Origin of the sequence: Desulforhabdus sp. TSK (genome assembly GCF_022836495.1) — a bacterium.
Classification (GTDB): Bacteria; Desulfobacterota; Syntrophobacteria; order Syntrophobacterales; family Syntrophobacteraceae; genus Desulforhabdus.
Genome location: NZ_BQXM01000008.1, coordinates 1 through 57,671, shown reverse-complemented (window position 1 = coordinate 57,671; position 57,671 = coordinate 1). Strand labels below are relative to the sequence as shown.

Genomic DNA, 57,671 nt, shown 5'->3' with positions numbered 1-57,671 from the left:
TCCGCCGGTGCTCAGGTCCATGACGGCATCGGCCCCCGCCTGTCGGGCAAGGGCAAGCTTGCGCGCCTCCATCCGAATGTCGTCTCGATCGCTGGAAGTGCCGATGAGGGTGTTCACTTTGATGCGCAGCCCCTGCCCGATGCCGCAGCATTGAAATGGTTTTCTCCGGATATTCCTGGGAATGACGATGTTCCCTGCAGACACTCCAGACTGAATCAAATCGACGTCCACGTTTTCCTGCCGAGCCACACTTTCCATTTCCGGAGTGATGCGGCCTGCGCGGGCCGCCGACACCTGAGTCATGGGTTCGTCCTTTCTTGCATCGAGAATGAGGTGTTAGCTGTAAGGTCTTAGCTGTAAACTGTTAGGCATTAGCTGTCAGGCGTTAGGGAGATGTTTCCAGTCAGCAAGATCCCTCCGAAGTTCCCAAATATTGGGACACGACTTTCATCGCACAATATTTTCCGCACATGGCGCATCCGGAAGAAGATTCCCCGCTCCGCTCCCTTCTGAGCTTCCCGGCGCGCTCGGGATCCATCGCCAGGGCGAGCTGCGCATCCCAGTCCAGCTCCTTTCGCGCCCGGGAAAGCCGCAGATCCCAATCGGCAGCGCCGGGAAGCCCCCGGGCCAGGTCCGCCGCATGAGCGCCGATGCGTGCGGCGATGACCCCTTCCCGTACCTGTGCGGCGTCCGGAAGGCCCATGTGCTCGGCGGCAGTGACGGTGCAGATGAGCTCGGCTCCCGCCCAGGCCGCCATTGCCCCCCCGATGGCGGCGCTGATGTGATCATAGCCCGCGGCAATGTCCGTCACGACGGGACCAAAGACAAAGTAGGGGGCTCCCCTGCAGAGGCTCTTCTGGAGCGTGACCGTTGCTTCGATATGGTTCAGGGGAACATGCCCCGGCCCTTTCACCATGATCTGAACCCCGGCCTCCCGTGCCCGCCGCACCAGTTCCCCGAGGATCACCAGTTCGTGGACCTGGGCGCCGTCGAGGGAATCGGCCACACATCCCGGCCGCATGCCGTCGGCGAGACTGACCGTGACATCATATTTGCGGGCAATTTCCAGTACACGGTCATAGTGCTGGTAAAGGGGATTTTCCCGCTGGTTATAGAGCATCCAGCCGATGAGGTGAGAACCGCCGTAGCTCACCAGGGGATCGATGCGGCCCTCGCTCTTTGCCCGCTGCACGATATCCATGGTCGTGCCGCAGTGCATCGCCAGAAAATCCACTCCATCGGCGGCCTGGCGCTCGATGACCTCGAAGAGGTCGTCCACCGTCATCTGCACGGGAGACGCATATTTTTCCGCTGCTTCCGCGATGGCTTGATAGAGGGGAAGGGTCCCCACGGGTGTAGGGGTAACGGACAGGGTCCGGCGGCGCATGGCGTCAATGTCTCCACTGACGCTCAGGTCCATGACGGCATCGGCTCCCGCGGCAACCGCGGCCCGAATTTTTTCGACCTCGACATGGATACCGGCTTCCGCGCCGTAGAGCCCCACGCTCGCACTCACCTTGGTCCGCAGGCCTCTCCCCATCCCGGCAGGAATCCCGCCCCTGCGCCGATGGTTGCAGGGTATGACAATGGTTCCCTCGGCAACCCCCTGCCTCACCTGTTCGGGCGTGACGCCCTCCCTTTCCGCTACCTGTTCCATTTCCGGCGTGATTTTTCCCTCAAGCGCTTGAGTCAACTGGGTCATGAAATTCCTTTCTCCGCCCTGATGGTTCCTGGCAAAACCAGTCCGTACATCTGCACCGTGTCTCTTTGGGATAAAAAAAAAGTCCATGCCGAAATCGGCATGGACTTTTCCATCATCCATGAACACTTCACAACAACCTCAAGGGTTGTGCTCATACATTTCCAGGCAGGTCTCCTGGCTCCCGGCTTGGATCGTCCGAACCTCCCTTCCCGCCTGCCTTGCCACGAGGGGACGACGGACGGTGGATACGAGGTGGACTACCGGTTACAGTGGCGGGACCGCCCGGGATTCTCACCCGGTTCCCTATTCTCCCTTACGGGCACCTTGGAAATGTTCTATTCCATAGTTCGCGGATCTTTTTATTCACACGGCCGAGGTTTGTCAAAGGAATTTTTGAGGACCTGCAGGCATGGAAACCCGGCCGCATGTACCCTCCAGAGGGCCTCGAAATGGAGCGCTGTCATTTCCACCGAAGGAGGAAATCTGGAGATCCGATCGCAACATTATGAAATTGTCCCAAAAAGTCATGATATTCTACAAAATGAAGCCTTTGCATCCCCGTGCTTCGGGATTATTCTGGATCAGTACTCAATAAGGAACGAGCGCCGTGACGACAGCGCCGGAGGGACGTCGCACCGGAACAAGGGGAAATGCATTTCATGTCTGATCCGCACCAGCAGCACCTCTATCACTATGCCGTCGACGCGCACGGAGAGTGGAGCTGTGAGGGGAACCCGGTCACGGACCCCGAGCTCTTTCGCTTCCTGAGCCGATGCCTCGACGAGAAAAACGGCCGTTATTTCATCCGGTGTGAAGGAGAAGTGCATCCCGTCCAGGTAGAGGATGCGCCGTTGTGGGTGCATTGCGTGCATGTGGAAGCGGACTCGAATGGTGAGCTGTACCGTGTGGAAATCGAGCTTGCAGACGGGCGGAGGGAGCCGCTGAAGGCCGAGACACTGACGGTCGCCCAGGGGGAAGCGCTCTACTGCCGCGCCACACATCGCGGACTGAAGGCCCGGTTCGGGAAGCTGGCTTATTATGAGCTCACCCGATACCTCCAGATGGACCCGGATGAAGAAACCTTCTATTTTCTCATCGCCGGCTGCCGCTTCGATATACGGGAGGATACACCCAGTGGGGCAGCCGCTTGAGACCCCGGCGAGGTCTGCCTCCGGCAGGCCGTCCCCTCCAGGAGACACATTTCAGGACAGCGTCTCAGTTTTCCTCCGACAGAGCATGATTTTCCTCAAAGTGTGTCAGCAGATCCACGAAAAGTTGGACCCCCACATCGAGAACATCCTCGTCAAAGCTGAAATAGGGTGAATGGAGTCCATGGGTGAATCCTTCCTTCGGGTCGTGGCAGCCCAGACGGATGAGAGTGCCCGGTATTTTTTGGAGGAAATAGGCGAAATCCTCGGCGCCCATGCTGGGAGGCTCCAGGCGCACACCATCTTCCCCCAGGAGCCTCCGTGTCCGCCCCAGAACATATTCCAGAATTTTTGAATCGTTGACTACCGGGGGGTAGCCGGGGTCGATTTTCAGTTCCGCCGTAACCCCGTGAGCGATCTCCGCTCCCTTCAGTACATCCTCCAGGCGCTGCAGCACCAGGGCGCGGGTGTCGCTATTGAGGGTCCTCAGGGTACCCTCCAGGCAGGCTTCATGAGGAATGATGTTGTGGGCTGTGCCGCCGTGAAAACATCCGATGGTCACCACAGCACTTTCAATGGGGGAAACGCTGCGGCTGATGATGGTCTGCAGCTGCGTCACCAGGAATGCTCCCGCCACGATGGGATCGATACAGAGGTCGGGATGCGCTCCGTGCCCCCCCGTTCCCGTCAGTCGAATGGAGAGGGTATCACAGGCGGCGTTGCTGACGCCGGGCGTCATCCCGACCTGTCCCACGGGCAGCTCGGGATGCAGGTGCCCGGCGAAGATGGCCTGGATGGGCTCGGCTGCCCGCTCCAGGATCCCTTCCTGCAGCATGGCCAGCGCCCCGCCCCCTCCCTCCTCGGCCGGTTGGAAGAAAAACAGGATCTTCCCACGCCCCGTATGCCTCCATTCCAGGTCCAGAAGTCGGCGGATGGTTCCGAGAGCGATCGTCATGTGAGCGTCATGTCCGCAGGCATGCATGGCACCCGGGTGTACCGATGCAAAAGGAAGCCCCGTGCATTCCGTCAGGGGAAGCGCGTCCATGTCTGCACGCAGGGCCAGGGTGGGACCGGGGCGGCCGCTTTCGAGCCAGGCCACGACCCCTGTTCCACCCACTCCCTCCTGGAAGGGGACTCCCAACCGTTGCAGCACCTCCGCGATGCGTGATGCCGTTTTCTCTTCCTTGTAGCCCAGCTCGGGATACTGATGGAAAGCGCGCCTCAGTTCCACAAGCCAGTCATGAATGGGCAGACGATATTTCTCGGGCATGGAACCCCTTTCCAAAACAGAGGAGCCCATCTTCCAGGGTGGGAAAACGGGCTCCTCTCCAACCTATGCTCATCCTGCCTGCATCAGGACGGGAAGGGAGGTATCGAAATATCCGTCGACCTGGCGACGGACCGTTTCCTCTCTTCCCCTCTTCCTTCTTGAGACTTACATGGGAATGTTCCCATGCTTCTTGGGCGGCAGGGACACGCGCTTGGTGGACAGCATTTCGAAGGCCTGGATCAGGCGGGGACGGGTTTCAGAAGGCATGATGACCGCATCGATGTAACCACGCGACGCCGCGATGTAAGGATTGCAGAGGGCATTCTTGTAATCCTCGATGATCTCCTGGCGCTTGGCTTCAGGATTTTCCGCTTCAGAAATTTCTTTGCGGAAAATGACATTGGCGGCGCCTTCCGCCCCCATCACCGCGATTTCAGCCGTTGGCCAGGCAAGGGTGATATCCCCGCCGAGATCCTTGGAGCACATGGCCAGGTAAGAACCACCGTAGTCTTTGCGAAGGACGAGGGTGATCTTGGGCACGGTCGCTTCGGAGTAGCACCACAGCAGCTTGGCTCCGTGGCGGATGATGCCGCCCCATTCCTGGTTCTTGCCGGGCAGGTAACCGGGAACATCGGCAATGGTCAGCATGGGGATATTGAAGGCGTCGCAGAAGCGGATGAAACGGGTGGCCTTATCGGAGGAATCCACATCCAGACAGCCGGCGAGCACCTTGGGCTGGTTGGCGATGATCCCGATGCTCTTGTTGTTCATGCGGGCAAAACCCACGACCATGTTCTGGGCGTAATGCTCGTGAACTTCCATGAAATCCCCGCTGTCCACGATGGCTCGAATGACATGCTTGACATCATAGCTGCCCATGGGATTGTCGGGGATAATGGTGTCCAGTTCGGGGCAGGTGCGGGTGGGGCTGTCGCCCATCTGGACTACGGGAGGATCTTCCATGTTGTTGTCGGGGAAAAAACTCAGGAGGCGCTTGATCTGGTCGATGTTGTCGGCGTCATTTTCACAGGCAAAGTGAGCCACCCCGCTCTTGGAGTTGTGGGACATGGCTCCCCCAAGCTCTTCCTGGGTGATGACTTCGCCCAGCACCGCACGAATGACGTCCGGACCCGTGATGAACATCAAACCGGTCTTTTTCGTCATGAAGATAAAATCCGTCATGGCTGGAGAATAGACCGCTCCCCCCGCGCAGGGGCCCATGATGGAGGAAACTTGAGGAATAACGCCGGACGAGATGGCATTGCGATAAAAGATGCTTCCGTAGCCCGCAAGAGCGTCCACACCTTCCTGAATGCGGGCTCCACCTGAATCATTGAAGCCAACGAAGGGTTTACCGGTCTTGAGGGCAAGATCCATGATTTTGCAGATTTTTTTGGCGTGCATTTCGCCGAGGGTCCCGGCCCGCGCAGTAAAATCCTGGGCAAAGGCGAACACCTGACGACCGTTGACGAAGCCGTAGCCCGTGATGACGCCATCGGCGGGAATGTCGACCTTGTCGATTCCGAACAGTATGCCTCGATGCTTCATGAACATATCGAGCTCAACGAAAGTGCCGGGATCGAAGAAGTAATCCAAGCGCTCACGGGCTGTCATCTTGCCCTGTTCGTGCACTTTGGCCACGGCCTTTTCGCCGCCCATCTGCTTGACTTTTGCTTCACGTTCACGCAGTTCAATCAGTTTATCAGCAACCCTACCCATATGCGCTTCTCCTCCGTCTCGACATTGAAAGGCTACCGGCTGGAGCCCACTTTACCAAAGTGGCGCCATTCTAATGGTTTAACAAGTGTTGTCAAGCACTTTCCCCTCCTTTGACTGCGTGTCGCACATTATCCCCCACCCCACCGTAGGGAACGTGTCGAAGCTCCATCCCCCGATCCTTTGCCGCCTGCCACAGCAATCGACTTTCCTGCTTCTTTTCCGGGTCATCCCTCAGAACGAAATGGACAACCTCCGGATATTTTGCCGCGAAGTCCAGGCGGGGCGGTCCGTCACACACCAGGATTTGGAAGCCTTGAACGACAATTTCACCGACCGTGATGACCACGGGCTCCATGATATCAACCGAGCCCTTTGAAGTGAGCACCCGGTGCGGGATGAAGCTCTCCTGCGCAAAGGTCCACAGCATCTGGTCCAGATGCTGGGCCGCCAGCGTGGAATCCACCAGGACCTGAACCTTCCTGCCCGCCTCGTGAAAGCGATCCACCCAGCGGCAGAGGAGGAAACGCTGTTTTTCCGAGGGAGTTTCCACAAAATAGATGAGTGTCGAAGCCATTGTTTCGCACCGATCAGAATGTCAGCTCGCCAGCTCTGCCCCCAACATCAATCATTGGTGACAGACCTTGTACACCGCTTCGCTGCTGTTGGGCCCAAAATACTGGTCCATCTCCTCGAAAAAGGATCGGGTGGGATTCACCTGCAGCTTCGAATTGAGGGCGATCACCGCCTCTCCGTGCCGCTCCACCAGCAAATGCAGGAACGTCTTGCACTCCCCGGGGTGGCTCATGAGCAGATGGCGCAGCCGGCTGAGTCCATCCCGATCGATATGGTCGGCTCGCAGGTGAATGCGCACGGAATCCACGGTCTGCACCTGCGCCTCATCCAGGGTGAGAATGCTGTTGGCGATGATTTTTGTCCCTTTTTCATCATGCTGGATTTTACCGATCACCACAAGAGGCTCGTCCCCCTGCAGCAGGTCTCTCGCTTGAGAAAAGGCTTCGGAAAAGGCGACGACCTCGACAATCCCTTCCTTGTCCTCCAGGGCGAGAAAGGCCATGCGGTCTCCCTTCTTGGTGGTGAGCTCCTTGATCACGCTCAGCATGCCGCACAGGACAGCTTCGGTCCCCTCCAGCTTTTCTCTCACCCTCTGGGTGTCGGCAGAGCACAGGGAAGCCAGCCGCTCGGCATAGAAGTCCAGGGGATGTCCCGAAATATAGAAGCCGAGGGCTTCCTTTTCGAACTGCAGGGTGATGCGGCTGTCCCAGGCCGGCACATCCGGGAGCGCCTGCGGCGGGGTCTTTTGCCTGGAGCGCAGGAGGTCAAACATGTTCATCTGTCCCGACTGGCGATCCCGCTGCATGATCTGGGCCTTCTCCAGGGCCGCATCCAGGGCGGCCATGACTCCCGCCCTGTTGGCGTGGAGAGAATCGAAAGCCCCGCACTTGATCAATTGCTCCAGGACGCGGCGATTGACCCTGGTGGTTTCCACACGCTGGCAGAAATCGAACAGGGATGAAAAATCTCCCTGTTCCCGCCGTGAATCCAGGATAACCTCAATGGCCGTTTCCCCCACATTCTTGACAGCGCCCAAACCGAATCGGATTTTCCCGTCCACCACCGTGAAGTCCTTGCTGCTGGCATTGACGTCGGGGGGCAGGATTTCGATCTTCTTCTCATTGCATTCGTTGATGAGCTTCACCACCTGGTCGGTACTGCTGAGGAAGCTGTTGAGAAGGGCCGCCATGAATTCGGTGGGATAGTGCGCCTTCAGGTAGGCGGTCTGGTAAGCGATGAGGGCATAAGCGGCGCTGTGCGACTTGTTGAAGCCGTACCCGGCGAATTTTTCCATAAGATCGAAAATATGGTTGGCCTTGGCCAGGTCGAACCGGTTCTCCTTCGCCCCGGTGATGAACCGATCCCGCTGGGCCGCCATGACTTCCGGGATCTTCTTTCCCATGGCCCGGCGCAGGATATCGGCCTCACCCAGGGAGTAGTTGGCCAGGACGCTGGCGATCTTCATGACCTGCTCCTGGTAGAGGATGACACCGTAGGTCGGCTCCAGGATGGGTCGAAGCTCCTCCAGGTCGTACACGACTTCGATCTGGCCATGCTTCCCCTGGATGTAATTTTCCACCATGCCGCTTTCCAGGGGACCGGGACGGTAGAGAGCCACCAGGGCCACGATGTCGGCGAAGTTTTCCGGGCGCAGGCGCAGCAGGATATCGCGCATCCCCGAGCTTTCCAGCTGGAACACCCCCGTCGTATCGGCCCGGCTCAGCAGCTCGTAAGTGGCCGGGTCATCCAGGGGAAGCTCTTCAATGTTGAGGTCCACCTGGTGATTTTCGCGGACAAGCTGCACGGCATTATTGATAACGGTCAGGTTCCTCAGGCCCAGAAAGTCGAACTTGATGAGGCCGGCCTTTTCCACGTACTTCATGGAATATTGCGTGACGACTTCATCGTCCTGCCCCTTGTAGAGGGGCATGTATTCCACGATGGGCTTATCGGCCATCACCACCCCCGCTGCATGCGTGGAGGCATGGCGGGTGAGTCCTTCGAGAGCGAAAGCGATTTCGAAAAGCTCCCGCAGCTGGGGGTCCTCGCGCTGGAGCTCTCCCAGGCGTGGCTCCAGTTGAAACGCCTTCTGGAGCGTCATCCCCGGGGAGGACGGTATCAGCTTGGCGATACGGTCCACTTCGTTGTAGGGCATGGCCAGAGCGCGCCCCACATCGCGGATGACGGCCCGGGCCTGCATGGTCCCGAAGGTGGCGATCTGGGCCACCCGGTCCTTGCCGTATTTCTCCGCCACGTACTTGAAGACTTCCTCACGACCGTAAATGCAAAAGTCTACGTCGATATCGGGCATGCTGATGCGCTCGAGATTGAGAAAGCGCTCGAAGATGAGACCATGCTCGATGGGATCCAGGTCCGTGATGCTCATGACATAAGCTACCAGGCTTCCGGCGGCGGACCCCCGGCCCGGCCCCACGGGAATGCCCCGGTTTTTGGCATAGTTGATGAAATCGGCCACGATGAGAAAATAGGCAGGGAAGCCCATCTGGCGAATGACATCCAGCTCGTAGCGCAACCGCTCCTGGTATTCCTTCTCCTCCTCGGCGCCAAAGTCGGGACGCTTCTTGCGAATCAGCCGGAGTCGTTTTTCAAATCCTTCCCAGACGGTCTTTTCAAAACGGTCTTCGATGCTCTCCCCTTCGTCCAGAGGGAAGACGGGGAAATGGTAGCTCCCCAGATCGATTTCAAGGTTGCAGCGCTCGGCGATGGCAACGGTATTTTCGATGGCGTCGGGCACATGAGCGAATTCCTGGACCATTTCCTCCGGCGACTTGAAATAGAGCTGGTCCGTGTGGAACTTCATGCGCTTCTCGTCCAGGATGGTCTTTCCCGTCTGAATGCCGAGAAGGATTTCATGGGCGCGGGCATCGCTGCGGCGCAGGTAGTGGCAGTCGTTGGTGGCCACGAGGGGCAGCCCCAATTCACGCCCCAGGCGAATGAGACCCTCGTTGACGATGGCCTGTTCCGGAATGCCGTTGGCCTGGAGCTCCAGGTAGAAATTGTCGGGGCCGAAGATTTCCGCATACTCCAGGGCCGCTTTGCGTGCGGCCTCCTCCTGGCGGCGGAGGATGTGCGTGGCGACCTCCCCCTTCAGGCAGGCCGAGAGGGCGATGAGGCCCTCGCTCCACTTTCTGAGGATCTCCTTGTCGATGCGGGGCTTGTAGTAGAATCCCTCCAGGTAGGCCGAGGAAACCAGCTTCATGAGGTTCTGGTACCCGGTGACATCCCTGGCAAGGAGCAGCAGATGATAGTTGCGGTCTTCGTCCACGGCCCCGCCGTTTTCATTCCGGCTCTGGCGGTCGAGACGGCTCCTGGGAGCGAGATAGACTTCGCACCCGATGATGGGCTTCATTCCCGCCTTTTTGGCTTTCTCATAGAACTCAAGGGCCCCGAACATATTCCCGTGGTCCGTTACCGTCACGGCGGGCATGCTGAAGCTGCGCGCCGTATCCAGGAGATCCTGCAGGCGGATCGCTCCATCCAGAAGGCTGTACTGAGAATGAACATGCAGGTGGACAAAAGAAGACATGCGCTAAACTCCCACAGATAAAAATCGTTTCCAACAGCCGCCAGGGACTCTGACCGAGCATCCTCTCCACTACTCATAGCGCCTGCCAATGGAAAGAACAAGGAATGAATCCGCTCCGCCGGTGTGCTGGTTTCTAAAGCTCGACTGAAACTCAAAAAATTCATTCTGTCCTCGAGAATCCCGCCATCTCTTTAATGGAGAGATCAGATGGCAGCAATTAACGCTTGACTTACTCCTACGACATCGTTTAAGTTTCCCTCTGTCTCAAGGATCGTGCGGGTGTAGCTCAGTTGGTAGAGCACAAGCTTCCCAAGCTTGGGGTCGCGGGTTCGAATCCCGTCGCCCGCTCCAGTGAGACGGTTACTCCTTCTCACAAAGAAGGCTTCCCTTTTCGAGGTGGCGGCGATCTTCCTTTTTTTGGGAGAAAGCGCAGCTTCCTTCGAGTAGTGGATGACAAGACTTCTGGATTCTCTGAAAAGAGAAGCCTAAATTTTGGCTATATTTAGATAATTGTCGGGTCTATCGAGGGAAGTGGGTGATTTTCTACCCACTTTTTTTATTTTTGGGCGATGAGCTGACGCCACGGGGAAAGACGGGAACCATGTCCGAAACGGGAGACAAGACCCAGGAAACCATTGCCCGCATATGGGAGCTGGTGGAACCGGTGATCGAAGCGGAGGGAATGGAACTGGTCGAGGTGGAATATCGCAGGGAGCCTCACGGGTGGGTCCTGCGCCTTTATATCGATCAGGAGGACGGGATCACCGTGGATGATTGCGCCAATATCAGCCGGATTGTCAGCGATTTACTGGACGTGGCGGACCCCATCCCCATCGCCTATCATCTCGAAGTTTCGTCGCCCGGCATGAATCGCCCTTTGCGAAAGTTGAAGCATTTCCAGGAGCACGTGGGAAAGATCATCGAAGTACGAACGCTCACTCCACTGACACCCCTTTTGAACCGGCGCAACTTTAAGGGCATCCTGGCGGAAGCCGGGTCGGAGGGCTTCCGTATGGACTGTGACGGTCAGCTTTTTGATATTCCGCTGGTTCTCGTGGAGCGTGCCCGTTTTTGCTACTTCGAAACTATGAAGACATAGTACCACGTGTTAAAATAATTATAAAAATTGCCATTGTGTCCATTCGAAGACGTTGTGAGGAGATGAAAAACCATGGCCAGTGAACTCAAAATGTTGATCGATCAGGTCAGTCGGGAAAAGGGGATTGACCGCCAGACATTGATCAGCACACTGGAAGAAGCCATCAAGTCGGCTATTAAGAAAAAATACGGCAACCGGTTCGATCTGGACGTGACTTTCAACGAAGAGTTTGGAGAAATCGAGGCCTTTCAGTTCAAAGAAGTCGTGGAACATGTGACGGATCACGAGAAGGAAGTTTCCCTGGAAGAGGCGCGGGCGCTGGACGCCGAAGCGGAGCTGGGAGACGAGCTGGGCATTCGCATGAGTACGGACGCTCTGGGACGGATTGCCGCCCAGTCGGCCAAGCAGGTCATCATCCAAAAGATGAAGGATGCCGAGCGGGAGGTGGTCTACGACGAATACAAGGGGCGCAAAGGCGAAATCATCAACGGGATCGTGCAGCGCATCGACAAGAACGGCATCACTGTCAACATCGGGCAGGCGGAAGCGATACTCCCCTCCAAGGAACAGATCCCGAGGGAGGTTTTTCGGCAGGGCGACCGCATTCGCGCCTATGTCCTGGATGTCAAGAAGATCAGCAAGGGGCCGCAAATTGTACTGAGCCGCACGCACCCGCATTTCCTCATCCAGCTTTTCCACTCCGAGGTCCCCGAAATTGCGGAAGGAATCGTAAGCATCATCGCCGCCAACCGGGAACCGGGCTCGCGCGCCAAGATCGCCGTCGTTTCCAAGAGCCCCGACGTGGATCCCGTGGGTGCCTGCGTGGGGATGAAAGGCTCCAGGGTGCAGAATGTGGTCCAGGAACTGCGTGGCGAGAAAATCGATATCGTGCCGTGGAACATGGACCCCGCCAAATTCGTGGTCAATGCCCTCGCCCCCGCCATCATCTCCAAGGTCATCATCGACCAGAACAACCGGAGCATGGAGGTCATCGTCCCCGACGACCAGCTTTCCCTGGCCATCGGAAAACGGGGACAGAACGTACGCCTGGCCTCCAAGCTCACCAACTGGCGCATCGATGTGAACAGCGAAAGCCGCTATGGACGGAAGAAGCAGGCAGGATACCAGGCGCTCCTGCAGCTGCCCCATTTGACCAATGAAATGGCCGATCGCCTCTACGAAGCAGGCATCACCTCGCTGGAAGATCTTGCGGAGGCCAGCGCCACGGAATTGATGGACCTGACGCGCCAGTCGAAAGCTGTCGTCGAAGAAATGAAGATTCAGGTACAGGAGCTGCTATCGGTGAAAACCGACGCGGCGGCGGAGCCCATGGACGAAGCCGGCCCGGTGGAGCCCCAGGAACAGGACATCCTCGAAGCGGGAGAGCCTTCCGCCGAGTCTGCCACCGAGCGAGTCTCAGGAGAATGAGCGGGTTGGGCAAGGATCGTACGCCCATCAGGACCTGCGTGGTCTGCGGGCAGAAAAAAACCAAATCGACTCTTTTGCGCATGGCCCTCGACTGCCGGGAAAAGGGTCGCATCGTGCTGGATCTCCAACAGGTCCGTGAAGGGCGCGGTGCTTATGTTTGCCCGGGATGCCTGCCCCGACTGCGCTTCACCAGGCGCGTCCAAAAGGCCTTCCGAAACAGGGCAAACGGGTTGGCCGACGAGATTTTCATGAGCGAACAGCTGATCACCAAAAGGTGAATGATCACGATGCTAAAAAGAGGACCATGGAACTTTGCAGGAGATGCAGCCGTTTACAGAGCATTGTGAAGGCCCCCTGATGATACATGATAGAGAGCATGAACGCTCTCCAGATGATCTTCTTCTGTTTCGATTGAAACGACACTTTTGAGGTTCGTAAGTTCACCGGGACGATGGGAGCTAAGGGGTGAAAGATTAAGATACATGATAGCAACAAGCCTAAGTTAGATAAGGGGGAAGTCTTCATGGCGCGAATGAGGGTGCATGAACTTGCGAAAGAGCTCAATATGAATAACAAGGATCTGATTGATCGGATTTTCAAGTTAGGGATTCAGGTCAAGAACCATATGAGTACGTTGACTGAATCCACAGTGGAAAAAATCCGACAGCAGTTTGCGGAAGACAAAACCGAAACGGTGGAAGAAAAGCGCATCGGAAGGGCTATCATCCGACGTCGCAAGAAAACCGCCGAAGAAGAGGCTCCTCCCGTGGAAGCTCAGGCAGAACCCGCGGAAGTCCAGATGCCGTCCCCGGTGGAAGAACCCCCTTCTCCCACGCAGGTACCCCTGGAAACCGTTCCGAAAGCCGCGGCCGAAGTTCCTGTCGAACCCGCACAGCCTGCACCCTCGGAAGCGAGTGCCCTGTTGCCCCCTGCTGAACCCCCAGCCGTCATGGAACCCCCCACCCAGGAAGCTCCAGAGGTCAGTCCCGCGCCTTCGGCTCCCCCTGCCGAGGCCGCTGCCGCTCCCGAGGTTTCCTCTGCCGCCCCCTCAGAGGAAGAAATGGCTCCGCAGGCCGAAGAAAAACCGATCCTTGCCGAGGCCGAAGAAGCGCAGGCTTCCCCCAGGGAGGCGGAAGCCATTTCAGAGCCTGCCCCGACGGAAGTGGCGGGAAAAGAAATGGTAGAAGAAATGCCGGTAGAGGCAGCTGCGAAATCCGCTCTTCCCGTCGAAGCCGTTGAACCCCTTGAAGCCGGGGAAGAGCAGGCCGCCGAGGCTGCGGGCGCTGAAGCTGAGGCTTCCGAGGACGAGGAAGCCGGGGCCAAGAAGTCCAAGAAAAGACGCCGCAAGAAGGCACGCAAGGATGAGCCCGCACGCATCATCAAGCTGCCGGAGGTCATCATTCCCGCCGAGCCCGAAGAGGAGCCGGAGCTGCCTCCCATTGCGCCGCGCCTCCAGGTGAAGGCTGCGGTGGTGGAAGAGGTGGAAGCCAAGGAAGGGCCGCGCAAGAAGAAAGCCAAGGGCACTGAAGAACCGGTGCCGCCGAAAGAGGTTGTCGATCGCAAGCGCAAGGGACCGCAGCGCAAGGAAGTTTTCGTGCGTGAGGACCTCTACTCCAAGAAAGAGCTGGCAGCCCAGGCAGATCGCGGGCGCGGAGGCAAAGGGCGGGAAAGATATGTTCCCGAAGAGCCCCCCGCTGAACCTGCGGTGGCCAAGGTCGGCAAGAAGAAAATCAAGATCGATGAGGCGATCACCGTAGCGAACCTGTCCAAGCAAATGGGCCAGAAAGCCGGTGAAGTCATCAAGAAGCTGCTCATGCTCGGCCTTCCCGCCAGCATCAACCAGGCCCTGGATTTCGATACAGCGGCGGTGGTTGCCAGTGAATTCGATTTTGAAGTGGAAAAAGTCGGCTTTGAAGAGGAAGAAGTGCTGCAGACCCAGGAAGATCGCCAGGAAGACCTCGTCCCGAGGCCGCCCGTCATCACGGTCATGGGGCACGTGGATCACGGGAAAACGTCCCTCCTCGACGCCATTCGGCACACCAATGTCATCAGCGGCGAGGCGGGCGGCATCACCCAGCATATCGGGGCCTACGACGTTCAGCTGGAAAACGGCCATGTCGTGTTTCTGGATACGCCGGGCCACGAAGCCTTTACCTCCATGCGCGCCCGCGGCGCCAAGGTGACGGACATCGTCATCCTGCTCGTAGCCGCCGACGACGGCGTCATGCAGCAGACGGTGGAGGCCATCAACCACGCCAAGGCGGCTGAAGTCCCCATCATCGTGGCCATCAACAAGATCGACAAGCCCAATGCCAATATCGAACGGACCAGGCGCCAGCTCGCTGATCACGGCCTCATTCCCGGCGAATGGGGCGGCGACACCACCATGGTGGAAATTTCGGCCAAGAAGAAGATCGGCATTGAAGAGTTGCTGGAGATGGTGCTGCTCCAGGCGGAGCTCCTGGAACTGAAAGCCAACCGCAACAAGCCTGCGCGAGGGCGTGTCATCGAATCCAAGCTCGACAAGGGACGCGGTCCGGTGGCCACCATCCTCATCCAGGAAGGTACGTTGAAGGCCGGCGACATCTATGTCTGCGGTGTGAATTCCGGGCGCGTTCGCAACATGTTCAACGACCGCGGCAAGCGCCTGGAAGAGGCCGGCCCCTCCACCCCGGTGGAGGTCCTCGGGTTCTCGGGGGTCCCCAACGCGGGCGACCAGTTCATTGTCCTGACGGATGAGAAGCAGGCGAAGCTCGTGGCCGAGCATCGCTCCGTCAAGCTCCGGGAGAAGGAGCTCACCAGGACTTCCAAGGTAACCCTGGAAAGCCTCTTCGATCAGATCCGCGACGGAGAGATCAAAGAGCTCAACGTGATCCTCAAAACCGATGTACACGGTTCACAGGAAGCCATCGCCGACTCCCTGTCGAAGCTTTCCACCCCGGAAGTGAAGGTCAACCTCATTCACAATGCCACGGGCGCCATCACGGAAACGGACATCATGCTGGCGGCTGCGTCCAACGCCATCGTCATCGGCTTCAATGTGCGCGGCGATGCCAAGACCATGGAGCTGGCGGAGCAGGAAAACGTCGACGTACGCTACTACGACATCATTTACCAGCTCCTGAGCGACATCCGGGATGCCATGGTGGGTATGCTCGAGCCCGTGTACCAGGAACAGGTCATGGGACGCGCTGAAGTGCGCCAGACGTTCCAGGTTCCCAAGATCGGCATGATCGCCGGTTCTTACGTCCTGGACGGCAAGGTGGAGCGTGGCGCCAAGGTGAGAGTCCTGCGAGACCAGGTGGTGGTCTACGACGGTAAAGTCGGCTCCCTGAGACGGTTCAAGGAGGACGCCAAAGAGGTCAAGGCCGGTTTCGAGTGCGGCATCGGCATAGACAATTTCAACGACATCAAAGTGAACGATATCCTGGAGGTCTACGAACTGAAGGAGGTCAAACCGACTCTGGAGGGTGAAGGGGATAAGAAGGCCTGAGGGTCATGACAGTAGGAATCGTACGGGTTGTGTTCAGGCTCCACGGGAATCAGTCCCTCAAAGAGAAGCGGCGAGTGGTGAAAAGCATCATTGACAAGAGCCGTCATCGCTTCAACGTTTCCGTGGCCGAAGTCGGGGACCAGGACGTCCATCAACGCGCCGTCATCGGGGTAGCCGTCATCGGGAGTGACGGAAGGGTCTTGAATTCTCTTCTGGACCGCATCGTGGCTTTCATGGAATCCCTCGGCCTTGCGGAACTGGTGGAGCACGACATGGAACTGATTGCTCTGGGGGACTGACCGCGATCAACCGGCATTTGCGTCGTTCCCGGGTCTCGAGGTCAGAACGCAAGGCAATGCTTCCCGGGGACAAGGATTACAGGCATGGAATACAAACGGTCCGACCGAGTGGCCGACCTCATCCAGAAAGAAATTGCAGACCTGGTGCTCCGGCGGGTGAAAGATCCCCGCGTCGCCGCCGTGACCATCACCGGCGTGGAAGTGAGCCCCGATCTCAAACACGCCCGCATTTTCTACTGCATCATGGGTACTCCCACGGATGCAGAGAAACAGTCCGTGGCCGACGGACTCACCAAGGCCAAAGGCTTCATGCGCATGGAACTGGGAAAACGCCTGTACATGCGCTCTGTGCCTGAGCTTGCTTTTCACTACGATGCATCCTTCGACTATGGGGAAAAAATCGAGCGCATTTTGAGAAAGCTGCACGAGAATGACCACACCGAATAACGAAGCGCTCGCCAGGGTTGCAGAGGCGATCCGGCAGAGGCACCGCTTCTTCGTCACCACACATGTCAAACCGGATGGAGATGCCGCAGGCTCTCTCCTGGGCCTTACATTCATGCTCCGCCGCCTGGGAAAAACGGTTGCACCCCACACACAGGACCCCATCCCTTCCAGCTACGATTTCCTGGCCGGGTCGAACGCCGTCAGCCAGGAACTTCCCCAGCCGGACCATTTCGATGCCGCCATTCTCGTGGACTGTGGAGAGCTCGACCGCGTCGGGGCCTCTTTCACCCCGGTGATGGGAAACTTTCCGTTCCTCATCAACATTGACCACCACTACGGCAACGCTCCCTTCGGGGATGTGTCGTGGGTGAACCCCACAGCCAGCAGTACGTGTGAAATGCTCTACGAGCTGTGCGCCGCGCTTCCCGTGAAACTGGACGCCGAAATCGCGACGCACCTCTATACGGGCCTCGTCACGGACACGGGATCCTTTCGCTTCGGCAACACCAATCAGAAGGTCCTGGAAATTGCGGCAGATCTTGTGGCTGCAGGGGCTCAGCCGGCCTACATCGCTCAGCAGATCTACGACTCCGCACCCCCCCAGCGCCTCCAGTTGCTGGCCCGGGCTTTGGCCACGATAGCCTTTTACGACAACGCACGTTTGGCCACGGGGGAGATCACCATGCAGATGTTCGAGGCAACGGGAACCACTCCCACCGACGGCGACGGGTTCATCAATCATCTCCGTTCGGTGAAATCCGTCGAGATGGCCATGCTGTTTCGAGAAGATCCCGATGGGCTGATCCATGTCAGCATGCGATCCAAGGGCAAAGTGGACGTCGCCACCTTCGCCCAGAATTTCGGGGGGGGAGGACACAGGCAGGCGGCGGCCTTTCGCGCGGCAGGGCCTATGGATGCCGTGCGCACCCGCTTCACGGAAGAAGCACTCCGCTATGTGCAGCGTGCCCCAGGGCAGCAGCCTGCGTGACGGAAGAACCGTGGGGAAGTTTCCTTTGAATGAGGATTTCCGCTGTTTCGCTTCAGGGCGAATGGATCGTATGATAGAGAGTAAGGCACAGCCTGCAAAACATTCTCCGCGCGGGATCGAGATGGAATCTCCCCCCGCCCCGTCCCACGTTCCGGACGGCATCCTGATCCTTGACAAGCCCGAGGGCATCACTTCTTTCGGGCTGGTGGCCAGGGTCAAGAAACTGCTCGGCATCAGGAAGGTCGGGCATTGCGGCACTCTCGACCCCTTTGCCACGGGGGTCATGATCCTCTGCCTCAATGGAGCGACGCGCATCGTGGACCAGCTCCTGGTGCAGGACAAGCTCTACCGCTTCACCCTCCGCCTGGGGTTGGAAACGGACACGTTGGACAAAATGGGTGAAGTGGTGCGATCGTACGACGGTCCGGCATTGTCGAAAGCTCAATTCTCCGGGGCGCTGAAGGGATTTCGCGGTTCCTACCTGCAGCAGGTTCCCCGCTATGCCGCCGTCAAAATTGAGGGAAAGCGCCTGTATGCTTTGACCCGCAAAGGCATTGACGTCGAGCCTCCCTCCCGGGAGGTTCAGATCCATCACCTGGAGCTCCTGGACTACCAGTGGCCCTTCGCCACCCTGGAAGCACATTGCTCCAAGGGAACGTACATTCGCCAGTTGGCCGCGGATATCGGCAGCCGCCTTCAGTGCGGCGCGCACGTGAGTTCCTTGAGGCGTTTGAAAAGTGGAAAATTTGGAATAGAATTTGCTACCACTTTGGACAATTTGTGCGATACTTCTTTGGACAATCTCTGGACGGAAAAGCTCATCTCCATGGACGAGGCACTGCCTCACCTGAGAGGCATGGTGTTGACACGCCACAAGTGGGTAAAACAGGTTCGGAACGGGACGCTGGATCCCGATTGGGAGAGGGAGTATCGTCAGAATTTCATGGATACGGGCGCACCGGTAAAGCTGCTGACGCCTGAGAGGGATTTGGTGGCGCTGTGGTGGCCTCATGCCGACGGCCGGCAGCAGCGTCGATTGCGAGTGATTGGAGGGAGCCGCTGAGCGTTTCAGCGGACATTGAACACAAATGATCCACGGACCGTGGTTTCACCAGGGCGGGACCATTGGAACCGGGATCATCCACATCATGTTCACGAAAGTGAAACGAAGGAGGATTAGCCGTGGTAATGACCCCTGAGAAGAAGCAGGAAATCATCGAAACATTCAAAATGCACCCGTCAGATACGGGATCACCGGAAGTGCAGATCGCGCTGCTCAGCGAAAGAATCAATTATCTGACGGAGCACTTCAAGGTCCATCAAAAAGACCATCACTCACGACGCGGACTCCTGAAGCTCGTAGGACAGCGCAGACAGCTTCTCAACTATTTGAAGAAGAAAAATATCGACCGCTACAACACCGTCATCGAGCGGTTGGGCTTGCGGCGTTAGATTTTTCTCTTTCCGTCTCCTGGCCGGACGTCCTCAGGAGACGGAAGTTCTACATACGATAAGGAAATAATTTATGAAACAATCCGTACAAGTCGAGGTCGGCGGACGAATGCTGACTTTCGAATCCGGTCATGTGGCCCAGCAGGCCAGTGGCTCCGTCATGATGCGATATGGAGACACGGTGGTGCTCGTGGCAGCGACCAAAGAAGATCGAGTGAGAGAGGGCATCGACTTCCTCCCCCTCATGGTCGATTATCAAGAAATGAGCTATGCGGCGGGACGCATCCCCGGAAGCTTTTTCCGCCGTGAGATCGGGCGTCCCAGTGAAAAGGAAACCTTGACTTCCCGCCTCATCGACCGCCCCATTCGGCCCCTTTTTCCCAAGCGCTACACCTACGAGACCCAGGTCGTTGCAACGGTCCTCTCCGTGGATATGGAGAATGAGCCGGACGTGGTCGCCCTCACGGGCGCATCGGCAGCGCTGCACATTTCGCCCGTTCCCTTCCAGGGGCCGGTGGCTGCGGTACGCATGGGCCGAGTGGATGGCGAATTCATCGTCAACCCCACCGCCGAGCAGATGGAGAAGAGTGTTTTAAACATTGTCGTGGCTGCCAGTCATGACGCCGTCGTTATGGTGGAGGGCGGAGCCGATTTCGTCTCTGAAGAGATCCTCGTGGAAGCCATCGATCTCGCCCACCTCGCCATCCGCCCCATTCTCGACGCCCAGGAGCAACTGCGTCAAATGATCGGCAAGGCCAAGGAAGCTCCTCCCGAAGTCGTCAAGGATGAGGCGCTTATCGGTGCCGTGGAGCAGGCGGCCGCGCAGGAAATGCGTGACGTCATGACCACCCCCGACAAACTGGTCCGCAGATCCAGGAAGAAGGATTTGAAAACGCGGGTCAAAGCGCAGATGGAGGAAAATTTTCCAGACCGCCAGAAGGAGGTCGAAGAGGCCCTTGAAGACCTGGAAAAGAAGCTTGTCCGCCGTATGATGGTGGAGGAGGGACGCAGGATCGACGACCGCAGGTTCGATGAAATCCGGCCCATTTCCGTTGAAATAGGAATTCTCCCACGAACTCATGGATCCGCCATTTTCAACCGTGGTGAGACACAGGCCATGGCCATTGTCACACTCGGGTCGTCATCCGATGAGCAGCGCATCGATTCACTGGGGGGAGAGACCTTCAAGTCTTTCATGCTCCATTACAATTTTCCGCCCTTTTCCGTGGGAGAGGTCAAGCCCCTCCGCGGCCCGGGACGGAGGGAAATTGGACACGGCGCTCTTGCAGAGCGAGCGGTGAAGGCCGTCCTCCCGGCCAACGGGGAATTTCCTTACACCATCCGCATCGTCTCGGAAGTCCTCTCCTCCAACGGGTCCAGTTCCATGGCGACGGTGTGCGGTGCCTGCCTCGCCCTCATGGATGCCGGTGTGCCCCTGACGGATTCCGTCGCGGGTATCGCCATGGGCCTCATCAAGGAAGGGGACAATGTCGTCGTCCTCTCGGACATCCTGGGCGATGAAGATCACCTGGGGGACATGGACTTCAAGGTGACGGGAAATGAGCGCGGCATCACCGCCATCCAGATGGATTGCAAGATTGCCGGAATCGACCGGGCCATCATGCAGCGCGCCTTGGAACAGGCGCGCGACGGCCGCGTTTTCATCGTGGGCAAGATGCGGGAAGCTCTGGCCATACCCAGAGAGGAGCTCTCCCCTTACGCTCCGCGTGTCGTCACCATCAACATCAATCCCGAAAAGATCCGCGATGTCATCGGACCGGGCGGCAAGGTCATTCGCGCCATCGTGGCGGAAACAGGAGCCAAAATCGACATCGACGATTCAGGCCGCGTGGTCGTCATGAGCCCCGACGCCGCAGCATGCACCAAGGCCATCGACAAGATCAAGAGCCTGACCCAGGAACCTGAAGTCGGGCAGCTCTATATGGCAAAGATCGTGCGCATCACGGATTTTGGTGCGTTTGCGGAAATTCTGCCGGGCATCGACGGACTGATACACATCTCCCAACTGGATCACACGCGGGTGCGCAAGGTCACCGACGTGGTGCAGGAAGGGGAGGAAGTGCTCGTGAAGGTCATCGAAATCGACAAGGACGGGCGCATCCGGCTCAGCCGCAAGGCTGCCCTGGAAAAGCCTACGGCCGAATAGCAGGAGCTGACCCCTCACTTCACCCCGGATCCCTTTGAAAAGGGGATGGAAGTGAGGGGCTCTTTCGACAAGGCACCCAGTGAGAAAGGGAAAGATTGTACCAGAAGACTGTTCTGCGCAATGGGATTCGTGTGGTGACTGAAAAAATACCCTACGTCTATTCCGTATCCACAGGCATCTGGGTGGGAGTAGGGTCTCGTGACGAACAGGAAGGCGAACGCGGTATCACACACTTCATCGAGCACATGCTCTTCAAGGGAACCCGGCGCCGGAGCGCCCTTGACATCGCCAAGGAGCTGGATGCCGTCGGGGGCTTCGCCAACGCTTTCACCTCCAAAGAGCACGTCTGTTTCCATGCCAAAGTCTTAGACCGCCACATGCCCCTGGTAGTGGATGTCCTGACGGATATTTTCCTCAATTCCGTCTTCGCCCCTCAAGACATCGAGCGCGAGCAGCAGGTTGTCCTCCAGGAAATTCGCATGATCGAAGACACACCGGACGAATTCGTGCACGTCCTGTTCCAGGAGCTGTTCTGGAAGCAGAATCCCCTGGGGCTGCCCATATACGGCACCGCCGAAGCCGTGGCCGGGACTGATCGTGAAAGCATCCTCCGGTATCTCTCCCAAACCTTTCATCCCGAAGAGATCGTCGTGGCTGCCGCCGGCAATCTGGAGCACGATCATTTCGTCGATCTCGTCGCCCCGTCCCTGGAAAAACTCGACCACAGCGTACACCGCCCTCCCCGGGAAAAGCCCGTCAATCATCCCGGCATCCACGTGATGGAGAAGGACCTGGAGCAGGTCCACCTGGTGTTGGGCCTCCAGGGTGTTTCCCAGTCCGAGGACAATCGATTTCCCTGCCACCTCCTGAACGTGATCCTGGGCAACAGCATGAGCAGCCGTCTTTTTCAGGAAATTCGCGAGAAAAGAGGCTTGGCCTACTCCGTGTACTCCTTTCTCAACAGCCACGCCGACACCGGAATGCTGGGCGTTTACGCCGGCATCACCCCTGAGAATATCGAGGAGTCCCTCCAGGTCATCCGGCAGCAGCTCGACCTGCTGGCCGCTGAGCCCATCTCGGAAGCCGAGCTCAGCGCCGCCAAGGAATACCTTCGCGGGAGCATGTACCTCAACGCAGAAAGCACGGATTCCCGCATGAACCGCCTGGCCAAGAACGAATTCCTGTTTGGGCGCTTCATCCCCTTCGAAGACGTGGAGGAGAAGATCCTGGCCGTCGATGCAAAATCGGTACAGAGCTGGTTTCAGTCGGTTTACGATCCACGGGATGCAGGTCTCTTCCTATTTGGCCCCACCGGCCACACCAGGGAATCCGTGGAAAAAATCTTCCTGGCGCAGGGATGATCCCCGCATGTCTCTATTTTTCCAGGTACTCGCCAGCGGATCCAAGGGAAATGCCATCCTGGTCTGCAGCTCCAGGACGCAGGTGCTGTTCGATGCGGGCTTGAGCGGGAGAGAACTGAGTCGGCGCCTGGAAAAAACTCCCTTGAACGGTCACAGACTCGATGGTCTGGTCCTGAGCCACGAGCACCAGGATCACACGCGCGGCGCCGGCGTCATCAGCCGCCGCTTCGATCTCCCCGTCTACCTCACGCGGGGCACCCTGGAAAACCTGGCTCCTCCCGTCGGGCAGCTGGCCCACGCTCACATTTTTCAAACGGGGGCTTCCTTCCTCATCGGGGATTTGGCCATCCATCCCTTCGCCGTCTCTCACGACGCCTGTGAACCTTCCGGCTTCGTCATCCAGCAGGGCAACATGCGCATGGCCATCTGCACAGACCTGGGAGTGGCCACTCAGCTCGTCAAGACACGACTCCAGGGCTGTCGGGCTCTCGTCCTGGAATCCAACCACGACGTGGGCCGCCTCATGGAGGGTCCCTACCCCTGGCACTTGAAGCAGCGCATCCGCAGCCGCCACGGCCATCTTTCCAATGACGACACCATCGCTCTGCTTCGGGAGCTGCACCATGAAGGCCTCCGGTCCATCCTCCTCGCCCACTTGAGCGAAGTCAACAACCATCCCGAGCTGGTCCGAAAAAGCGTTCAAGAATTGCAGCACTGCGAGGAATGGGCGGACGTGCGCTTTGAAATCGGGAGGCAGGACGCCGTCTCCCCCGGAATTGAGGTAGACTGATTTCCCCTAATTACCCCTGAAGCCACCTCAAAGACGTTGAAGCCCAAGGCCCCGAAAATGCGAACGCTGACTTACACTGAACCTTCTCATCTTTCCTGAGTTTTTGTCAGCATAAGTCAGCGTTTTTCAGCCTCTCGATGTCTTCACAGCCAGATCAAATCAGGCGCCGGCACTCTTGGGCGCGAGCTTTTTCTTTTTGAACTCCTCGAAAATAATGAGAAGAGGGCTGGCCACATAAACGGTGGAGTATGTCCCGGCAACAAGACCCACCAGCAGAGCGAAGGAAAAGTCGTGAATGACGGTTCCTCCCAGAAAAAAGAGGCATGCTGTCACCACAAACACCGTTCCCGACGTCAGAATGGTTCGGCTCAGAGTCTGGTTGACACTGGTATTGATCACTTCCTTGAGATCCACTTTCCGACTTTTCTTGAGATTCTCCCGGATGCGGTCATAAATGACGATGGTGTCGTTGAGGGAAAAGCCCACGAGGGTCAGGACGGCAGCCAGCACTTCCAGGGAGAATTCCTTGTTGGTGATGGCGAAGGCGCCCACCGTGATGAGGACGTCGTGTACGAGGGAGAGTACCGCGCCTATGGCATAGGGGAGGTTGAGAAACCAGCAGAGAACGAGCGTTACCAGGAGGGCTCCCACAATGAGATAGAGCGCCGGCATACCCAGGGCTTCCAGGAGATACACCCCGATCACCAGGACCGCCACCATGACGCCGCTGCTCCCCCACTTGAATTCAAATCTCCCTGAAATATAGATGGAAATGAGGAGGAGTGAATAGTAAATGGCAAAAAGCGCTTTCTGCCGCAAATCATGCCCGACCTTCGGACCCACCATTTCCACGCGCCGCACGACCACCTGACCTTCACCGAAGCTTTTTTCCAGGGATTCCTGCACGACCTGGGAAAGGCTCTGGACCTCCGAGGTCATGGCCTCCGTGCGCAGCAGGTATTCATTTTCTCTTTCAGCTCCGATCTGCTGCACGGTGCTTTGAGCAATGATGCCTTTCAGCGCCTCACGGATCTGGTCGGGAGTCGTCGGATTTTTGAACTGAACCTGAATCAGTGTTCCGCCGGCAAAATCGACGCCGAGGTTGAGGCCTCCACGCCAAAGGAGTGCACCCAATCCCAACAGAATAAAGATCCAGGACAGCACAAAGGCCTTATAACGAAATCCTACAAAATTGATGTTGAGGTCCTGTCTGATCAATTCCATGCCTTATACTCCTTGGTCCCGGGAGGCTAAATGCTCAGGGTGCGCATGCGCCGTTCAGTCAAGAAATAGTCGAAAATAACGCGCGTCACGATGATGGCTGTATAGAGGTTTGCCACAAGGCCGATGGTGAGAGTCACCGCAAACCCGCGAATCGGCCCGGTTCCAAACTGAAAGAGCACCAGAGCCGCAATGAGGGTCGTGACGTTGGAGTCGATGATGGTCACAGTCGCCCGATCGTATCCCGCATCCAGAGCAGCTCGGGGCGTTTTGCCCAGCTTCAGCTCTTCCCGAATGCGCTCATAAATGAGCACGTTGGCATCCACAGCCATACCGATGGTAAGCGCGATACCCGCGATACCCGGCAGAGTCAGGGTCGCACCAAAGGCGGCCAGTCCGGAAAAGATCAAAAGAATGTTCATCAGAAGGGCCACATCGGCTACGACACCGGAGAGCTTGTAGTACACGACCATGAAAACAATGATGGCAAGTCCGCCCACGAAGCACGCAAGCAGACCTTTTTGAATGGAGTCCTGCCCCAAAGACGGACCCACAGTCCGCTGTTCCAATACCTTGACCGGGGCAGGCAGAGCTCCGGCCCGCAGTACGATGGCCAGATCCCGAGCCTGCTCCATGGTGAAAGAGCCTGTGATGCTGGCCCGCCCGCCACTGATCTTATCCTGAATGACGGGTGCGGAGGAAACGACACCGTCCAGCACGATGGCCAGCTGCTTCTTCACATTGGCTTCGGTGATGCGCTCAAAGATGCGCCCCCCCTGCTGGTCGAATTCCAGCGCAACATAGGGGGTATTGTACTGATGGTCGATCTGAACCTGGGCGTTCGTGATGTATTCGCCCGTCATGAGGGTCCGGTCCTTGAGAGCGATCTGGGTGGTAGTCGTCTGCCCCGTCGTCCGGTCTTCGTGCTTCATGGGATAGATTTTGACACCTGCGGGGACTTTGCCGTCCTTGATGTCTTGAGGCGTAACACCCTCGGCAACCAGCTTGAATTCCAGGAGGGCCGTTTTGCCGATGAGAGCGACGGCGCGCTGAGCATCTTTCACACCCGGAAGCTGGATCTGAATCCGATCTTCTCCCTCGGCTCGAATATCGGGCTCGGTCACGCCAAACTGATCGATGCGGTTCCGGATGGTTTCCAGTCCCTGAGCGACAGCCAGCTTCTTGATGTGGTCCACTTCCGCCGCCTTCATGCCCAACAGCACCTTCATCCCTTCAGGACCGGTCTCCCCGCTTCTCCACTCCAGGGAGGGGAAGCTCTTGTCCAGGAGGTCCTTCAATTGGGTCTGCTGCTCCGCTCCAGGCAACTGGACCTCGATGGTGTGACCTTTACCCCTCGCAATCTGCGTGAATGGAATACGACTATCACGAAGATTTTCCTTGAGATCCTCCGTGAGGCGTTCCAGGGTGTTCTCCACAGCTTTTTCCGATTCCACTTCCAGAACCAGATGCATCCCGCCCTGGAGGTCCAGACCGAGATGGATTGTGTCCTTGGGAAGTATCTTGGTCCACCAGGAAGGCAAACCCGAGCTCAGGGTGGGCACAAGATAGATGATTCCCACCACCAGGATTGCGACCACCAGCAATGCACGCCATTGAAGACTTTTCAAATCGACTCCCTCCAAAAGCTCTTAGAGCCCCCCCCCCACATTTCCGCACTCTTGAACCCGAGGCAAACGTCCCTTCATTTCAAAACAGCTTATGTTCGTTCGATGGATGAAGGCGCAGGTGTTCTCACGGATGTTCTCAGGAAGGCTCTCTTGTGAGTCCTACTCGACGGAGAGGGAGCAGTGCCGGCCTTGCGGGCGGCAGCCCCCGTACCCTTGAATATGCTGTTCGAGCGAGGAACCGGGTTTACTCGACGGGCTCACCCTTGCCGAGTACCGAGGCAATATACCCTCGCTGGACCTTGACGCGCACCTTGTCAGCAATCTCGACAGTCACGACCGTGTCGGTCAGGCCGGTGACCTTTCCCTGCAATCCCCCTTGAGTGAGCACCAGATCGCCTTTTTGCAGAGAGGAAAGCATGGTACGATGTTCCTTTTGCTTCTTTTGCTGAGGCCGAATGAGCAGAAAATAAAAGATGACGACCATGATGAGCAGCGGCGCGAAAGCAGCAATACCGCCCCCAGCCCCCCCACTTGCTCCACCCTGTCCCATCGTCCCCATAGCGTGTGCAACACTCACCCAATCCATGCATTCCTCCATCAGAAATGTTCGACAAAATGAAACAATGAAAACGTAATTTCCAACACCAGAGGCATCGCCCCGAAAGGGGATCGTCTCAACCAGAGCAGTTTCCCCTTTTATTCGAACAAAAACTCATATAAACGACATTCCCAAAGGTTTGTCAACGATCTAAAATAATCTAAAGGTGATTCACCCTCGAGTTCTCTACCGGTTGGGCGTGAGCCCATCGTACGGAAAGGAAGAGCTTTGGACCTCGATTTCCTTGTCTATTTGGCCCGTAAAGCAGGGGAGGTGATCCTCCAAGTCTACAGGACGGAATTCGACGTCCACACGAAAGAGGACCATTCACCCCTGACACTCGCCGACACCCGATCCCATGAAGTCATCCTGTCGGGGCTGCAATCCCACTACCCGGATATTCCCATCCTTTCCGAAGAGGGCCGGGAGATCCCCTACGAGGTAAGGAAGCAATGGCCGCGATTCTGGTGCGTGGATCCTCTGGACGGGACAAAAGAATTTGTGAAGCGCGGGGGCGAGTTCACCGTCAATATTGCCCTGGTGGAAGGAACCGTTCCTGTTGTGGGAGTCATTTACGTACCACTGACGGATGTGGTCTACCTTGCCGACGTTCGAACCGGCTGCTGGGAATTGCTGCGAGACGGAGTGAGGAGACTGCTGCATTTCCAGCGCCCTCCCGCCGGAGCCCCTGTGCGCGTTCTCCTGAGCCGCAGCCACCCTTCGCCGCATCTGGATAAAGTTTTGGAAGCCCTGCATGCCGTCGAGCCCATCAAGCGGGGAAGTGCTCTCAAGTTCTGCGCCCTGGCTGCGGGGGAAGCCGATTTCTATCCCCGCACCGGTCCGACTTCTGAATGGGATACGGCGGCGGGACAGGCCATCGTCACGGCTGCCGGCGGCGTCATGGTGGATTTCCAGGGAAAGCTGTTCCAGTACAACAAACCGTCCCTCATCAATGGCCCGTTCCTAGCCGCCTGCAGCATGGAATGGCTCCAGGAGAGTGGGATTCTTGAGAAAACCGCCTCCATGGCATTTCAGCCAAGAGACAACAAACCGGCATCCATAACTTGAGGTAGGGTGCATTTTATGCACCCTGCGTACGGAAGAAATGCTTGTGTCAACGAGGGTGCGTAAAACGCACCCTACGCAAGAACCCTCTTCGCCGCAGTGTCCCAAGCCTGCTCACCCGAACCGCTGTCATGCTGCCGCACATCGGGCAACGCCCGTGAGACCGTCAAGGCATGCACGGACGCCGCACCGCTCTCTTTGAGAACCTTCGCACATTCACTGAGGGTCGTGCCGGTGGTGAACACATCGTCCACAAGGAGAATTTTCCGGCCTTCCAGTTCATGCGGCCGGGACACCCCGAATGCCCCCCGGACGTTCTGCAGCCTCTGAGTGCGGTGGAGACGGGTCTGGGGCTGGGTCCTGTGTTTTCGAAGGAGAAGGTCATACTGCACGGGAAGTTCCAAGCGGCGAGCCAGGGCCTTCGCCAGAAGCCCGGCCTGATTGAACCCCCTCTCGCGAAGGCGGTGGACATGAAGAGGAACGGGCAGCACCAGATCGATCCGGGAAAGGCATTCCTGCTCCAGCGCCTGAAGGAGGAGCACCACGAGGGGCGGAACCCAGTGCAGCTGAGCGCCGAACTTCAGCTGGTGAATGCGGCGTCGAACGACACCGGCATGCTGGACCGCCGACCGCGCCGTATCGAATGAAAAAGCATCCAGGAGGCATTCCCCGCACAGGTGGTCGGGCGACGAAGGGCTTTTGAGAAATGGGCGCCCGCACTGAGGGCAGAGGGGGGAGCGTATCCATGACAGAGCGTCGCGGCAGTCTTCGCACCAAAACCCTTCATGGTGCGGCAGCCATTTCTCTCCACACCCCGCGCACATCCTCGGCAGACACAGGTCCAGTAAAGCGTTTCCCAGGCCCCTGAGCGGCTCTCCAAAAATTGTCCTTTCCAGTCGCCGGGGAGAAGTCTCAGGGACCGAAGCAGCGTCGTTGGGAAGATCTCTCCGTCCGCTCCGCTTCATCCGAAATGAGGCAACGCCATTTTTCAGACGGCCCGTGAGCCTTCGGGCCCATCCTCCCCTGACAGCGCGTTTTTCGTGCGGATGGCCGGTTCCCATGGCTTCTTTCTTCCCTTCAGACCTCCGTAACTATCTGGAAATTCATACACTCGTCATTCCGGCGGTCTTTAAGCCGGAGTCCACCCCGGCAAAAAACCCTGATTCCGGCTTAAAGACTGCCGGAATGACGCAACCAGGAGCACGCTCAGAGTGATTGACTCATTTTTCAGACAGCTTTTCAGGTAAGACACCCTTACAGGTACTGCCTGTCCCGTCGTCATTCCCACAGTCGGTCAAGATACGGAGAAACGAAACATTTCACCCCTCCTGTTCTCATCCTCCCATGCGGTCGATGATGGCCCGGCCGAATTCCGAGCACCGGACTTCCCTGGCCCCTTCCATCTGGCGGGCCAGGTCGTAGGTCACCACACCGGACTGGATGGTGGCTGCCAGGGCCTGTTCCATGAGCCGCGCCGCTTCTCCCCATCCGAGGTATTCCAGCATCATGGCACCCGAGAGGATCAGGGAGCCGGGATTGATTTTGTCCAGCCCCGCGTACTTGGGGGCTGTCCCGTGGGTCGCTTCAAACATCGCGCACTGGTCGCCGATATTGGCGCCGGGGGCCATCCCCAGGCCGCCCACCTGGGCGGCCAGGGCGTCCGAGAGATAATCCCCGTTGAGGTTGGGCGTCGCCAGGACCTGGTATTCAGAAGGGCGCAGAAGGGCCTGCTGAAACATGGAGTCGGCAATACGGTCCTTGATCACCACACGCCCTTCGGGGGCTTTCCCCTGGTACTTTTCCGCCACTTCGGCTTCCGTCACGGTCTCGGCGGCAAACTCGGATGCAGCCAGCTCATACCCCCACTTCCTGAAGGCCCCCTCGGTATACTTCATGATGTTTCCCTTGTGCACGAGGGTCACGGAGGCCAATTTCCGGTCGAGGGCATAGCGAATGGCGCGCCGCACCAGGCGCTGCGTGCCCGCACGGCTCATGGGCTTGATCCCGATCCCGGGCTCGTCGGGAAGCTTCACACCGAATTCTTTTTCGAGGAATCCCTTGAGGCGGAGGGCTTCGGGTGATCCCGCAGACCACTCGATCCCCGCATAGACGTCTTCCGTGTTTTCCCGGAAAACAACCATATTGACCCGCTCGGGATTTTTCATGGGCGAGGGGACTCCCGGAAAATAGCGGACGGGGCGCACGCAGGCGTAGAGATCCAGAACCTGCCGCAGCGTCACGTTGAGGCTCCTCAGTCCCTCTCCCACCGGTGTCGTGAGAGGCCCTTTGATGGCCACGACACATTGGCGAATGTCTTCCAGGGTCTTTTCCGGAAGCCACTCTCCCGTCTCTTTCAGAGCCTTTTCGCCGGCCATGAGCTCGAACCAGTGAATCTTCCTGGCCCCGCCGTATGCCCTGGCGACGGCGGCATCCATGACGGCGCTGGACGCGGCCCATATGTCAGGTCCCACCCCATCCCCTTCGATGTATCCGACGTTGGGGTCGGAAGGTACCCGCAGAGTCAAATCCTTTTCCAACGTAATCCACGTCCCCGTCACTTCCTGTTTCACCATGCTGCTGCATCCTTTCTATGATTCAAAAGCCAGGAGGCACCATTCCCCAGCGGTCCGGGTCTCGACACATCTCAACCCCAGGCTTTCGTAGGCCGTTCGCACCTCTTCCTGCTGATCCAGTAAAATGCCGCTCAATCCCAGCCGGCCCGAAGGCGCCAGCCGACGCACCATGTCGGGAGCCATGTTCACGAGGGGAATGGACTGAATGTTGGCAATCATGACTGCATAGCGGTCGGAGATTTCCCCGACAGTGGCCTCGCGCAGCTCGACCCTGGACGAAAGGCGGTTCAATTCCAGATTCTCCAGTGCGACCTCGATGGCTTCGGGGTCATTGTCGATTCCCAAGATGGGTTGAAAGCCCAGAAGCGCCGCCGCCATGCAGAGAATCCCCGATCCCGTTCCCACGTCCAGGAGCGACGCCTGGCCCTGCAGACGGCCACTCGCCTGCAGCGCTCCGAAGCAGTCCTCCAGCCACTCCAGGCAGAGGCGCGTCGTCTCGTGATGGCCCGTCCCGAAAGCGCGGCCCGGGTCCATGGAAATCACCCGATCGTCGGGTCCGGCGTTGCACTCCTCCCAGGAAGGGCAAACGAGAAAATGCCTTCCCACTCGCAGGGGCTTGAAATGGTCCTTCCAACGGTCCGCCCAGTCGTCATCGAGGAGGAGAGACGTTCGGCAGACCGGGTCGGAGTCCAGGGAATGGGATGCTTTGATATACTGAAAAATCCTCTGGAGCTCCTTTTCATGCGCGTCAGAGAGAGCGCTCCCTTCCAGGTAAAAGCGAATCCCTCTGTCGATAAATTCCACACTCACGCCGAAGGCTTCGGCCACTTCCGCGGCCAGGTCGTCCTGAACGTTCGCGTCACATTCTATTTCGGTGCAAACCCACTGTTTGTTCATCGTCATCCTTGGGAAAAAAAGTGCCGAGGCGGTAGAATGTTCTGGCAAACCAACCACGAAGAGCACGAAGGACACAAAGAAAGGATGGCACGAAAAAGTCCATACGAATGATCCAATGTTTCGTTTTGTAGGAGCGGCATCCTGCCGCGACTCGCTCACCATCGCGGCAGGATGCCGCTCCTACAACGTCTTCGTGCCCTCAGGCGTTCAACCGCCGAACGGCTGCCCTTCCAGCCATTGTTTCATGCGATGAAACGCCTCTTCGATTTCCGCCTCGGTGCCGCCGAAAGAAATGCGCAGGTGATGCTCCCCCGTGGGGCCGAAGGCCGCTCCCGGAATGGTGATCACGCGGGCTTCATGGAGCAGGCGCAGGGCGTACGTCATGGAATCCACACCGGGCGCCTTGGTGCCCATCATGAGGTAGTACGCCCCCTGCGGCCTCACGTAGTCGAAAAATTCCGACAAATCATCGAGACGGTCACAGGCCAAATCCCGACGGCTCTGCAGCACGGTCCGGATTTGCGCCACGCAGTCCTGAGGACCCTCGAGGGCTGCCAGCGCCGCATATTGCGAAAGGGCCGGCGCGCAGATGGCCACGGCGTCATGGATCTTCATGATCTGATCCAGCAATCCCTCCGAGCAGTAGACATACCCCACGCGCCAGCCGGTCATAGCATATTTCTTGGAAAAGCTGAACGTGGCAATGATCCGGTCGCGCAGTTCAGGAAGGGATGCCAGGCTGAAATGTGACTGGCCGTCGTAAACCAGAAAATCATAGGTCTCGTCGGAAATGACGAAGAAATCGTGCTCCACCGCCAGTTGAGCGATCTGCCGCAGATCTTCTCGGGCGAAATTGGCCCCCGTGGGATTGTGGGGGTTGCAGAGCACGATGGCTTTCGTCCTGGGAGTGACGGCCCGGCGGATGCCCTCCACATCCAGCCCCCAATCGGCCGTGTGCAGCGGGACGAATACGGGCACCCCCTCCGCCAGGAGAACCTGCTCGATGTGAGAGGCATAATTGGGCGACGGGAGGATCACCTCGTCTCCCCGCTCCACAACGGTCAGCATGGCCGCCGAAAGCGCCTCCATGGCCCCCACGGTGATGCAGATCTCCCTGTCGGGATCGGCCGCAATGCCGTTTTGCTCCTCCAGATGCCGTGCCACCGCCTCCCTCAACGCGGGCAGCCCGGGCCCCAATGTGTATTTCCCCGACAGGGGCTCTTCCTTCAGGACCCGGCACACGGCATCCACGATATGCGGAGGCGTGGGGAAAGAGGGAATCCCCTGTCCCAGCGACACGCAGCCCCCGACCCTGTTGGCGATGAGGGGCATTTCCTTGATGGCCGAGATATTGATCTGCCTGACTCTCTGACTGATGCCCTCGGTCCGGTATGTCTTTCCCGAAGCCACCAGCGCAGAACGCACGGATGTCATGTAAGCTCCTTGTTTCATTATTCCTAACAGCCCATCACCAACAGCAGAACGTTCACAACTTCACAACAATATCTCGTCTCAGCACTGGAAAGGCTTTCAAAAAATCTTCCCGGGATTCAAAATCAGATGGGGGTCGAAGACTTTTTTGATTTCCCTCTGGATGCGGATGCTTTCCGGGGAGAGCTCAAGGGGCAGATACCGCCTTTTGGCCATCCCAATCCCGTGCTCTCCTGAAATGGTGCCGCCCATGGCCAGGACTCTTTTCAGGATTTCCGTGATCCCTTCTTCCACGCGATCCAACATCCGCCGGTCTTCAGCGGTGATGTTCAAATGGATGTTTCCATCCCCCGCGTGGCCGAAGGAATAGATCTTCATCCCGTAGCGCTGCTCCATCTCGGGGAGGCCCTCCACGAATTCGGCGATGCGTCCGATAGGAACCACGATGTCCTCTGGAATGTAAAGGGGGAAATGACGCTCCACGCGGAGGGACACTTCCTTCCGGACATCCCACATCTGTGAGCGCTTATGGGAATCGGGGGCCAACAGCACGTTCACCGCCTCGCACTCCAGGCAGATTTCGCCGATGGCCTCGATCTCCCGCTGGATGACGTCGGGAACCCCGTCGATTTCCACCAGCAGGAACGCTCCCGATTCCTGGACGCCTTCAAAGGGCAGGCAATCCCCCACCAGTTCGAGGCAATGCCGGTCCATGAATTCCATGGCACAGGGAATATGCCCCTGGCCCAGGACAGAGGCAACCGCCCCCATGGCTGCGGAAAGACGCGGAAAAAGTCCCACCAGCGTGGTGACGGCGGGAGGGTGGGGAATGAGCCTCAAAACGAGCTCCGTGATCACCCCGAGGGTCCCCTCGGACCCTACCAGCAGGTGGGTCAGATCGTACCCCACAACGCCCTTGCGCGTTCGGCATCCCGTGCGGATCAGCTCGCCCGACGGCAGCACGGCCTCCAACCCCAGGACGTAGTCACAGGTAGTGCCATACTTGATGCATGACGGCCCCGCAGCGTTGGTTGCCGCATTCCCTCCCACGGAGCAGGTATCGAGGCTCGCCGGATCGGGTGGGTAAAAAAGGCCTTCCCTCTGGACGGCCTTTTTCAAGTCCATGTTGATGACTCCCGGCTGCACCACGGTGATGAGGTTCTCCCGATCGATGGACAGGATGCGGTTCATCCGGGCCAGAGACAGGACGACTCCTCCGAAGAGGGGAACGGCGCCTCCCGTGAGCCCCGTTCCACTTCCCCGCGGCGTGACGGGAAAATGAAGGGCATTGGCCAATCGCAGCAGGGCCTGCACCTGATGGGCGGAGACCGCCTCCACGACCAGCAGGGGAAGGCCGTTAAATTCCGAAGCATCGTGGCCGAGCTCCCGCAACTCATCGGAATCGTTGACGCAGGCGTCTTCACCCACCGCTTCACAAATGCGGGCGATGGCCTCTTCCGTGAGCGGCTTATAAGCCCCGGCGGAGGGCAGCGAGGAGTCATTTCCCATGATGTTCAAACCCGGGGATGCTGAGGCGACCTTCCAGGTGGTGCAGGAACCAGCCGGCCAGAGAGACCAGCACCAGGTAGAAGGCTCCGACGGCAAGGAAGACTTCGGTATACTTGAAATAATGCGATGCCAGTATCTTCGCCTCACCCGTCATTTCGATGCAGGTCACCATGTAGGCCAGAGAGGAGTACTTGATGAGATAAATGATTTCGTTTCCACACCCCGGCAGGGCTCTCCTCAGCGCCTGGGGCAGAATGACGGACCTGAGCATCTGCCACTTGCTGAACCCCAGCGCCTGAGCGGCCAGCATCTGCCCTTTCTTGATGGAAAGGAGCGCCCCGCGGACATATTCCGATTGGTAGGCGCCGCTGCAGAGGGAAAAACCCACCACGGAGGCGGCAAAGGGTGAAAGGTAGATCCCCACGTGCGGCAGGCCGAAATACCAGAAAAAGAGCTGAACCACCAAAGGAGTTCCCCGAAAAATCGCCACATAGGCGTCCACGAGCTTTCGAAGCCACGTGCTCCCGTAAACCCGCATGGATCCAGCCCAAATCCCGATGCATACCCCCAGAAACGCCGAAGGGAGGATCAGGGAGATACTGACCTTGAATCCCTTCATCAGGGAAGGAAAAACCTGGGATTGAAAGAACTGCCATTCATCCATCGGGAATCAATTGCCCTCTCCGTGGAGGTCATAGATCTTGGAGCAGAATTCCTTCGTGCGTGCGCATTCGGCTGACGAAAGGATCTTGGAGGGAGGTCCCTGCTCCACGATGAGCCCGTCTTCCATGAAGATGATTTCTGTCGCAAACGCACTGGAAAAACTGATCTGGTGCGTTGCCATGATCATGGTCATGCCGTTGGCCACCAGGTTCTTGATGACCGCAAGGACCTCTCCGATGAGCTCCGGGTCCAGGGCGGAGGTCGGTTCGTCCAGAAGCATCACCTTGGGATCCATGGCGAGGGCTCGAGCGATGGACACACGCTGCTTCTGGCCTCCTGAAAGCTGGGCGGGATAGTGGTCGATGTGCTTCCCCAGCCCCACGCGCTCCAGTTCCGCGACAGCCCTTTCCCGCGCACTCTTCTTGTCCATCCCCTTCACGCGCAGCAGAGCGATCTGCACATTCTGCAGGGCGGACAGGTGGTCGAAGAGGTTGAAGTCCTGAAAGATCATCCCCACCTGCTGCCGGTAGCCGTAAAGCTCCCGCTTCCGGTGCGGGTTCACCTTCCTGCCTTCCAGCCAGACATCTCCCCCATCCGGCATCACGAGAAAATTGATGCACTGCAGAAGCGTGCTTTTCCCGCCTCCCGACGGCCCGATGAGGACCTTCAATTCCCCCTTGGAAATGGAAAGGGAGATGCCTTTCAAAATTTCCCTGGCGCGGTATGCTTTTTTGATATCTTCAATTCTCAGAATGGGGTCGTTTTCCATGGATTCCTTTTCAAGCCCTTCATCGCGAATAGCCCCGGATCCTCACCTTGTTCTCCAGGAGCCGAAGCCCACGGGTCCCCGCGTAAGTCAGGATCAGGTAAATCGTACCCGCTGCCAGGTAAAGGGGGAGGTGCTGGTAAGTGCGGGTAGCCACGAAATGCGTGCGGGCCATGATTTCCGCTACACCCAGAGCGTAGGCGACCGCGGAATCCTTCAAGACGATGGAATATTCGTTGGACCACGCCGGAATGGAGAGGCGCAGGGCCTGGGGCAGGATGATGAACCAGACCGCTTTGGCATCGCTCATCCCCAAGGCGCGTGCTGCTTTCAACTGCCCCGCCGGCAGGGAAGCGATCGCACCGCGAAAGATCTGAGACTGGTAAGCCGCGCTGATGAGCCCCAGGACCGCAACGGACACTGTAAAAGCCGAAAGGTTGATGTCCAGAAGGGAACAGAATCCGAAATAGAAGAGGAACAGGAGCACCAGGAGGGGGACGCCCCGGAAAAACCACACATAAATGCGGACTGCGACCCGGACCGGAGGAGAGCCGTACACCTGCCCCAGAGCCAGGGGAATGCCCATGGCGAGGCCGAAGCCCATGGCGCCCAGCACGATGCCGATGGTGACGAAGGACCCTTGCAGGATATAGGGCAGGGCTTGGAATACGGCGATCAATCCTTCAGGCATCATGCAGTGGAATTCCCTCGCATTTCGACATGGAAACCGGGTCCTCCCGAAAGTCAAAAAAACCGGCAAGCTTCAGGGAGCACCCTTCATTCTTGCCGGGACCGGTTCTTTAGAGCGACTGCCCCAGTGACAATCCACTCACGGGGGAGACAATTACTTCTTCAAACCGTATTTGACCTGGAGCTTTTCCCATTCAGGGGATGCCATGATCTTCTTCAGGCCTTCGTTGAGCTTGTTCAAGAGCTCCGTGTCTTCCTTGCGCACGGCGTAACCAAAATCCTCTTCAGCCATGCCAAAGCCGCCGATGATCTTTACCGCCTTCTTGCTGACGGCATCCTTGGCGGGAGCGTCATCCATGGCTGCAGCAACGATGCGGCCGTTGATCACGTCCTCGACGGCAAGGGGGGCGGAATCATAGTAGACCAGCTCGAACTTTTTTCCTTCTTTCTTGATGAGATTGTCCTCGATCCACTTGGCTTCCGTCGTCCCCCGCTGAACACCGATTTTCTTGCCCTCACCCAGAGCGGCTTCGGGAGTCAAATTCGAATCCGCCTTGGCGACCAGCACCTGAGCGATCTTCCAGTACGGCAGCGTGAAATTGACTTCCTGCCTGCGGGCGTCCGTGATGCTCATGCCGGAAGCGATCATATCGATCTTCTTGGCCTTGAGACTTGGAATGATGCCGTCCCAATCCATGGGGGTGTGCTTGATCTTGAATCCCATTTCGTTGGCGATCCAGTCCATGACCGCCACATCGAATCCGTCGGGCTTGCCCGTCTTGTCCACAAAGGCAAAGGGAGGAAAATTGGCATCGATCCCGTTGATGAGCACTTTGTCCTCGGCCAGGCATGAGCCCGCAGGAATCACCATCATGAATGCAAAAACCAGGGCAGCACCTGCCAAAATCTTCCTTACCGTCATCGACCTCTCCTTTTTTATAACGGTTACACAAATCTATACAGCCAATACTCGTTCAATCTTTGCCGGATTTTAAAACGCGAGAAAAATAACAAATGGTTACAAAGGGATCAAGAAGAATCACTGCTTCCGCCTATGCGCCACGAAATGCCGCGCATTTGACCTCGACGTGGGCGCCCCTCGGCAGTCCTTTGACTTCCACAACCGCCCGGGCGGGCTTGTGCTCTGAAAAGACTTCGGAGTAGATGCTGTTGAAGCTGGAAAACTGAGCCATATCCGTAATGAAAACGTCCACGGCCACGACATTCGTCAAGGCAAAGCCTGCAGCTTCGACGATGCTCCTTAGATTTGCGAGCGCCTGGCGGGCCTGGTCGCCGAAACCCTCTCCGACCATTTCCCCCGTCGCCGGCTTCAAGCCGAGCTGCCCACTGACGAAAAGCCATCCTCCTGCCACGATACCCTGCGAATAGGGTCCAATGGCCGCTGGAGCCCGGTCTGTCTGTATGACCTTCATACTCATTGCCGTCAATGCCCTCCTCTTTTAGAAACGACTGTTCACCACATTATGGCTCGGATGGGCTCAGGCACTTCAGCGCCTGAGCCGCAGAGCCACTTACCTTCAGGAGCCCGATTCAAAGTTCTGGATGAACTGCCCGATCTGCACTCCCAGGTAAACGCACTCTATTCCATCCAGACAATCATCGGCGTCCTTTTTCTCCAAATGAGTCGTCAATACATGAGGGCCCTTGGATAGCTTCACCACCCACGCACTCTTATGGTCATCATAATCCAGGGCGAGATCCAGGTTATGCTTGTCAATTTCCCTGTACATCTCTCTCAATTTACCTTCCAATGTCTTTTTATCCGCGCTCATGGGGACCTCCTTCTTCTGACGTTTTAGACGATCTTCGGCTGAAAAATATAGAAGTCTACCACCAGGCAACCGTTCTTACGTGTATCAGCTTACAATAAGCAGTCTGCGGTCGAATGCCAGAGGAAAACTTGTCCGTTCGATCTTTCCCCACCGGAAGAGCTGAAATCTTTATTGCCATGAATTCACATAAAAACTATTATGCCCTCGTTCCATCCGACTTTCACGCTTCTGGCAGGGAATAGACACTCGCCCTGACTCTCCATTCCTATCGCTACCGCCCTCAGACAGGAATGACGAGCCGGATACGCCCGGGAGCAGGTCAATCTTGTTGATCTAACGCTCTATCGTCATTCCGGCGAAAGCCGGAATCCAGGAAGATACAGACTTTTGGGACCCCGGTTTTACCGGGGTGACGTCAGGTCAACAACATTGTGGGAGGGGGTCTGAGGGTTACCTGGAACAACTGCTGCCTGTCGATACCTTTTCATGCGAAAGTCGTCAGCCACTGGGAAGAAGCGGACTTGAATCTTCAGACCCCTTATAAAATCCTCATGTATTCCCATGATACCTATGGTCTGGGTCATATCCGCAGGTGTCTGGCCATGGCGCGCAGTCTGAGCAAGACTCCGGCCAACATCCTCCTGCTGACGGGCTCCCCCCTGGCGGGGCGGTTCAAAATTCCCCGACGCATCGATTTTGTCCGCATCCCCGGCATGATCAAGGTGACCCACGAGCAGTATCTCCCCCTCTCCATGAAACTGGAAGCGGCGGAAGTGCTGGAAATCCGAAAAAGCATCATCCTGGCGACGGCCAAGGCCTTCCAACCCGACTTTTTCATCGTGGACAAGGCTCCCCTTGGGTTGAAGCGGGAAGTGGTGGACACGCTGCTCTGGCTGAAGAGCGAATTCCCCTGCTGCCAATCCATCCTGGGGCTCAGGGATATCATGGACAGCGCGGAGTCCACCATCGACGACTGGAGCAGCAAGGACATCTATGAAGCCATGGACCAGCTTTACCATGAAATCTGGGTGTACGGCTGCCGGGACTTCTACGATCCCATCCTGGAATACGCCATTCCGCCTCATGTGGCCCAAAAGATCCACTTCACGGGATACATCCCCAGACAGGTCCCATCCCCCGAGGATATCCAGGCCACACGCAGGTCCCTGGGAATCTCCGCAGAGGATAAGCTCATCGTCGTCACCACGGGGGGCGGAGCCGACGGCCAACCGGTCGTCAACACGTTCCTCAAGGCTTTCGATGCCTCCCTGGGAGGAGTTCCCAAGCACACCCGGGTCGTTATTGTCACAGGCCCATTCATCTCCCCCCGGGATTACCAGGAAGTCGTCAAGCAGTGCGAGTCTCTGCGCTTCACAACCCTCAAGTTCTACCGTTCCATGGAGCGGCTCATCGGGGCCGCTGCCGTCGTGGTGAGCATGGGCGGGTACAATACCGTCTGTGAAATTGCGAGTCAGAAAAAGCCGTTTCTCATTGTCCCCCGAACCGTGCCGCGGGAAGAGCAGCTCATTCGGGCCCAGGTTCTTTGTTCCAGGGGGTTCTGTGATTACCTGCATCCCCGCGAATTGACACCTGCCACGCTGCGGGAGAAAGTCCTGACCCTTCTCCACAATGGCTCGTCCTGCCGCCGGAAGATGGGGCAGTTTCCATTCACAGCCCTGGAGGTCATCCGCAAGCGCATCCTCGACCACAAACGCTGTGAGCAGAAATGCATCTGAATCCCAACCACCTGGGCATGATCCTCAAGGGCTATCCCCGCATTTCCGAAACCTTCATCAGTAGAGAAATCCTGCTCCTGGAATCTCTCGGCATCCCCATCCGTATCTTTTCCCTGAGGCAGCCACGGGAGGACTTCAGCCACGAGCACGTGAAGGAAATCCAGGCCTCCGTCAGCTATATGCCCGAGTACGTCCTTCCCCACTGGAGAAGGCTCCTGGAAAGCAATCGCCTGCTTTGGAGGCGTCTTGGGAGTCATTACACGCAATGCCTCACCCGGGCAATCCTGAGGGCCTGCGAAAGGAAAAAGACCGCCACCGTGCGCCATTTTCTCCAGGCCGGGCACCTGGCGGCGACTGAGCTCCTGGGCTCTCCCGTGAAGCACCTGCACGCCCATTTCTGCCATACTCCGACGTCCGTGGCCTATTTCGCCTCCGAGCTCACCGGCCTGCCCTTCAGCTTCACCGCCCACGCCAAGGACATCTATACTTCCGAGCCCGAACAGCTCGCCCGAAAAATCCGTCGGGCGCAATTTGTCGTCACCTGCACGGAATACAATGCCCGTTACCTGCGGAGACTGCTGAACGGCAGCGCGGATACCCCTCCCATCCACACCGTTTACCACGGCATTGACATCGAATTCTTCCAGTTTGCTCCCCATCCGCCCCCGGCCCCTCCCTGCCGGATACTCTCCATCGGCCGGCTGGTGGCCAAGAAGGGTTACGACGATCTGCTGAAGGCCTTGAGTCTCCTGGCCGGGAGCGACTTCGATTTTCGCTTCATCCACATTGGAAGCGGAGAAGATGGTGCGCAGATCAAGGCCCTCGCCCATGAGCTGGGTCTGAGCTCCAAAGTGGAGTTTCTCGGCACCCTCCCTCATGAAGAAGTCCTCGCCCATTACCGCGGCGCCCATGTCTTCGCACTGGCCTGCAAGGTGGCCGAAAACGGAGACCGGGACGGCATCCCCAACGTGCTGGCAGAGGCCATGGCCGTGGGCCTTCCCGTCGTCACCACGGAGGTTTCTGCCATTCCTGAGCTGGTGGAGGACGGAATCACGGGACGACTTGTGCCTCCCGGCGAGCCCGCCGCCATGGCCGAGGCCATCCGGGAAGTTCTCCTCCAGCCGGAAGAGCCCCTTCGACGTGCCGAGCAGGCGCGAAAGCGGGTGGAAGCGCACTTCGACAACCGGCAGTGCGTGAAGCAGCTGCATGCCCTTTTCCAGCAAGCCCTCGCCGGACCGTGAAGATCGCCTTCTACTGCCCCAACAAGCCCCTTCTTCATCCACACCCCTCCGGAGATCTCGTCATCGCCCGCGGAATCGCCGAGGAATTGAACCGAGCCGGTCATACCTGCCGGGAAATGGTGACCTTTCGTTCGCGCTGGTTCTGGAAATCCCGGCGTGGATGGAGGAACGCGCTGGAAGGGCTCAGGGCAGCCTGGAGGACCACGCGGGCCTTTCACCCCGACGTGTGGCTCACCTATCACACCTACTACAAGTCCCCCGACATCCTGGGACCCCTCATCAGTCGTCTTCAGAACATCCCTTACGTTCTCTTCCAGCCCATGTACGCCACCAAATGGCGCAAAAGGACTGAAACCCGCCCCGGTTTCGCCCTCAACCGCTTCGCCCTCATGACGTGCCGCCATGCCTTCGCCAACAACCAGGACGACCTGGAAGCCCTGCGAAGGGTTCTCCCCGACGAGAAGCTCACCTACCTGCCACCCGGGATCTTCCCCGAAGATTTTCAGAGGAACGAAGCCGCCGGCAGAACGTTACGCGCCCTTTACGGAATAGCCCCCGACACCCCGCTGCTCCTCTCCGTGGCCCGCTTCAGGCCGGGGGTAAAATTCGAGAGTCTCGTCTACCTCTTCAATGCTTTGGCTCTCGCGCGAAAAATGGGGCAGGACTTCATCTGCCTGGTGGCGGGAGATGGAGCGATGGAAGCCGAGCTGCGAATGCTGGCGGAATCAGTCCTTCCCCGCCGAGTGATCTTTACGGGGCGAGTCGCCCGTGGGGAGCTTCACCGATTTTACTCCGCGGCGGATCTTTTTGTCTTCCCGGGGATCGGAGAATCCCTGGGCATGGTTTTCCTGGAAGCTCAGGCCTGCGGGCTGCCCGTCGTCGCACTGAACACGGGAGGAATTCCCCAGGTGGTGCAGGCCGGCCTCACGGGCCTCCTGGCTCCCCAAGACGGAGGAGAAGCCATGGCTCAAGCGATCCATTCCCTGCTGCGCGACCCCGGGAGGCGTGCAGCGCTGGCTGCCGCAGGCCCCACCTTCATCCGGGACGAAAGAAACCTGCATCGAAACTACCTGGAGCTCGCCCGCAAGCTGGAGCGCATTGCTTTTGGGCGTTGAGGCAACGCCGGATCCCAGTTCAAGTCCGTATCTGCGGGCGGAAGATGGCGTTTGATTTTAGTGATCGGATATTATAGTATTTTTATATTCAATGTCGTGACAATGACCTTTGGTAAGCTCAGTTTTGATAGAGAGGAGTGAGGTAAGATGGCTGAAAAGAGAGAGATGTGCACTTGCACAAATTGCGGCAACGAAGCTGAAATGGTCGTAACTTGCCAGTTGATCGATGTCGAGGAAGAGGGCAAGATCAAAAAGAAGCAAAAAGAGACCCACAAATGCACCGTTTGCGGCAATGAAGCGGACATGATCATTGATTTCGATGAATAGAGCGATCCCGAATGTCTTGAGGCTACAACGGGGCAGCGTTTCCTCCGAAGCGGTGGGAGAGGCTTCCCGGCCCAATCCATCGCTTTCGTAGGTTCTGAGTGTTGTACTGCAAATGGTTAAAATGTTGACTTGTGTAGGAGCGGCTTCCAGCCGCGATTTTATGGGGAGCCGACTACTTCTGTCGCGGCTGGAAGCCGCTCCTACCGGATCATCAGTAAGTCAGGATCCCATCCGTTTGGGGTATACAGAGAGCGGCTCCCCCCTGGAGAAAAGCCCCCGTTGCAGCAGTGCCCGGATGTAAGCTTCATGCACCCGGACGCATTATTTCCATTATTTCCACCGTGTTGGAGACGACGGACCCCGGCATGGTCGGAAAGGGACTCCTGCAGAATTCCACTTTGATGCGGTATCGCCCCGGACGCAGCTGCGCCGGCACCGTGAGATTCATGAAGCGGGCAGCCCTGCGGTCGTCAACCATGGAGCAATCGGCCTCGGCGGCGGTCTCCAGGCGTGCTTCCGCCACGGTTTTCTCTTCGCCCGAATCCGCCAGGAAAGTCACGGTGGGCTTGACCCCAAACCCAAAATCACTCACCGAGGAAAAAGAAAGGCGCAGCGGGTCGCCGATCCTGTAACGGTCGTAATCCGTGGTCAGGTAAATGCGGCGGTTCTGCTCGCTTTCGGTGGTTCTCACTTTTGAGGTCGCCGCTTCCCAGAACCTCGGCTTTCCGGAATCCAGGTGAATGGACTTGCCTCCGTAATGCCCCACCCCACAGCAATCCCGGTTTCGAATGAGCTCCCACAACTCCTTCCCGTCCACCCCGTCCAGGTAAAAATCCAGGGCCATCCCGTCCAGATGCTGGCTGGTCCTGGCCGCATTGGCGCCCTTGTCTCTCAGTTTGTTGTTGTATTCGGGGCTGCGGTAGCCGGAGATCATATGGATCGTCTTTCCAGGCCCGGCAAGATCGGTAAAATAGTCCAGCATGAACAGGAGTCGGGGGGAAATATGCTCCCCTTTTTCAGAGGTTGGAAAACCGAACACCTCATCGATTTTTCTCAGGCCGGCTTCATTGAGAGACCCATCGGCGTTGAGGATGCTCACTTCCGCGTAACTCCCGTCATGCATGTTCTCAATAGCGAGTCGCCCGTCCCCCATCATGAAGAAACGGTCGGCCGCCGCTTCCGACGGCATCGCGCCCCACGAGAGGCAAAAACCTAAAGCGACTAGCAACATGGGAATTGAGGGCAGGGACATGCAGAATCCATTCGCAACCTTCTCCACTTTCACGGGAAACTCCTTTCCGGTCCAAATGCGGTAATGGTATATAAAAACGATTCAGCGAAAACAAAGCCTTTTGTTCAAACACACAGGGGGAATCCTCATACCGGGCTACGGATTACAGCTCTTGCACGGTCGATAGCCGGCTCTCAGGGCGGCGTCACGGGTCCAGAAATTTGCCGTGCAGCGCTTGCAGTTGTACTGGTCGCAGTCGCGCTCGTGAAAAACCCGGCTGGAGGTGTTGCCGTGGTAGGGAGCCAATCCGCTGAAAACCGTTTTCTCCCCTGTTTTTGAACCGGGGGACTCTGCCTTTTCTTCGCGCCGGTATTCCCACGGCGGCATCGGATTCTTTGCTGACCAGAGACCCCGCCCGGCGGTTCGGGCCTCTTCCTGCAGCCGGTACCACTGTCGACAGAACGGCTGGTGGCAGTAGCGCGTGAAGACCCATGCGAGACCGGCCCGGACCATTTCTTCATTCAGGCAGCGGCCATCAGCGGTGACCACCCCAACCGTACGTCCGAACTGATCCACATCCATCGGCTCGATTTTCAATTCACCCCTGGAAAGAAGCCGGGTAAGAAGAGCTTTCGATTCCTCGCTGAAATCCTGGTCCCATTCCGGTGCGTCGACGCCGTAGAGCCTCACCTCTTTTTCGCCATGGGAGGTGCGGATGGCAAAGGAATCTCCATCTTTGACGTCGATGCGCGGGTTTTCCCCCCACCCGCTGCAGGGAAGGAGTATAAGAAACGCAGCGATCACCGCAAGGCACGTGCTCCGAAGCATCATGGGCTGAAATACCTTGTCCTTTGGAAGAAACAGAAAGCAGGGTCTTTGACGAATAAAAATGATTTTAGCGGGATTCCTGCAAAATTCAAGAAAACCCGGAATTGGAAATATCCTATGAATATCTATATCTGGCGCCACAGCAAGAAATTTTCCAGCTGGTCCATGTTTGATGAGCCTCATATTTATCAGGACAACTACATGCACGCCGAAGTCATCGTCCTGGCGTCATCCCGGGAGGAGGCCCTGGAACTGATCCAGGAAGACCCCCATTGGAATATTGCGGAGCTGCAGCGCATCGAGCCTCTCGTTCTGGAGCTCGACCGGCCGACTGTCTTGAGCAGGCACGTCAGCTTTGGGTGAACCTCTTTTTCCGGGCTGGCAAAGCTTTTGCTCCTATCATCCCCATTGGATTGTTTGCCTTGGATTTGACCTTTCACACACAGAGGGAGAAGAAAATGAGACGCTTTCTCCATACAGCATTGGCGGGGCTCCTGTTCCTGTGCTCGATCCTGGCAGCACATGGTGCATGTGCCGCGGATCAACTGGAACAGGCGGACAAGACCCTGTCACCCTATTTTTTCGTCAAGAGCGACGACCCCGCCGTCGACCAAATGCCCCTGCAGTCCACGTCGGCGCAGGTGAACATCGCTGGGGTCATCGCCGACGTCCGGGTGACCCAGGTCTACAAGAATGAAGGCAAAAAGCCCCTGGAAGCGCTGTATGTCTTCCCTGCGTCGACACGGGCGGCTGTTTACGGAATGAAGATGACCATCGGGGAACGGACCATCACGGCCCAGATCCGCGAACGCGAAGAAGCGCGGCGCGAATACGAAACGGCCAAACAGGAGGGCAAGAGCGCCTCCCTCCTGGAAGAACAGCGGCCCAATGTTTTCCAGATGAATGTCGCCAATATCCTTCCCGGAGACATCATTCGCGTGGAGCTGAGCTACACGGAATTTCTCTCTCCCACCGACGGAATTTACGAATTCGTCTACCCCACCGTCGTGGGTCCCCGTTACACGCATCCGTCCGAGCCACCGGCTCCCTTGACGTCATCATCGCCATCCTCCTCCTCGGAAAAATGGGTAGATAATCCCTACCTGCACCAGGGAGAACCGGCTTCCTACACCTTCGATGTGCAGGTAAGCCTCTCCACGGGTCTGCGGCTCCAGGAGGTGACCTGTCCCTCTCACAAAGTGTCCACCCGATACGAGAGCCCATCCCTCGCCGTCATCCAGCTGGCAAACGAGGAAAAATCTTCGGGCAACCGGGATTTTATCGTCAGGTACAAACTGGCCGGGGAAAAGATCGCTTCGGGCTTGCTGCTCTACAAGGGAGAAACTGAAAATTTCTTCCTCCTCATGGTGCAGCCTCCCAAACGCATCACCCCCGATGCGATCCCTCCCCGCGAATACATTTTCATCGTGGATGTGTCCGGCTCCATGCACGGATTCCCCCTCGACATTTCCAAGCAGCTCATGAAAGACCTGCTCAGTCATTTACGCCCGGCAGACCGGTTCAATGTGCTCCTGTTCGCGGGAGGCTCGTCCCTGCTGTCGGAAAAGTCCCTCTCCGCCACGGAAGAGAATATCGGGCGAGCTCTGCAAGTCATCTCTGAGCAACGAGGCGGAGGAGGAACGGAGCTCCTTCCGGCCCTTCAGCGGGCCCTCGCCCTGCCGAAATCCGAAGGCCATTCCCGTTCCATCGTCATTGCAACGGACGGTTTCGTCAATGTGGAAACGGAAAGCTTCGATCTCATTCGCAGCAGTCTGGGAAAGGCCAATCTCTTTGCCTTCGGCATCGGGTCCAGCGTCAACCGCTTCATCATCGAAGGCATGGCGCGCGCCGGCATGGGAGAGCCCTTCGTGGTGACGAAGCCGGAGCAGGCCGCCGGCCAGGCTGAAAAATTTCGCAAATACATCGAAGCGCCTCTCTTGACGGGAATCCGCATGGACACCGGCGGATTTCAGGCCTACGAGGTGGAGCCGCCCGCCATTCCGGACGTCCTGGCGGAACGGCCGGTGACGGTCTTCGGCAAATGGCGGGGAGACCCCCGTGGCAGGATCACTCTAGAGGGGCATGCGGGCAAGCAGAAATTTACCCAGGCGGTGGATGTCGGCGCGGTGCAGCCTCTTGACGTGAACGCTCCCCTCCGCTACCTGTGGACCAGGCAGCGTATCGCAACCCTTTCGGATTACAACCGCATCCAGCCCGACGACGGGCGGGTTGCCACGGTGCGGGAGCTGGGGCTACGGTACCATCTGCTGACCGCCTACACCTCCTTCGTGGCCGTGGACACCCTGGTCCGGCGCACCGGGGACCCTGGTACGACTGTCCAGCAGCCGCTGCCCCTGCCCGAAGGGGTTTCCGACCTGGCATTGGGGCGCTCCATGCAGGTTGCCGCTCCCCGGAGCATGCTCGCCATGGAGAAAACTCCTCCGACACCTCATGGAGCCAAAGCAGACCTCAAGGGAAAGGAAAACGAAGGCATGCCCATCCCGGGCCGGGGCTCAGTCCATGAGGTCAACGAGGAAATGACCGTATCTCGAGGGCTTTCGCGTGAAGCCGTGGTAGAAACGGTGCGTCGGCATCTCCCTGAAATGGAAAAGTGCTACGAGATCGCCCTGCGGAAGGATCCCTCCCTCAAGGGCGGGATGATCTTGAAGTTTGAGCTGGATGCCAAAGGAACCGTTCGGAAGGTTCAGATCATTTCCAGCGAGATGGCATCGACAGATTTGGAGGCCTGCCTGAAGGAGCGCCTGAAAACCTGGAAATTCCCTTCCCTGACGGAGGGAGACACTGCGGAAGTCACGTACCCCTTCATTTTTGGGCTTCCAGAGGAATAGACTTTCCATGCGCAACTGGATCAGCGTTTACGGCAATCGGCGGGTGCTCAGCCTCCTCGGTCTCGGCTTTTCTTCGGGGCTGCCCCTCGCCCTGACAGCCTCCACCCTCCAGGCATGGATGGCAAGCGAAAAGGTCGATCTCGCCCTCATCGGCATTTTCTCTCTCGTCGGTCTGCCATACACCATGAAGGTCTTGTGGGCCCCCCTCATGGACCGCTTCACTCCGCCCTTTCTCGGCCGGCGCCGGGGATGGATTCTCATCACGCAGACCCTGCTGGCCCTGGGCATACTGGCCTTGGGCCTCTCGTCACCCGTCTCCATGCCCTGGGCGGTGGCCTTCCTGGCGGTGGCCATCGCGTTTTTCAGCTCCAGCCAGGACATCGTCATCGATGCCTATCGCGCCGACGTCTTGAAGGAGCGGGAACTGGGCGCGGGCGCCGCCACAACCGTGGTGGGATACCGCATCGCCCTCATTGTCTCCGGCGCCGTCGCCATGATTCTGTCGGATCACCTTCCCTGGCGGGTCGTGTATGGGCTCATGGCGGGCATCATGCTCCTCTGCACGGCCTTCACCCTGTGGGCGCCGGAGCCCACGGAAAGAGCGATCGCTCCCCGGAGCCTGAAGGAAGCCGTGTGGGGACCTCTGACGTCTTATTTCCGCCGCTCGGGGGCGGTGGAAATGCTCTGCTTCATCATGCTCTACAAGCTGGGAGACGCCATCGCGGGAGCCATGACCACTCCTTTCCTCCTCGAGCTGGGGTTTACGCGAACGGACGTGGGCACAGTGAACAAGGCTTTCGGGCTGCTGAGCACCATTCTGGGGACCCTGGCCGGGGGCGGCATCATCGCCAAAATGGGTATCAACCGCGCCCTGTGGCTCTTTGCCTTCCTCCAGGCCTTTTCAAACCTGGCCTTCACGGGACTGGCCCTGGTGGGAAAGCATTACGCCGTCATGGTGGCGGCCATCGGCCTGGAGAACATCTGCGGGGGTATGGGCACGGCGGCCTTCGTCGCCTTCATGATGAGCCTGTGCGACAGGAAATTTTCCGCCACCCAGTACGCCCTGCTGACAAGCCTCATGGCCGTCACGCGGGTCCTGGCCGGCGTCCCCACCGGCTACATGGTCAATTCCCTGGGTTGGGCTCAGTTTTATGCCGTGAGTGTGCTCGGAGCCCTTCCGGGCATTTTGCTGCTTCCACGTTTTGCTCCGTGGAATGGGGGGGCTGGGAAGGGTTTTGGCGAGAAGGAAGCCGAGCCGGTGAGTGCCGGGCGGTGATAGCTCGGGCAGGCTTTCAGTGGATCAAATGACGATTTCCCAACCGCACGCGCCGCAAGCCCGCTTCCTTCGCCGCATTGAGGCAGGCTTCAGCCTGGTTCCGGGACGTCGTGGGAAAATCTTCCAGGCAGAAATGGGGGGCGAACGCCAGGAGGGCATAAGGGATGTCCGGACTGTGGCCGGCGATGAAGGAGGCGATGCGATAGACCTCCTCCTCACCCACATAGCCCGGAACCAGGACCGTGCTGGCCACGAGGAGAGGCGGTTCCAGGCGCAGGGAAGCCCATTCGGCCGCCCTGGAGAAGTTGTCGAGCACCCTCCGATTGTCACATCCGCACAGCGCTTCGTGAATCCGCTGGTTCCACGCCTTGATGTCCGCCTTGATGCAGCCCCCCGATTCCAATGACAGGCGCGCCATGGGCTTGAGCCAGGCCGGGTGCATGCTCAGGTTGGTTTCCCAGCAGAAGCGCAGGATTCGGCCGGCGCAGCACCGTTTCATGGCTTCCGCCGCCCGGAGGGCATAGGGCAGCTGCGGGATGGGGTCTCCCCCGAAAAAACAAACGCAGCTGGTTTCGCCGCTGACTTCCTGCACGAGGGAATCCACGGAGCGCCATGCCCCTGGGGAGACTCCCGTCTTTTTGAAAGACCAGTTCTGGCAATAGAGGCAATTGAAATTGCATCCCTCGAAGAAGACCGCGAGATTGTAAAAGCCCACTTCCGTTCCGCAGTCATGGGCAAACCGGGGATATCCGGCTCCTGTTCCTCCCGGGCAGACCCAGTCGGCTACGCAATTGGTGGGAAGCGGGTCGTAATAGCAGGAAACACGCGCCATGGAACGTCCGTCCCGCCGGAAGGCTGCCCTGTCGCCCGTGCGCACGCCGCAATATCCTATGTCCTCCCGTCCCATGCGGCATTCGTGCAGGCAGAGGTTGCAGGAAAGTCCTCCCTCCGCACGCGGAGGAACGATCGGGAGATCGAACACCTTTCGGGACCGCGAGTGGATGGCCAGGACCCGTTCCCGGCTTTCTTCCCAGCGGTCCTTGATGCATTCCGGGCAGACCTCCAGGCCGCCTCCGATTCCCGTCATCTGTTTTCCGCAGACCAGGCAAACCGGTGCGGCACTGCCGGACCTTCCGGGTCCTTTGATCAGCATGAAGTCCTCAATGCTTCCTCTCTGTCTGGCGATTCCAGCGTCATGTTGGAAAACCGGGCTTCTCAGCAAATTCTCGGGAGCTGTTCGCCCCGGAGCATATCCAAAAGGCGGTGGCCCCCGATGCGTGTCCTCAGGAAGACTCGGCCGGAGTCTTCGGCAATGACTTCGCCGATGCGGCGCGCATTTTGACCGAGGGGATGCTTACGCAGGGTCTGAAGCAGCACTTCGGAGTGCCGGGCCGGGGCCAGGATCAGCATCTTCCCTTCGTTGGCCACGTAAAGCGGATCCAGCCCGAGAAGCTCACAGGCCCCCGCCACGTCCTCACGTACAGGCAGGGATGCTTCTTCCAGGCGGATGCCCACGCCGGATTGGACGGCGATCTCGTTCAACGTGGTCGCCACCCCGCCCCGCGTCGGGTCGCGCAGCACGTGAATCTCCGGGCAGACTTCCAGGAGGGCTCCCACCAGGCCGTTCAAGGGAGCGCTGTCGCTCCGGATTTCATTTTCGAAGGCCAGCCCTTCCCGCTTGCACAAAACCGCCATGCCGTGATCCCCAATGGTGCCGTTGATGAGAACCGCATCCCCCGGTCGAGCGTACTGCCCCCCGATGGAAATCCCTGGAGGCACCACACCGACCCCCGCCGTGTTGATGAAAATCTTGTCCGCCTTTCCCCGCGGCACCACCTTGGTGTCCCCGGCCACAATGAAGACCCCGGCTTCACGGGCGGCCTCGGCCATGGATCCCACGATTTCGCGCAGCAATGGGAACGGCAGCCCTTCTTCCAGGATGAAGCCCGCCGTCAAATAAAGCGGTCTGGCCCCGCTCATGGCCAGATCGTTCACCGTCCCATGCACGGCAAGGCTGCCGATATTCCCGCCCGGGAAGACTACAGGGTCCACCACGTAGGAATCGGTGGTCATGGCCATGCGGCCGTTTTCCACCTGCAGGAGGGCACTGTCGTTCATTTCCAGGAGGTATTCGTTCCGGAAGGACTGAACGAAAAGCTCCCGCACGAGCTCATGCGTCGCCCGCCCCCCGCTCCCCTGGTCCAATTGTACCGTTGCCGGCTCCATTTCTTTTCTTCCTCAAGTCATCTGATACCGGTAATACGCCCCGCAGGTACCCTCACCCGAAACCATGCACGGCCCCTTGGGATCCTGGGGGGTACACACCTTGCGGAAGAGCCCGCACTCAGGAGGGGTCAGGATTCCCCGCAGAACCTCCCCACAGCGGCAGCCGGGATGCTCCTTCACCTGGATTTCGGGCATGGAAAAGCGTTCCGCCGCATCGTAATCCTTCCATGCGTCCCGCACCTTCAGGCCGCTCTGTGGAATTTCCCCCAGGCCGCGCCAGGTACTATCGACCGGTTCAAAGATTTCTTCCAGGAGGTGCTGAGCGGCCAGGTTCCCTTCCCAGCTGACGGCGCGCCGGTAGGGATTCAGGACTTCGGCCCGTCCCTGCTCCACTTGGTCCACCAGCAGAGTGATCCCCTGGAGCAGATCCAGCGCTTCGAAGCCCGTGACGACGCATGGGATATGGTAGCGGGAAACGATTTCCTCGTAAGCCTTCGCACCGATGATGGTGCTCACATGTCCCGGGCAGAGAAAGCCGTCCAACTGCTGATCCCGTGCGTCCAGCAGGGCGCGCATGGCGGGCGGGAGAAGCTTGTGAGCGGAAAACACGGAAAAATTGTCCATGCCTTCGGCCGCCGCCTGTCGAATGGCCGCCGCCACCGTCGGGGCCGTCGTTTCAAAGCCGATCCCCAGGAACACGACCTGCCTGCCGGGATTTTCGCGGGCAATCTGGAGCGCATCGAAGGTAGCGTACACCATGCGTACATCCGCCCCCTTGCTCCGCTCCATGTGAAGCGAAGAAGACGAGCCCGGCACGCGCAGCAGGTCCCCGAAGGTGGTGGTGATGACTCCGGGCTGCCGGGCGAGCCAGACGGCACGGTCGATGTCCTCATTTGCCGTGACACACACGGGGCATCCCGGACCGCTGATGAGCTGGATGAACGCGGGGAGCAGCTGCCGCAGCCCCAGCCGGAAGATGGACACCGTATGCGTCCCACAGATCTCCATCAGCTTCATGGGGGGGCCCTCGCGGCTGCGGCGCTGCAAAGCCTCCAGGAGACGCTTCGCCGTCTGAGGGTCCCGATACTCGTCCAGGTATTTCAAATCACTGCTCCTTATCCATCACATGAGGGCGGGATGGCGCCGGTCCATATGGCCTCGCTGCACGTTCTGCTCTCCACCCGCCATGAGCCATTCCCGCGCCACATGGGCCTGCCCGAGGGCGATGCACGCGTCGTTGGTCGGGACTTCACGATGGCTGAAGACTTCCAGTCCCAGCTTCACCAGGGCTTCGTGCAAATGCTCAAAAAGGTAGGCATTCTGGAAGACGCCGCCGCTGAGGGCCACGCGGGTCGTTCCGGACGCTTCGGACGCGCGCCGGACCCCTTCGGCCAGGAGGGCCACCAGACCGTTGTGAAAGCGGGCGGAAACGACTCCCGGCAATTCCCGCCTCAAGACGTCCCCAGCCACTTGGGCCACCAAGGGAAACGGGTCCAGGATGAAGATCCCCCCCTCGCGGTTCACGACTCCGCTGTAGCTTCCCCCATCCGGCTCCAGAACCTGCTCCAGCTCGATCGCTGCCTGCCCTTCGTACGTGACACGATCCCGTAGGCCGACGAGGGCGGAAACCGCATCGAAGAGCCTCCCGCACGACGAAGTGAGGGGCGTGTTGAACCTCTTCTGGAGCATTTGCAGGAGGACCTTCACCTTGCCGGCAGACCATCGCTGTACGATCCCTTCGAATCGTTCGAGACACCCTCCGGAATCCAGGCTCCACAGGTAGGCCAGTGCCATGCGCCACGGCTCCCGGATGGCCTGACCGCCCCCGGGCAAGGGGACCTGGCGAAAATGCCCCAGGCGCTGGAAACGGTGTCCGTCCACCCACAGGATTTCCCCGCCCCAGATCGTCCCATCCGTGCCCAGGCCCGTACCGTCCAAGGCCAGGCCGAGCACCGGTCCCGCCAGGTGGTTCTCCGCCATCACCGATCCAATGTGAGCATGGTGATGCTGCACGGGAAGCAGGGGAAGGTCCGGTCGCGCCACGGCCCACTGGGTGCTGAGGTAATCCGGGTGCAGGTCGTGAGCGATGCACCGGGGCTCGATTTCCAGGATGCGCTGCAGATGGGCAACCGTCTTTTCAAAGGAATGAAGTGTTTCGAGGTTTTCCAGGTCCCCGATGTGCTGGCTGAGAAATGCCTCCCGCCCGCGGGTCAGGCAGACGGCGCTTTTCAGCTCCGCACCCACTCCCAGGACCGACGGTCCCGGCTCGCGCAGGAAGACCGGTGCGGGAACATAGCCGCGGGCCCTGCGCAGGGGACGGGGCTTTCCACCGAGGACCCGCGCCACGGAATCATCGCAGCGCATGTAAATGTCCCGGTCGTGCAGCAGGAAACAGTCCGCTATGCCGACGAGGCGCTCACGGGCTTCTTCGTTGCCCGCGACCATGGGCTCATCGCTCTGATTTCCGCTCGTCATGACGAGGGCATCGTAAGAGCCACCGTCAAAGAGCAAAAAATGCAGCGGAGTGTAGGGCAGAAAGGCTCCCAGGAACCGGTTGCGGGGCGCCACGCCGGGAGCTATCCCCGGCCGTCCGCCTCCCTCATGTACTTTGAGCAGAACGATCGGCCGTTGAGGACTTTCCAGGAGGCTTGTCTCCTCCCGGGTCACCTGGCAGACTTCCCGCACGGCGTTCAGGTTTGAAAACATGACAGCGAAGGGCTTTTCTTCCCGGATCTTCCGCGTGCGCAGCCGGTTCACCGCCTCCGCATCGTCGGCCCGCACCGCCAGGTGAAAGCCTCCCAGCCCCTTCACCGCCACAATGGCCCCGGAGCTCAGGCGGCTCACGGCCTGCCGCAAGGCGTCATCCCCTTCCGCCACCCGTCGCCCCACCGGGTCTTCCAGCCACACACGGGGGCCGCATTCCCGGCACGCATTGGGCTGCGCATGAAAACGGCGGTCCATGGGGTCGTCGTACTCGGCCCGGCAGGCTGGGCACATGGCAAAAGAAGCCATCGTGGTCGTGTCTCGATCGTAGGGGATATCCTTGATGATGGTGTAACGCGGGCCACAGTGGGTGCAATTGATGAAAGGATAGCGGAAGCGGCGGTTTTGGGGATCGTTCAGCTCACGGAGGCAGTCGCTGCAGGTGCAGACATCGGGAGCCATCAGGGTCGAACGCGCCGCCATGCTTTCGCTCGCCAGGATCGCGAAGGACTCTTCGGGTGAAAACTCCCGCTCCCCCACCTGGAGGTCCACAATACGAGCCAGGGGCGGCGCCTGGGAGGGGAGATCGCGCAGGAAAGCCTGGACCCCATGGGAAGAGCCGGCCACTTCCAGCTCCACCCCGTTGGAATCGTTCCTGACCCAGCCTCCCAAGCCCCACCGCTGAGCCAGCTGATAGACGAAAGGCCGGAACCCCACTCCCTGGACGATGCCGCGAACACGTACCCTGACGCGACGCTTCTCCATGTTCCATTCCCCCGTCCTCAAGACTTTTACCACCATCAACCAGAACATACAGGACGCTGACAAACGCTGAGGTTCGCAGACGAACGCTGAAAAAATAGAGGAATAAGGGGACGATCAGCGAAAGTCAGCGCGCGCCAGCCTGCGTCCTTCAGCGTCCCCCCTTAACTTCCAGGACCTTGCCTTCCAGCCAGGAAAGCCAGGACTCGAGGCCTTCGCCCGTGCGGCACGAAACGTCGAAAATTTCCTGCCTGCCGTTGAGCCGGCGCGCCCGCTCATGGATCTTCGAGACATCACAGTCGATGTAGGGGAGCAGATCGATTTTGTTGACCAGCAGAACCGTCGAAAGCTGAAACATGAGGGGATATTTGAGGGGCTTGTCGTCTCCTTCGGTGACGCTGAGGATCATGACCTTGTCGTGCTCCCCCAGGTTGAACTCGGCGGGACAGACGAGATTGCCCACGTTTTCGATGATGAGGAGATCCACGTCCCGGAGGTCCAGGGATTCCATGGCGATCTGGATCATGTTGCCGTCCAGGTGACACCCGCCGTCGGTATTGATCTGGACCGCCTGCACCCCCTTGCTCTGAATGCGCTCGGCATCGTAGGAGGACTGGAGGTCTCCTTCGATGACGGCCATTTTCAGGCGGCCCGCCAGGCCTTCGATGGTCTTTTCCAGGAGCGACGTTTTGCCGGCTCCCGGCGAGCTCATGAGATTGATCACGAAAATGCCCGCATCGTCGAAGCGCCTGCGGTTTTCGGCCGCCAGCCGGTCATTGGCCTGCAGGATATTACGAACTACAGGAACCTTGATCTGAGTCATCTTCCCCTCCCAATTCGCCCTCGATGCTCATGACGGCAAGGTCCCTCCCGCTCACCAGCTCAAGAGTCGGCTCGCCGCACTGGGGGCACGAAAACAGATGGTTTTCCACTTCAAAAAGAATATCGCAGCGGGAACAGCGGGCCACCACGGGAACCGTTTCGATTTCCAGCCGGGCGCCCTCGGCGAGAGTGTCCCTGCTCACCATTTCAAAGCAAAACGTGAGGGAATCCGGGACGACGGCCGCCAGCTCCCCCACCTGGAGCCGGATGACCTTCACCTGCTCCAGGGCGTGCTTCCGCCCTTCTTCCATCACGATTTCCAACAGGCTCTGGGCGATGGACAACTCATGCACAGCCAGGTCCTCCCGATCCTCGCGCCTTCCCCCAAACAGCGACGGACCCGGGTCCGCAGCCGTGAATCCACAAAAGACGTTGGGAATTAACACGGAGCCTTCCAAGGGTCAAGACTTGGGGGCGTCTTTGCCCGCGGGCTCTGCCTGCCGCACCCAAATGCACTTGCACAGTGGCGATTGAAGGAGGGGTGTGTTGACGGGCGGAAGGACCTCGTTGTTTCCCACCACCAGGAGGCCTCCCGGGCGGAGGGAACCGAGCATCCGGTCCAAGACCGGCCCGCTGATGGGGGGGAGATAGTAAGTGAGGAGATTGTTTCGGACCAACAGTACATCCACGACGTCCAGAGGGGGAGCGTCCGCCGTGAAATCGTGCAGCCGCCATTGAATGGACCCTTTCAGTGGCGGCAGGACCTCAAACCCTGTCTCGACGAGGCAAAAATAATCCTGGAGCCATTCCGGAGGCACCTCTTTGAGGCTTCCCGGCGGGTATTTCCCGGCCCGGGCCCGCTCGAGAACCTCCGGGTTCATATCCGTCGCGTACAGGGCAAGGGGTGGGAGCCTCAGCTCCAGGGTTCTGGCAGCCTCCCAGAGGATCTTGAAGCTGTAAACCTCCTCCCCGCACGCGCACCCGGCGAACCAGACCCGGAATTCCTGTTCACTCTTTCCGGCCCACCGAGGAAGGAAATACTCTCTCAGAACACTCCACAATTTCCGGTCTCGAAAAAAACGGGAGATGGAGACGGTGAGGAGCTCCCGGGCAGTCCGCTCCTCCGAGGGGTCTTCGGTGATTTTCTGCAGATACGCCTCGACATCCATACAGCCATGGAGAGCCATCCGGCGCCCCAGCCTGCGCTTCACTCCCTTGCGCACCCGGCGGTATCCCGACCAGGAAAGCTGAAAATGCTGGAGGAGCGTTCGAAACCCCTCGTCATCCAGATGGAATCCAGGCGCCTCCTCCAAAGCAAGCCGCGCTTCTTTTGTCCGGTCATGGCAGGGGACTGTGCCGGATTTCAGCGCGTTCGATCGATCCGGACTCTCTGCTGCATGGCCCTCCATTCTTTTCGTCTCCAAGGGATGTCTCCATTGCCGGGGCCGAACAAGGCAAATCTCCTCAAGACCGGTCTCATGCCGAGGCCCTCAGGGCTTCCTGCAAACGAGCTGAGCCATGGCGCGCGGCGGATCGTCCAGGATTCCTTCGAAATCATGAAGAATTTCCCAGTCGCTGAAAAAGCTTCTCAGCTCGCCGGGCTCCAGCAGGTGCTCGGCCCTCCGGGGCCGGCCGAATTGCCGCTGCGCCACCGTGAAGGTTTCATAGACGAGAATACCGGAGCTCTTGAGAGCCTTCCGAATGCAGTGCATGAGGGGCCTGTGGAGGTAGCGGAACACGAGGATGGCCCCGTAACGGTCTTCCGGCAGCGGGTTGTCGTCGGGCTGCTCCAGGTCCACCTGCCAGGTGCGAATGACGGCCCCCTCCTCCCTGGCCTGCTCCTCGGCACGATCCAGCGCATCCCGGGACACGTCGCAACAGGTCACATCCAGCCCTTGGAGCGCCAGGAAAATGCCGTTCTGCCCCTCGCCCGAAGCCAGGTCGAGGACCGGCCCGGGCAGAACCTCCGGACGGAGCAGAGGAGCAAACTTCACCAGCAGCTCCGCCGGCAGGGACAGGTGATGAGTGTGGCCTGTATCTTCAGCCATGGGGTCTCCTTTCTCCCTGTTTTCAGTTCGAGTTCGTTGGAAAGCTAAGTACCCAAGCAAATGTTTTCAAACAAAGTTGATATGATGAACGAAATCGGATAAGTGATATTACGATGTTAATGTCAAAGCCTCTACGAGGAGCCTGCGTGAAGTACGTAAAGCCATTATCCGAAGCCGAATTGATCACACT

General features: G+C 58.6%; 51 protein-coding genes, 1 tRNA gene and 1 riboswitch (1 of these 53 running past the window's edge). Of the genes, 22 read left to right on the top strand and 30 right to left on the bottom strand.

The annotated features are described in order from the left end of the window. Together bzaB and thiC are read right to left on the bottom strand one after the other, a co-directional pair. Positions 1-303: the start of a B12 lower ligand biosynthesis ThiC-like protein BzaB gene (gene bzaB / locus MWC30_RS06650; RefSeq protein WP_244083380.1), read on the bottom strand. Its footprint begins 978 nt before the window's first position; the window shows 303 of its 1,281 coding nt (coding positions 1-303); it begins with the start codon at positions 301-303; the stop codon falls past the left edge of the window. Positions 304-403: 100 nt separating this feature from the next. After that, positions 404-1,702: a phosphomethylpyrimidine synthase ThiC gene (gene thiC, locus MWC30_RS06645; RefSeq protein ID WP_244083379.1), complete on the bottom strand. Its 1,299-nt coding sequence runs from the start codon at positions 1,700-1,702 to the stop codon at positions 404-406. 146 nt (positions 1,703-1,848) lie between these two features. Beyond that, a riboswitch (cobalamin riboswitch) is annotated at positions 1,849-2,044 on the bottom strand. 317 nt (positions 2,045-2,361) lie between these two features. Between thiC and MWC30_RS06640 the strand changes: the two genes are divergently transcribed. After that, positions 2,362-2,853, top strand: coding sequence for a DUF1285 domain-containing protein (locus MWC30_RS06640; RefSeq protein ID WP_244083378.1), 492 nt, complete (start codon positions 2,362-2,364; stop codon positions 2,851-2,853). A 64-nt stretch (positions 2,854-2,917) separates the two neighbouring features. Here the strand turns inward: MWC30_RS06640 and MWC30_RS06635 are convergent, their stop codons facing one another. From MWC30_RS06635 to dnaE, 4 genes are all read right to left on the bottom strand, one after another. Continuing rightward, positions 2,918-4,120, bottom strand: coding sequence for a M20 family metallopeptidase (locus MWC30_RS06635; protein ID WP_244083377.1), 1,203 nt, complete (start codon positions 4,118-4,120; stop codon positions 2,918-2,920). A gap of 165 nt (positions 4,121-4,285) precedes the next feature. After that, the gene (locus tag MWC30_RS06630; RefSeq protein ID WP_244083376.1) at positions 4,286-5,839 is read right to left on the bottom strand and encodes an acyl-CoA carboxylase subunit beta; all 1,554 of its coding nucleotides are present in this window, start codon (positions 5,837-5,839) and stop codon (positions 4,286-4,288) included. Between the two features lie 91 nt (positions 5,840-5,930). Further along, on the bottom strand, positions 5,931-6,413 hold the full coding sequence (locus MWC30_RS06625; protein WP_244083375.1) for a DNA polymerase III subunit chi: 483 nt from the start codon (positions 6,411-6,413) through the stop codon (positions 5,931-5,933). 51 nt (positions 6,414-6,464) lie between these two features. Further along, entirely contained in the window at positions 6,465-9,959 is a 3,495-nt protein-coding gene (gene dnaE / locus MWC30_RS06620) for a DNA polymerase III subunit alpha (protein ID WP_244083374.1), read from the bottom strand. A 275-nt stretch (positions 9,960-10,234) separates the two neighbouring features. Here dnaE and MWC30_RS06615 point away from each other — a divergent pair. The 13 genes from MWC30_RS06615 to MWC30_RS06555 all read left to right on the top strand — a co-directional run bounded on the left by MWC30_RS06615 (position 10,235) and on the right by MWC30_RS06555 (position 23,483). Continuing rightward, a tRNA-Gly gene (locus tag MWC30_RS06615) sits at positions 10,235-10,310 on the top strand. 250 nt (positions 10,311-10,560) lie between these two features. Continuing rightward, entirely contained in the window at positions 10,561-11,058 is a 498-nt protein-coding gene (gene rimP / locus MWC30_RS06610; protein ID WP_244083373.1) for a ribosome maturation factor RimP, read from the top strand. A gap of 72 nt (positions 11,059-11,130) precedes the next feature. After that, the gene (gene nusA / locus MWC30_RS06605) at positions 11,131-12,486 is read left to right on the top strand and encodes a transcription termination factor NusA (RefSeq protein ID WP_244083372.1); all 1,356 of its coding nucleotides are present in this window, start codon (positions 11,131-11,133) and stop codon (positions 12,484-12,486) included. A 5-nt stretch (positions 12,487-12,491) separates the two neighbouring features. Next, on the top strand, positions 12,492-12,764 hold the full coding sequence (locus MWC30_RS06600; RefSeq protein WP_244083371.1) for a YlxR family protein: 273 nt from the start codon (positions 12,492-12,494) through the stop codon (positions 12,762-12,764). Positions 12,765-13,009: 245 nt separating this feature from the next. Beyond that, entirely contained in the window at positions 13,010-15,979 is a 2,970-nt protein-coding gene (gene infB / locus MWC30_RS06595) for a translation initiation factor IF-2 (RefSeq protein WP_244083370.1), read from the top strand. Between the two features lie 5 nt (positions 15,980-15,984). Continuing rightward, a complete protein-coding gene (locus MWC30_RS06590) occupies positions 15,985-16,278 on the top strand; it encodes a DUF503 domain-containing protein (protein ID WP_244083369.1) in 294 nt (97 codons plus the stop codon). Between the two features lie 84 nt (positions 16,279-16,362). Beyond that, positions 16,363-16,725 (top strand): 30S ribosome-binding factor RbfA, encoded by a 363-nt coding sequence (gene rbfA, locus MWC30_RS06585; RefSeq protein ID WP_244083368.1) that lies wholly within the window; start codon positions 16,363-16,365, stop codon positions 16,723-16,725. Beyond that, positions 16,709-17,713 carry a bifunctional oligoribonuclease/PAP phosphatase NrnA gene (locus tag MWC30_RS06580; protein WP_244083367.1) on the top strand — a complete coding sequence of 335 codons (1,005 nt, stop codon included), beginning with the start codon at positions 16,709-16,711 and terminating at the stop codon, positions 17,711-17,713. The genes rbfA and MWC30_RS06580 overlap by 17 nt, the downstream gene beginning before the upstream one ends. A gap of 121 nt (positions 17,714-17,834) precedes the next feature. Then, positions 17,835-18,776: a tRNA pseudouridine(55) synthase TruB gene (gene truB / locus MWC30_RS06575; RefSeq protein ID WP_244083366.1), complete on the top strand. Its 942-nt coding sequence runs from the start codon at positions 17,835-17,837 to the stop codon at positions 18,774-18,776. A 125-nt stretch (positions 18,777-18,901) separates the two neighbouring features. Then, the gene (rpsO, locus tag MWC30_RS06570) at positions 18,902-19,165 is read left to right on the top strand and encodes a 30S ribosomal protein S15 (protein WP_254006161.1); all 264 of its coding nucleotides are present in this window, start codon (positions 18,902-18,904) and stop codon (positions 19,163-19,165) included. Positions 19,166-19,238: 73 nt separating this feature from the next. Continuing rightward, positions 19,239-21,332 carry a polyribonucleotide nucleotidyltransferase gene (pnp, locus tag MWC30_RS06565; RefSeq protein WP_244083364.1) on the top strand — a complete coding sequence of 698 codons (2,094 nt, stop codon included), beginning with the start codon at positions 19,239-19,241 and terminating at the stop codon, positions 21,330-21,332. 95 nt (positions 21,333-21,427) lie between these two features. Beyond that, entirely contained in the window at positions 21,428-22,693 is a 1,266-nt protein-coding gene (locus MWC30_RS06560; RefSeq protein ID WP_244083363.1) for a pitrilysin family protein, read from the top strand. A 7-nt stretch (positions 22,694-22,700) separates the two neighbouring features. Beyond that, entirely contained in the window at positions 22,701-23,483 is a 783-nt protein-coding gene (locus tag MWC30_RS06555) for an MBL fold metallo-hydrolase (RefSeq protein ID WP_244083362.1), read from the top strand. Positions 23,484-23,642: 159 nt separating this feature from the next. On the opposite strand, the gene secF is transcribed toward MWC30_RS06555, so the two are convergent. The 3 genes from secF to yajC all read right to left on the bottom strand — a co-directional run bounded on the left by secF (position 23,643) and on the right by yajC (position 26,918). Then, positions 23,643-24,707 (bottom strand): protein translocase subunit SecF, encoded by a 1,065-nt coding sequence (gene secF / locus MWC30_RS06550; protein WP_244083361.1) that lies wholly within the window; start codon positions 24,705-24,707, stop codon positions 23,643-23,645. Positions 24,708-24,733: 26 nt separating this feature from the next. Further along, complete coding sequence (secD, locus tag MWC30_RS06545) at positions 24,734-26,332, bottom strand: protein translocase subunit SecD (protein ID WP_244083360.1); 1,599 nt, start codon at positions 26,330-26,332, stop codon at positions 24,734-24,736. A 244-nt stretch (positions 26,333-26,576) separates the two neighbouring features. Continuing rightward, complete coding sequence (gene yajC, locus MWC30_RS06540; protein ID WP_244083359.1) at positions 26,577-26,918, bottom strand: preprotein translocase subunit YajC; 342 nt, start codon at positions 26,916-26,918, stop codon at positions 26,577-26,579. A gap of 240 nt (positions 26,919-27,158) precedes the next feature. Between yajC and cysQ the strand changes: the two genes are divergently transcribed. Further along, positions 27,159-27,998: a 3'(2'),5'-bisphosphate nucleotidase CysQ gene (gene cysQ, locus MWC30_RS06535; protein WP_244083358.1), complete on the top strand. Its 840-nt coding sequence runs from the start codon at positions 27,159-27,161 to the stop codon at positions 27,996-27,998. Positions 27,999-28,069: 71 nt separating this feature from the next. Here cysQ and MWC30_RS06530 read toward each other — a convergent pair whose 3' ends face one another. The 11 genes from MWC30_RS06530 to MWC30_RS06480 form a co-directional block, all read right to left on the bottom strand. Further along, positions 28,070-29,056: a ComF family protein gene (locus MWC30_RS06530; protein ID WP_244083357.1), complete on the bottom strand. Its 987-nt coding sequence runs from the start codon at positions 29,054-29,056 to the stop codon at positions 28,070-28,072. A gap of 273 nt (positions 29,057-29,329) precedes the next feature. Beyond that, entirely contained in the window at positions 29,330-30,568 is a 1,239-nt protein-coding gene (gene icd, locus MWC30_RS06525; RefSeq protein WP_244083356.1) for an isocitrate dehydrogenase (NADP(+)), read from the bottom strand. Positions 30,569-30,583: 15 nt separating this feature from the next. Next, positions 30,584-31,465, bottom strand: coding sequence for a 50S ribosomal protein L11 methyltransferase (gene prmA, locus MWC30_RS06520; protein ID WP_244083355.1), 882 nt, complete (start codon positions 31,463-31,465; stop codon positions 30,584-30,586). A gap of 207 nt (positions 31,466-31,672) precedes the next feature. After that, the gene (locus MWC30_RS06515; protein WP_244083354.1) at positions 31,673-32,899 is read right to left on the bottom strand and encodes a pyridoxal phosphate-dependent aminotransferase; all 1,227 of its coding nucleotides are present in this window, start codon (positions 32,897-32,899) and stop codon (positions 31,673-31,675) included. 96 nt (positions 32,900-32,995) lie between these two features. Next, complete coding sequence (locus MWC30_RS06510; RefSeq protein ID WP_244083353.1) at positions 32,996-34,405, bottom strand: FAD-binding oxidoreductase; 1,410 nt, start codon at positions 34,403-34,405, stop codon at positions 32,996-32,998. After that, positions 34,395-35,069, bottom strand: coding sequence for an amino acid ABC transporter permease (locus tag MWC30_RS06505; RefSeq protein WP_244083352.1), 675 nt, complete (start codon positions 35,067-35,069; stop codon positions 34,395-34,397). The genes MWC30_RS06510 and MWC30_RS06505 overlap by 11 nt, the downstream gene beginning before the upstream one ends. Positions 35,070-35,075: 6 nt before the next feature. Then, complete coding sequence (locus tag MWC30_RS06500) at positions 35,076-35,837, bottom strand: amino acid ABC transporter ATP-binding protein (protein ID WP_244083351.1); 762 nt, start codon at positions 35,835-35,837, stop codon at positions 35,076-35,078. Between the two features lie 19 nt (positions 35,838-35,856). Beyond that, the gene (locus MWC30_RS06495) at positions 35,857-36,525 is read right to left on the bottom strand and encodes an amino acid ABC transporter permease (RefSeq protein WP_368860811.1); all 669 of its coding nucleotides are present in this window, start codon (positions 36,523-36,525) and stop codon (positions 35,857-35,859) included. Between the two features lie 153 nt (positions 36,526-36,678). Beyond that, positions 36,679-37,446, bottom strand: a complete 768-nt coding sequence (locus MWC30_RS06490; protein WP_244083349.1) for an ABC transporter substrate-binding protein — start codon at positions 37,444-37,446, stop codon at positions 36,679-36,681. A gap of 130 nt (positions 37,447-37,576) precedes the next feature. Beyond that, positions 37,577-37,963, bottom strand: coding sequence for a Rid family detoxifying hydrolase (locus MWC30_RS06485; RefSeq protein WP_244083348.1), 387 nt, complete (start codon positions 37,961-37,963; stop codon positions 37,577-37,579). Positions 37,964-38,062: 99 nt separating this feature from the next. Next, on the bottom strand, positions 38,063-38,317 hold the full coding sequence (locus tag MWC30_RS06480) for a hypothetical protein (RefSeq protein WP_244083347.1): 255 nt from the start codon (positions 38,315-38,317) through the stop codon (positions 38,063-38,065). A 521-nt stretch (positions 38,318-38,838) separates the two neighbouring features. Here MWC30_RS06480 and MWC30_RS06475 point away from each other — a divergent pair. The 4 genes from MWC30_RS06475 (at position 38,839) to MWC30_RS06460 (ending at position 42,736) form a co-directional block, all read left to right on the top strand. After that, complete coding sequence (locus MWC30_RS06475; protein ID WP_244083346.1) at positions 38,839-40,053, top strand: glycosyltransferase family protein; 1,215 nt, start codon at positions 38,839-38,841, stop codon at positions 40,051-40,053. Beyond that, entirely contained in the window at positions 40,044-41,294 is a 1,251-nt protein-coding gene (locus tag MWC30_RS06470; protein WP_244083345.1) for a glycosyltransferase family 4 protein, read from the top strand. Before MWC30_RS06475 ends, MWC30_RS06470 begins: the two co-directional genes overlap by 10 nt. Continuing rightward, complete coding sequence (locus MWC30_RS06465; protein ID WP_244083344.1) at positions 41,291-42,409, top strand: glycosyltransferase family 4 protein; 1,119 nt, start codon at positions 41,291-41,293, stop codon at positions 42,407-42,409. Before MWC30_RS06470 ends, MWC30_RS06465 begins: the two co-directional genes overlap by 4 nt. 147 nt (positions 42,410-42,556) lie before the next feature. After that, positions 42,557-42,736: a hypothetical protein gene (locus MWC30_RS06460; protein ID WP_244083343.1), complete on the top strand. Its 180-nt coding sequence runs from the start codon at positions 42,557-42,559 to the stop codon at positions 42,734-42,736. A 304-nt stretch (positions 42,737-43,040) separates the two neighbouring features. On the opposite strand, the gene MWC30_RS06455 is transcribed toward MWC30_RS06460, so the two are convergent. Continuing rightward, entirely contained in the window at positions 43,041-44,021 is a 981-nt protein-coding gene (locus MWC30_RS06455) for a DUF882 domain-containing protein (protein WP_244083342.1), read from the bottom strand. Between the two features lie 102 nt (positions 44,022-44,123). Then, on the bottom strand, positions 44,124-44,798 hold the full coding sequence (locus tag MWC30_RS06450; protein ID WP_244083341.1) for a thermonuclease family protein: 675 nt from the start codon (positions 44,796-44,798) through the stop codon (positions 44,124-44,126). A 114-nt stretch (positions 44,799-44,912) separates the two neighbouring features. Between MWC30_RS06450 and MWC30_RS06445 the strand changes: the two genes are divergently transcribed. The 3 genes from MWC30_RS06445 to MWC30_RS06435 all read left to right on the top strand — a co-directional run bounded on the left by MWC30_RS06445 (position 44,913) and on the right by MWC30_RS06435 (position 48,920). After that, on the top strand, positions 44,913-45,158 hold the full coding sequence (locus MWC30_RS06445) for a hypothetical protein (RefSeq protein ID WP_244083340.1): 246 nt from the start codon (positions 44,913-44,915) through the stop codon (positions 45,156-45,158). A 95-nt stretch (positions 45,159-45,253) separates the two neighbouring features. Then, positions 45,254-47,644 carry a VIT domain-containing protein gene (locus MWC30_RS06440; protein WP_244083339.1) on the top strand — a complete coding sequence of 797 codons (2,391 nt, stop codon included), beginning with the start codon at positions 45,254-45,256 and terminating at the stop codon, positions 47,642-47,644. Positions 47,645-47,651: 7 nt separating this feature from the next. After that, positions 47,652-48,920: an MFS transporter gene (locus MWC30_RS06435; protein WP_244083338.1), complete on the top strand. Its 1,269-nt coding sequence runs from the start codon at positions 47,652-47,654 to the stop codon at positions 48,918-48,920. A gap of 16 nt (positions 48,921-48,936) precedes the next feature. Here MWC30_RS06435 and MWC30_RS06430 read toward each other — a convergent pair whose 3' ends face one another. From MWC30_RS06430 to MWC30_RS06395, 8 genes are all read right to left on the bottom strand, one after another. Next, complete coding sequence (locus tag MWC30_RS06430) at positions 48,937-50,073, bottom strand: radical SAM protein (RefSeq protein WP_244083337.1); 1,137 nt, start codon at positions 50,071-50,073, stop codon at positions 48,937-48,939. A gap of 62 nt (positions 50,074-50,135) precedes the next feature. Then, positions 50,136-51,146 (bottom strand): hydrogenase expression/formation protein HypE, encoded by a 1,011-nt coding sequence (hypE, locus tag MWC30_RS06425; protein ID WP_244083336.1) that lies wholly within the window; start codon positions 51,144-51,146, stop codon positions 50,136-50,138. A gap of 12 nt (positions 51,147-51,158) precedes the next feature. Further along, positions 51,159-52,250, bottom strand: a complete 1,092-nt coding sequence (hypD, locus tag MWC30_RS06420; protein ID WP_244083335.1) for a hydrogenase formation protein HypD — start codon at positions 52,248-52,250, stop codon at positions 51,159-51,161. An 18-nt stretch (positions 52,251-52,268) separates the two neighbouring features. Next, positions 52,269-54,614 carry a carbamoyltransferase HypF gene (hypF, locus tag MWC30_RS06415; RefSeq protein WP_244083334.1) on the bottom strand — a complete coding sequence of 782 codons (2,346 nt, stop codon included), beginning with the start codon at positions 54,612-54,614 and terminating at the stop codon, positions 52,269-52,271. A 148-nt stretch (positions 54,615-54,762) separates the two neighbouring features. Then, positions 54,763-55,434: a hydrogenase nickel incorporation protein HypB gene (gene hypB, locus MWC30_RS06410; protein ID WP_244083333.1), complete on the bottom strand. Its 672-nt coding sequence runs from the start codon at positions 55,432-55,434 to the stop codon at positions 54,763-54,765. After that, the gene (hypA, locus tag MWC30_RS06405; RefSeq protein WP_244083332.1) at positions 55,403-55,879 is read right to left on the bottom strand and encodes a hydrogenase maturation nickel metallochaperone HypA; all 477 of its coding nucleotides are present in this window, start codon (positions 55,877-55,879) and stop codon (positions 55,403-55,405) included. Before hypA ends, hypB begins: the two co-directional genes overlap by 32 nt. A 15-nt stretch (positions 55,880-55,894) precedes the next feature. Beyond that, complete coding sequence (locus tag MWC30_RS06400; protein ID WP_244083331.1) at positions 55,895-56,857, bottom strand: protein-glutamate O-methyltransferase CheR; 963 nt, start codon at positions 56,855-56,857, stop codon at positions 55,895-55,897. A gap of 66 nt (positions 56,858-56,923) precedes the next feature. After that, on the bottom strand, positions 56,924-57,481 hold the full coding sequence (locus tag MWC30_RS06395; protein ID WP_244083330.1) for a bifunctional 2-polyprenyl-6-hydroxyphenol methylase/3-demethylubiquinol 3-O-methyltransferase UbiG: 558 nt from the start codon (positions 57,479-57,481) through the stop codon (positions 56,924-56,926). Between the last annotated feature and the right edge of the window lie 190 nt (positions 57,482-57,671).

What these genes read in the sequence shown, in the direction of transcription:
- thiC (WP_244083379.1), bottom strand. Translation starts at nt 1,702, where the DNA reads ATGACCCAGTTGACTCAAGCGCTTGAGGGAAAAATCACGCCGGAAATG.
- MWC30_RS06640 (WP_244083378.1), top strand. Translation starts at nt 2,362, where the DNA reads ATGTCTGATCCGCACCAGCAGCACCTCTATCACTATGCCGTCGACGCG.
- MWC30_RS06635 (WP_244083377.1), bottom strand. Translation starts at nt 4,120, where the DNA reads ATGCCCGAGAAATATCGTCTGCCCATTCATGACTGGCTTGTGGAACTG.
- MWC30_RS06630 (WP_244083376.1), bottom strand. Translation starts at nt 5,839, where the DNA reads ATGGGTAGGGTTGCTGATAAACTGATTGAACTGCGTGAACGTGAAGCA.
- MWC30_RS06625 (WP_244083375.1), bottom strand. Translation starts at nt 6,413, where the DNA reads ATGGCTTCGACACTCATCTATTTTGTGGAAACTCCCTCGGAAAAACAG.
- dnaE (WP_244083374.1), bottom strand. Translation starts at nt 9,959, where the DNA reads ATGTCTTCTTTTGTCCACCTGCATGTTCATTCTCAGTACAGCCTTCTG.
- rimP (WP_244083373.1), top strand. Translation starts at nt 10,561, where the DNA reads ATGTCCGAAACGGGAGACAAGACCCAGGAAACCATTGCCCGCATATGG.
- nusA (WP_244083372.1), top strand. Translation starts at nt 11,131, where the DNA reads ATGGCCAGTGAACTCAAAATGTTGATCGATCAGGTCAGTCGGGAAAAG.
- infB (WP_244083370.1), top strand. Translation starts at nt 13,010, where the DNA reads ATGGCGCGAATGAGGGTGCATGAACTTGCGAAAGAGCTCAATATGAAT.
- MWC30_RS06590 (WP_244083369.1), top strand. Translation starts at nt 15,985, where the DNA reads ATGACAGTAGGAATCGTACGGGTTGTGTTCAGGCTCCACGGGAATCAG.
- rbfA (WP_244083368.1), top strand. Translation starts at nt 16,363, where the DNA reads ATGGAATACAAACGGTCCGACCGAGTGGCCGACCTCATCCAGAAAGAA.
- MWC30_RS06580 (WP_244083367.1), top strand. Translation starts at nt 16,709, where the DNA reads ATGACCACACCGAATAACGAAGCGCTCGCCAGGGTTGCAGAGGCGATC.
- truB (WP_244083366.1), top strand. Translation starts at nt 17,835, where the DNA reads ATGGAATCTCCCCCCGCCCCGTCCCACGTTCCGGACGGCATCCTGATC.
- rpsO (WP_254006161.1), top strand. Translation starts at nt 18,902, where the DNA reads ATGACCCCTGAGAAGAAGCAGGAAATCATCGAAACATTCAAAATGCAC.
- pnp (WP_244083364.1), top strand. Translation starts at nt 19,239, where the DNA reads ATGAAACAATCCGTACAAGTCGAGGTCGGCGGACGAATGCTGACTTTC.
- MWC30_RS06555 (WP_244083362.1), top strand. Translation starts at nt 22,701, where the DNA reads ATGTCTCTATTTTTCCAGGTACTCGCCAGCGGATCCAAGGGAAATGCC.
- secF (WP_244083361.1), bottom strand. Translation starts at nt 24,707, where the DNA reads ATGGAATTGATCAGACAGGACCTCAACATCAATTTTGTAGGATTTCGT.
- yajC (WP_244083359.1), bottom strand. Translation starts at nt 26,918, where the DNA reads ATGGATTGGGTGAGTGTTGCACACGCTATGGGGACGATGGGACAGGGT.
- MWC30_RS06530 (WP_244083357.1), bottom strand. Translation starts at nt 29,056, where the DNA reads ATGGGAACCGGCCATCCGCACGAAAAACGCGCTGTCAGGGGAGGATGG.
- icd (WP_244083356.1), bottom strand. Translation starts at nt 30,568, where the DNA reads ATGGTGAAACAGGAAGTGACGGGGACGTGGATTACGTTGGAAAAGGAT.
- prmA (WP_244083355.1), bottom strand. Translation starts at nt 31,465, where the DNA reads ATGAACAAACAGTGGGTTTGCACCGAAATAGAATGTGACGCGAACGTT.
- MWC30_RS06515 (WP_244083354.1), bottom strand. Translation starts at nt 32,899, where the DNA reads ATGACATCCGTGCGTTCTGCGCTGGTGGCTTCGGGAAAGACATACCGG.
- MWC30_RS06510 (WP_244083353.1), bottom strand. Translation starts at nt 34,405, where the DNA reads ATGGGAAATGACTCCTCGCTGCCCTCCGCCGGGGCTTATAAGCCGCTC.
- MWC30_RS06505 (WP_244083352.1), bottom strand. Translation starts at nt 35,069, where the DNA reads ATGGATGAATGGCAGTTCTTTCAATCCCAGGTTTTTCCTTCCCTGATG.
- MWC30_RS06500 (WP_244083351.1), bottom strand. Translation starts at nt 35,837, where the DNA reads ATGGAAAACGACCCCATTCTGAGAATTGAAGATATCAAAAAAGCATAC.
- MWC30_RS06495 (WP_368860811.1), bottom strand. Translation starts at nt 36,525, where the DNA reads ATGCCTGAAGGATTGATCGCCGTATTCCAAGCCCTGCCCTATATCCTG.
- MWC30_RS06490 (WP_244083349.1), bottom strand. Translation starts at nt 37,446, where the DNA reads ATGACGGTAAGGAAGATTTTGGCAGGTGCTGCCCTGGTTTTTGCATTC.
- MWC30_RS06485 (WP_244083348.1), bottom strand. Translation starts at nt 37,963, where the DNA reads ATGAGTATGAAGGTCATACAGACAGACCGGGCTCCAGCGGCCATTGGA.
- MWC30_RS06480 (WP_244083347.1), bottom strand. Translation starts at nt 38,317, where the DNA reads ATGAGCGCGGATAAAAAGACATTGGAAGGTAAATTGAGAGAGATGTAC.
- MWC30_RS06470 (WP_244083345.1), top strand. Translation starts at nt 40,044, where the DNA reads ATGCATCTGAATCCCAACCACCTGGGCATGATCCTCAAGGGCTATCCC.
- MWC30_RS06460 (WP_244083343.1), top strand. Translation starts at nt 42,557, where the DNA reads ATGGCTGAAAAGAGAGAGATGTGCACTTGCACAAATTGCGGCAACGAA.
- MWC30_RS06450 (WP_244083341.1), bottom strand. Translation starts at nt 44,798, where the DNA reads ATGATGCTTCGGAGCACGTGCCTTGCGGTGATCGCTGCGTTTCTTATA.
- MWC30_RS06445 (WP_244083340.1), top strand. Translation starts at nt 44,913, where the DNA reads ATGAATATCTATATCTGGCGCCACAGCAAGAAATTTTCCAGCTGGTCC.
- MWC30_RS06440 (WP_244083339.1), top strand. Translation starts at nt 45,254, where the DNA reads ATGAGACGCTTTCTCCATACAGCATTGGCGGGGCTCCTGTTCCTGTGC.
- MWC30_RS06435 (WP_244083338.1), top strand. Translation starts at nt 47,652, where the DNA reads ATGCGCAACTGGATCAGCGTTTACGGCAATCGGCGGGTGCTCAGCCTC.
- MWC30_RS06430 (WP_244083337.1), bottom strand. Translation starts at nt 50,073, where the DNA reads ATGCTGATCAAAGGACCCGGAAGGTCCGGCAGTGCCGCACCGGTTTGC.
- hypE (WP_244083336.1), bottom strand. Translation starts at nt 51,146, where the DNA reads ATGGAGCCGGCAACGGTACAATTGGACCAGGGGAGCGGGGGGCGGGCG.
- hypF (WP_244083334.1), bottom strand. Translation starts at nt 54,614, where the DNA reads ATGGAGAAGCGTCGCGTCAGGGTACGTGTTCGCGGCATCGTCCAGGGA.
- hypB (WP_244083333.1), bottom strand. Translation starts at nt 55,434, where the DNA reads ATGACTCAGATCAAGGTTCCTGTAGTTCGTAATATCCTGCAGGCCAAT.
- MWC30_RS06395 (WP_244083330.1), bottom strand. Translation starts at nt 57,481, where the DNA reads ATGGCTGAAGATACAGGCCACACTCATCACCTGTCCCTGCCGGCGGAG.